49 protein-coding genes and 2 pseudogenes (1 of these 51 cut by a window edge) are annotated in these 57,157 nt (G+C 59.4%); 6 read left to right on the top strand and 45 right to left on the bottom strand.

Features of this window, described 5'->3' with window-relative positions; translation table 11 throughout:
- Nucleotides 1–443: 443 nt before the first annotated feature.
- From I6F33_RS26255 to I6F33_RS26230, 6 genes are all read right to left on the bottom strand, one after another.
- A complete protein-coding gene (locus I6F33_RS26255; RefSeq protein ID WP_225144559.1) occupies nucleotides 444–629 on the bottom strand; it encodes a hypothetical protein in 186 nt (61 codons plus the stop codon).
- 329 nt (nucleotides 630–958) lie between these two features.
- Complete coding sequence (locus I6F33_RS26250; protein ID WP_225144558.1) at nucleotides 959–1,333, bottom strand: hypothetical protein; 375 nt, start codon at nucleotides 1,331–1,333, stop codon at nucleotides 959–961.
- 41 nt (nucleotides 1,334–1,374) lie between these two features.
- Nucleotides 1,375–1,848: a hypothetical protein gene (locus I6F33_RS26245; protein WP_225144557.1), complete on the bottom strand. Its 474-nt coding sequence runs from the start codon at nucleotides 1,846–1,848 to the stop codon at nucleotides 1,375–1,377.
- 24 nt (nucleotides 1,849–1,872) lie between these two features.
- Entirely contained in the window at nucleotides 1,873–3,249 is a 1,377-nt protein-coding gene (locus I6F33_RS26240) for a hypothetical protein (RefSeq protein WP_225144556.1), read from the bottom strand.
- 621 nt (nucleotides 3,250–3,870) lie between these two features.
- On the bottom strand, nucleotides 3,871–4,533 hold the full coding sequence (locus I6F33_RS26235; RefSeq protein ID WP_225130098.1) for a hypothetical protein: 663 nt from the start codon (nucleotides 4,531–4,533) through the stop codon (nucleotides 3,871–3,873).
- A gap of 97 nt (nucleotides 4,534–4,630) precedes the next feature.
- Nucleotides 4,631–5,884 carry an AAA family ATPase gene (locus tag I6F33_RS26230; protein WP_225144555.1) on the bottom strand — a complete coding sequence of 418 codons (1,254 nt, stop codon included), beginning with the start codon at nucleotides 5,882–5,884 and terminating at the stop codon, nucleotides 4,631–4,633.
- 385 nt (nucleotides 5,885–6,269) lie between these two features.
- Between I6F33_RS26230 and I6F33_RS26225 the strand changes: the two genes are divergently transcribed.
- Nucleotides 6,270–7,628, top strand: coding sequence for a hypothetical protein (locus tag I6F33_RS26225; RefSeq protein ID WP_225144554.1), 1,359 nt, complete (start codon nucleotides 6,270–6,272; stop codon nucleotides 7,626–7,628).
- A gap of 771 nt (nucleotides 7,629–8,399) precedes the next feature.
- On the opposite strand, the pseudogene I6F33_RS26220 reads toward I6F33_RS26225, so the two are convergent.
- Both I6F33_RS26220 and I6F33_RS26215 read right to left on the bottom strand, forming a co-directional pair.
- A pseudogene (locus I6F33_RS26220) lies at nucleotides 8,400–9,437 on the bottom strand (transposase).
- 1,116 nt (nucleotides 9,438–10,553) lie between these two features.
- Nucleotides 10,554–10,944, bottom strand: a pseudogene (locus I6F33_RS26215) (integrase core domain-containing protein); the annotation flags it as partial.
- A gap of 191 nt (nucleotides 10,945–11,135) precedes the next feature.
- Here I6F33_RS26215 and I6F33_RS26210 point away from each other — a divergent pair.
- Nucleotides 11,136–11,561 carry an SET domain-containing protein gene (locus I6F33_RS26210; protein ID WP_225130104.1) on the top strand — a complete coding sequence of 142 codons (426 nt, stop codon included), beginning with the start codon at nucleotides 11,136–11,138 and terminating at the stop codon, nucleotides 11,559–11,561.
- A 667-nt stretch (nucleotides 11,562–12,228) separates the two neighbouring features.
- Here the strand turns inward: I6F33_RS26210 and I6F33_RS26205 are convergent.
- Nucleotides 12,229–12,489, bottom strand: a complete 261-nt coding sequence (locus I6F33_RS26205; RefSeq protein WP_225130135.1) for a hypothetical protein — start codon at nucleotides 12,487–12,489, stop codon at nucleotides 12,229–12,231.
- A gap of 926 nt (nucleotides 12,490–13,415) precedes the next feature.
- On the opposite strand from I6F33_RS26205, the gene I6F33_RS26200 reads away from it, so the two are divergent.
- Entirely contained in the window at nucleotides 13,416–13,643 is a 228-nt protein-coding gene (locus I6F33_RS26200; protein WP_225144553.1) for a hypothetical protein, read from the top strand.
- Nucleotides 13,644–13,881: 238 nt separating this feature from the next.
- Here I6F33_RS26200 and I6F33_RS26195 read toward each other — a convergent pair whose 3' ends face one another.
- From I6F33_RS26195 to I6F33_RS26180, 4 genes are all read right to left on the bottom strand, one after another.
- Nucleotides 13,882–14,256 (bottom strand): tetraacyldisaccharide 4'-kinase, encoded by a 375-nt coding sequence (locus tag I6F33_RS26195; protein ID WP_249782217.1) that lies wholly within the window; start codon nucleotides 14,254–14,256, stop codon nucleotides 13,882–13,884.
- Nucleotides 14,257–14,721: 465 nt separating this feature from the next.
- The gene (locus I6F33_RS26190; protein WP_225144552.1) at nucleotides 14,722–15,894 is read right to left on the bottom strand and encodes a peptidogalycan biosysnthesis protein; all 1,173 of its coding nucleotides are present in this window, start codon (nucleotides 15,892–15,894) and stop codon (nucleotides 14,722–14,724) included.
- A complete protein-coding gene (locus I6F33_RS26185) occupies nucleotides 15,891–16,664 on the bottom strand; it encodes a class I SAM-dependent methyltransferase (RefSeq protein WP_225144551.1) in 774 nt (257 codons plus the stop codon). Before I6F33_RS26185 ends, I6F33_RS26190 begins: the two co-directional genes overlap by 4 nt.
- Nucleotides 16,665–16,783: 119 nt before the next feature.
- On the bottom strand, nucleotides 16,784–17,107 hold the full coding sequence (locus I6F33_RS26180; protein ID WP_225130111.1) for a hypothetical protein: 324 nt from the start codon (nucleotides 17,105–17,107) through the stop codon (nucleotides 16,784–16,786).
- A 1,079-nt stretch (nucleotides 17,108–18,186) separates the two neighbouring features.
- Between I6F33_RS26180 and glmS the strand changes: the two genes are divergently transcribed.
- Together glmS and I6F33_RS26170 are read left to right on the top strand one after the other, a co-directional pair.
- Complete coding sequence (gene glmS, locus I6F33_RS26175; RefSeq protein WP_225144550.1) at nucleotides 18,187–20,019, top strand: glutamine--fructose-6-phosphate transaminase (isomerizing); 1,833 nt, start codon at nucleotides 18,187–18,189, stop codon at nucleotides 20,017–20,019.
- A 6-nt stretch (nucleotides 20,020–20,025) separates the two neighbouring features.
- Nucleotides 20,026–20,412 (top strand): hypothetical protein, encoded by a 387-nt coding sequence (locus tag I6F33_RS26170; RefSeq protein WP_225144549.1) that lies wholly within the window; start codon nucleotides 20,026–20,028, stop codon nucleotides 20,410–20,412.
- Between the two features lie 194 nt (nucleotides 20,413–20,606).
- On the opposite strand, the gene I6F33_RS26165 is transcribed toward I6F33_RS26170, so the two are convergent.
- From I6F33_RS26165 to I6F33_RS26110, 12 genes are all read right to left on the bottom strand, one after another.
- Nucleotides 20,607–21,269 carry an MIP/aquaporin family protein gene (locus tag I6F33_RS26165; protein ID WP_225144568.1) on the bottom strand — a complete coding sequence of 221 codons (663 nt, stop codon included), beginning with the start codon at nucleotides 21,267–21,269 and terminating at the stop codon, nucleotides 20,607–20,609.
- A gap of 140 nt (nucleotides 21,270–21,409) precedes the next feature.
- Nucleotides 21,410–23,443, bottom strand: coding sequence for a methyl-accepting chemotaxis protein (locus I6F33_RS26160; RefSeq protein ID WP_225144548.1), 2,034 nt, complete (start codon nucleotides 23,441–23,443; stop codon nucleotides 21,410–21,412).
- Between the two features lie 296 nt (nucleotides 23,444–23,739).
- Nucleotides 23,740–24,999: a Glu/Leu/Phe/Val dehydrogenase gene (locus I6F33_RS26155; RefSeq protein ID WP_225130118.1), complete on the bottom strand. Its 1,260-nt coding sequence runs from the start codon at nucleotides 24,997–24,999 to the stop codon at nucleotides 23,740–23,742.
- Between the two features lie 418 nt (nucleotides 25,000–25,417).
- A complete protein-coding gene (locus I6F33_RS26150; RefSeq protein ID WP_225144547.1) occupies nucleotides 25,418–26,815 on the bottom strand; it encodes an NAD(P)(+) transhydrogenase (Re/Si-specific) subunit beta in 1,398 nt (465 codons plus the stop codon).
- 39 nt (nucleotides 26,816–26,854) lie between these two features.
- Nucleotides 26,855–27,172, bottom strand: coding sequence for a proton-translocating transhydrogenase family protein (locus I6F33_RS26145; RefSeq protein WP_225144546.1), 318 nt, complete (start codon nucleotides 27,170–27,172; stop codon nucleotides 26,855–26,857).
- Between the two features lie 22 nt (nucleotides 27,173–27,194).
- Complete coding sequence (locus I6F33_RS26140) at nucleotides 27,195–28,325, bottom strand: Re/Si-specific NAD(P)(+) transhydrogenase subunit alpha (protein WP_225144545.1); 1,131 nt, start codon at nucleotides 28,323–28,325, stop codon at nucleotides 27,195–27,197.
- Nucleotides 28,326–28,982: 657 nt separating this feature from the next.
- The gene (locus tag I6F33_RS26135; RefSeq protein ID WP_225131283.1) at nucleotides 28,983–29,765 is read right to left on the bottom strand and encodes an SDR family NAD(P)-dependent oxidoreductase; all 783 of its coding nucleotides are present in this window, start codon (nucleotides 29,763–29,765) and stop codon (nucleotides 28,983–28,985) included.
- Complete coding sequence (locus I6F33_RS26130; protein ID WP_225144544.1) at nucleotides 29,762–30,208, bottom strand: hypothetical protein; 447 nt, start codon at nucleotides 30,206–30,208, stop codon at nucleotides 29,762–29,764. Before I6F33_RS26130 ends, I6F33_RS26135 begins: the two co-directional genes overlap by 4 nt.
- 149 nt (nucleotides 30,209–30,357) lie before the next feature.
- Nucleotides 30,358–31,413, bottom strand: a complete 1,056-nt coding sequence (locus I6F33_RS26125) for an LLM class flavin-dependent oxidoreductase (protein WP_225144543.1) — start codon at nucleotides 31,411–31,413, stop codon at nucleotides 30,358–30,360.
- Nucleotides 31,414–31,750: 337 nt separating this feature from the next.
- The gene (locus I6F33_RS26120; RefSeq protein ID WP_225131289.1) at nucleotides 31,751–33,376 is read right to left on the bottom strand and encodes an ABC transporter substrate-binding protein; all 1,626 of its coding nucleotides are present in this window, start codon (nucleotides 33,374–33,376) and stop codon (nucleotides 31,751–31,753) included.
- Between the two features lie 215 nt (nucleotides 33,377–33,591).
- A complete protein-coding gene (locus I6F33_RS26115; protein WP_225131290.1) occupies nucleotides 33,592–34,326 on the bottom strand; it encodes a GntR family transcriptional regulator in 735 nt (244 codons plus the stop codon).
- A 298-nt stretch (nucleotides 34,327–34,624) separates the two neighbouring features.
- On the bottom strand, nucleotides 34,625–36,145 hold the full coding sequence (locus I6F33_RS26110; RefSeq protein ID WP_225144542.1) for a porin: 1,521 nt from the start codon (nucleotides 36,143–36,145) through the stop codon (nucleotides 34,625–34,627).
- Nucleotides 36,146–36,475: 330 nt separating this feature from the next.
- Between I6F33_RS26110 and I6F33_RS26105 the strand changes: the two genes are divergently transcribed.
- Nucleotides 36,476–37,027: a MarR family winged helix-turn-helix transcriptional regulator gene (locus I6F33_RS26105; protein WP_225131295.1), complete on the top strand. Its 552-nt coding sequence runs from the start codon at nucleotides 36,476–36,478 to the stop codon at nucleotides 37,025–37,027.
- A gap of 103 nt (nucleotides 37,028–37,130) precedes the next feature.
- On the opposite strand, the gene I6F33_RS26100 is transcribed toward I6F33_RS26105, so the two are convergent.
- From I6F33_RS26100 to I6F33_RS26005, 20 genes are all read right to left on the bottom strand, one after another.
- Complete coding sequence (locus tag I6F33_RS26100) at nucleotides 37,131–38,342, bottom strand: S9 family peptidase (protein ID WP_225144541.1); 1,212 nt, start codon at nucleotides 38,340–38,342, stop codon at nucleotides 37,131–37,133.
- A gap of 404 nt (nucleotides 38,343–38,746) precedes the next feature.
- The gene (locus tag I6F33_RS26095; protein WP_225131299.1) at nucleotides 38,747–39,679 is read right to left on the bottom strand and encodes a 3-keto-5-aminohexanoate cleavage protein; all 933 of its coding nucleotides are present in this window, start codon (nucleotides 39,677–39,679) and stop codon (nucleotides 38,747–38,749) included.
- 156 nt (nucleotides 39,680–39,835) lie between these two features.
- Entirely contained in the window at nucleotides 39,836–40,714 is an 879-nt protein-coding gene (locus I6F33_RS26090; RefSeq protein WP_225140369.1) for an SMP-30/gluconolactonase/LRE family protein, read from the bottom strand.
- 23 nt (nucleotides 40,715–40,737) lie between these two features.
- Nucleotides 40,738–41,526, bottom strand: coding sequence for an SDR family oxidoreductase (locus I6F33_RS26085; protein ID WP_225131302.1), 789 nt, complete (start codon nucleotides 41,524–41,526; stop codon nucleotides 40,738–40,740).
- On the bottom strand, nucleotides 41,523–42,263 hold the full coding sequence (locus I6F33_RS26080) for a GntR family transcriptional regulator (RefSeq protein ID WP_225131304.1): 741 nt from the start codon (nucleotides 42,261–42,263) through the stop codon (nucleotides 41,523–41,525). Before I6F33_RS26080 ends, I6F33_RS26085 begins: the two co-directional genes overlap by 4 nt.
- A 149-nt stretch (nucleotides 42,264–42,412) precedes the next feature.
- Nucleotides 42,413–43,330: a DUF1028 domain-containing protein gene (locus I6F33_RS26075; protein WP_225144540.1), complete on the bottom strand. Its 918-nt coding sequence runs from the start codon at nucleotides 43,328–43,330 to the stop codon at nucleotides 42,413–42,415.
- The gene (locus tag I6F33_RS26070; protein ID WP_225131308.1) at nucleotides 43,330–44,115 is read right to left on the bottom strand and encodes an alpha/beta fold hydrolase; all 786 of its coding nucleotides are present in this window, start codon (nucleotides 44,113–44,115) and stop codon (nucleotides 43,330–43,332) included. Before I6F33_RS26070 ends, I6F33_RS26075 begins: the two co-directional genes overlap by 1 nt.
- A gap of 226 nt (nucleotides 44,116–44,341) precedes the next feature.
- A complete protein-coding gene (locus tag I6F33_RS26065; RefSeq protein WP_225131310.1) occupies nucleotides 44,342–44,851 on the bottom strand; it encodes a nuclear transport factor 2 family protein in 510 nt (169 codons plus the stop codon).
- 567 nt (nucleotides 44,852–45,418) lie between these two features.
- Complete coding sequence (gene cofH, locus I6F33_RS26060) at nucleotides 45,419–47,875, bottom strand: 5-amino-6-(D-ribitylamino)uracil--L-tyrosine 4-hydroxyphenyl transferase CofH (RefSeq protein ID WP_225131312.1); 2,457 nt, start codon at nucleotides 47,873–47,875, stop codon at nucleotides 45,419–45,421.
- A 68-nt stretch (nucleotides 47,876–47,943) separates the two neighbouring features.
- Nucleotides 47,944–48,651, bottom strand: coding sequence for a 2-phospho-L-lactate guanylyltransferase (cofC, locus tag I6F33_RS26055; RefSeq protein WP_225131314.1), 708 nt, complete (start codon nucleotides 48,649–48,651; stop codon nucleotides 47,944–47,946).
- The gene (gene cofD / locus I6F33_RS26050) at nucleotides 48,648–49,655 is read right to left on the bottom strand and encodes a 2-phospho-L-lactate transferase (protein ID WP_225140371.1); all 1,008 of its coding nucleotides are present in this window, start codon (nucleotides 49,653–49,655) and stop codon (nucleotides 48,648–48,650) included. Before cofD ends, cofC begins: the two co-directional genes overlap by 4 nt.
- Nucleotides 49,652–50,416 (bottom strand): coenzyme F420-0:L-glutamate ligase, encoded by a 765-nt coding sequence (gene cofE / locus I6F33_RS26045; RefSeq protein WP_225131318.1) that lies wholly within the window; start codon nucleotides 50,414–50,416, stop codon nucleotides 49,652–49,654. Before cofE ends, cofD begins: the two co-directional genes overlap by 4 nt.
- Nucleotides 50,417–50,665: 249 nt before the next feature.
- Entirely contained in the window at nucleotides 50,666–51,142 is a 477-nt protein-coding gene (locus tag I6F33_RS26040; RefSeq protein ID WP_225131321.1) for an Lrp/AsnC family transcriptional regulator, read from the bottom strand.
- Between the two features lie 28 nt (nucleotides 51,143–51,170).
- On the bottom strand, nucleotides 51,171–51,833 hold the full coding sequence (npdG, locus tag I6F33_RS26035; protein WP_225131330.1) for an NADPH-dependent F420 reductase: 663 nt from the start codon (nucleotides 51,831–51,833) through the stop codon (nucleotides 51,171–51,173).
- Nucleotides 51,834–52,033: 200 nt separating this feature from the next.
- Entirely contained in the window at nucleotides 52,034–52,267 is a 234-nt protein-coding gene (locus I6F33_RS26030; RefSeq protein ID WP_225144539.1) for a MoaD/ThiS family protein, read from the bottom strand.
- Nucleotides 52,264–54,537, bottom strand: a complete 2,274-nt coding sequence (locus I6F33_RS26025; RefSeq protein ID WP_225144538.1) for a xanthine dehydrogenase family protein molybdopterin-binding subunit — start codon at nucleotides 54,535–54,537, stop codon at nucleotides 52,264–52,266. Before I6F33_RS26025 ends, I6F33_RS26030 begins: the two co-directional genes overlap by 4 nt.
- On the bottom strand, nucleotides 54,534–55,028 hold the full coding sequence (locus I6F33_RS26020) for a (2Fe-2S)-binding protein (RefSeq protein WP_225131379.1): 495 nt from the start codon (nucleotides 55,026–55,028) through the stop codon (nucleotides 54,534–54,536). Before I6F33_RS26020 ends, I6F33_RS26025 begins: the two co-directional genes overlap by 4 nt.
- Nucleotides 55,025–55,900, bottom strand: a complete 876-nt coding sequence (locus tag I6F33_RS26015; protein WP_225131336.1) for a xanthine dehydrogenase family protein subunit M — start codon at nucleotides 55,898–55,900, stop codon at nucleotides 55,025–55,027. The genes I6F33_RS26020 and I6F33_RS26015 overlap by 4 nt, the downstream gene beginning before the upstream one ends.
- Nucleotides 55,897–56,937, bottom strand: a complete 1,041-nt coding sequence (locus I6F33_RS26010; RefSeq protein WP_225144537.1) for an LLM class flavin-dependent oxidoreductase — start codon at nucleotides 56,935–56,937, stop codon at nucleotides 55,897–55,899. The genes I6F33_RS26015 and I6F33_RS26010 overlap by 4 nt, the downstream gene beginning before the upstream one ends.
- Nucleotides 56,938–57,000: 63 nt before the next feature.
- Nucleotides 57,001–57,157, bottom strand: partial view of a hypothetical protein gene (locus I6F33_RS26005; RefSeq protein WP_225131341.1) — the end only. It continues 164 nt past the right edge of the window; the window shows 157 of its 321 coding nt (coding positions 165–321); its start codon lies beyond the right edge, outside the window; the stop codon is at nucleotides 57,001–57,003.

Genomic DNA, 57,157 nt, shown 5'->3' with positions numbered 1-57,157 from the left:
CCCCCGCCCCAGCCCAACACGCTGTCGTTTGAGGAGCTTTTGGAAGCCCACCGATTGTAAAGGGGTCATCGGACTTGGATTTTCCGTCCACCTCCGGAAGCAGCTTGAGCAACGGCAGAGCCCCCCAAGCCTCCCCCGACTGGAAACCAGGGCTTGCACCAACAATCGGGACGGCGAGAGTTGTGGTGGAAAAGCTCGTTACCTGCTGAGAGCCGCCTGAAACCGTTTGATGACGCGCTCGAACATGTCACGGACACTTCTAGTGTCTCCTTGGCACCCAATACGTATCCGTTTCGAACACGCTTGAAGGTCATAGTGCCTTTCGAATTCCAAGGCACGCAAGAGCCCGACAAGTTTAGTGATACTGACCTGGCAAATCTCTTTGCGCCGTTAGTTCACGGGCACAAATAGCCGTATCGCCGGAGGCCAGTTCCGTCCGTCTATCACGCATCTCCATCCACGAGCGAATAGGTCGTGCTACGGCCGCCAGCAGGGTCTTTCACGAGTATCCCCTTGGCAACGAGGTCTTCGATGTCGCGTAGGGCAGTGTCCTGTGAGGACTTGGTCAGCTTGGCCCACTTTGATGAGTTGAGCTTGCCCTCGAAGCCCTCAAACAGACGCTCGATCATGGTGCGCTGGCGGTCATTGAAGCTTTGATCGGCATGCTTCTTCCAGAAGCGGGCCTTCCTGAGAACCGATCCAAGAATGACGTCGGGGGGATCGAAGGCGCGATCAAGGCAATCGAGAAACCACTCTAGCCATTCCGTTATGTCGAGATCGCCCTTCTGCGTGGCTTCCAGGATAACGAGGCGCTGAGATATCCGTCATGGCCTCGACGACGCGCTATCGACGATTTTTGCGACGGTCCCGGTGGCCCAATTCAAGCGACGGGCCTTTAGCTTGGAAGGGTGTCGGCCGCGCAACAATTACAATGGCTATTCGGACATTTGTAGCCGACCTACACCATTGGACGCATGAGGTTTTCTCTCCTCGTCCGAACACCGCCCTCACTTTCGGCGTCGAAAACCGCGAACTTGTCGCTCCACCTCGCTCTTTGAGGAACCATTATCAACCGCGCAACGGCGCGGCCGAGGCGATTTTCCTCGCGAAACTCGATTTTCTTATTTTTGTAGCCGCCCCACACGCGACGGCCCCCAAACGCCGCCCAGCCGCTACGTCCGGCTAGCCTTCCACTCCCCGGATCAGCAAATTCGTAGACAGCCTCGATCACGATCGGCACGATCTCTTCGATTTGAGGTGCATGGTGACGAGCGCGTTTATCTGCCTTTTGCTGAAAGTCGCTACGTTTCGCTTTCGTGTCCAATTGCTGCATAGGACCAACTCTCCCCTTCGATTAAATCATTTCAAAAGCGACTATTGGCGCTGTCCGCCGCTTGTCTGCTCTAGAATTTCATACAGGAATGTGATCCTACGCTCGGCGACTTCCACCACGTCAACGCTCGTGCTGTCAACTTCAATGCGAGCTGCGCCCATTTCGAAAACCCCGTCCTGAAAAACGGCTTCTTCAAAAACAGCTCCGTAAATCGCCATCTGTTTGGAGTTTGTGACAATCCGCGATTTTCTGCCAGTTAACTGACCATGCTTAATTGCGAACGCGGCATCGCGAACGATGCGATAATCCTCATTTTGCGCTGCAAGAACGTCCCGAAACTCATCGTCTTTATCCGGTACGGACACGCCAGCGGCCACCAAGGCTGCATGAAGAATTCCGACAAATGCATCGAGCGTAAGCAAGATGTTCACGGCCGTGGCCAGCCGACCGGGTTTCTCCCTGAGCAAATCAATATTTCGGCCGACAACCACGCTCAGGAAATATTCTGGCTTCACAATTACTCCTTGCCGTTTCGGCGCTCATGAACCCGGCGCAACGACCAACTCCGCGATGTCCCGCAGCGACCCCATATCAAGCTTGAATGCTTGCATGGGAGCGGGAGTGGACCGCGTGATGACAACTCGGAATTCCCACTGATATGCAAACCGAAAGTGCTTCGCGCACTGGATTGCTTCATCTTGAACGGCAGCGAATTCGACCGGGTCATCTGAAACTGAAAGCGGGTCGTAGTAGTACGCCGGTATGAGACGCACGCGTTCCACGCCTGACACCTGTGCCGCCACTGCTTTCGCAAATCTCTCGATGAAGCTGTCGAGGTCATTTATTGCCACACAAGCGTCGCTCTGGAAATCCATAAACAAGCGATAGTCGTAAACGGAAGCGCAGCACCAACAATAATAATCGCTAGTAGAAAACTCTAGCTTTCGCCCGTCACGATACCAACTCATCGTCAGTTCATTGTCCTGACGTGCTAAGCCCTCGGCGCCTGCGAAATATGAGGCAGGCCGGACAAGCAGTTCGCCTCTTTCATACAGGGCGCGCATGTGCTCGGCCTTTCCAAATTTGAAGAGCATCTTTGGCGCATTAAAATAGCTTTCGCGAGAATACTGGGAAGCATCCACCCAATCCGCCCTACGACACCAGCTTTCGTCGGCTAAGCGCCTGATTTTTTCCGGCGGGTTAGCTGATTTCTCACCGTCAAGTAATCCGCGAATGAGAAATTCCTCGGCCAATTCAGTATAGAGAGACAGGAAATCAATATTGCGGGTCGGCGAATGCATTCCATCCCGCCTTGGCTTTATCAAGGTGTATTTCCCGTCATCACCGAGCGTGATAACGTTAGCTATTACATCATGCAGTCGTTGCTCCAATTCCTCTCGGCTGAGAGCCTGCATGTATCGATTGGCACGATAATGAAATCTCTTAATCTCCAGAATAGCAACCAAACTGATTGGTCGAGGGAAACGTAGAACGTGCTCGTGCCGTCCGACGCTTGCCTTCTTTGGAGTTGCGAACGCATCCAGCATCGTCGCAAGTACTCCACGCAGTTTGAGCGCCTCCTCCACCGGCATCATTACATCGGCCCACCCCGCCGTCGCGGTCGCGCATTGAACTATTACCTCACTGCCGTGAAGGACCATGCCGTGGGCTTTGGTGAGTTGAGCCAATAGCGGCATGTAATCGTACGTTACGAAATATTCGTTCGGGTCCAACGTGATCGAATAAGGAAGTCGCGAAAGCCATTCAAAGAGCTTCAGCGCATCCAAGACAGGCATCTTCAGATCGGCGCGCTGTACGGCATTCGTGGCGCACTGGATCACAAGGTCTTCGGCGTCCAAAATTGCGCCGTGGACCTTCGTCAGTTGAGCCAGTCGAGGCATCAATTCAAGGGTCATGAAGTGTCCTGACAAGGCAAAGACGACCGGACGCGCAGACTACCAGTTGCCTCGCTTCTGGCGTTCAGCGAAGCTCATAGTCGCTAACTGGGGGAAACGATTATGCACAACTTTGCAAGCTACATGGCAGAGAGCCAGCTCCTGACGCTGGCAACGCTTATTCTGATGGTCGTGCCCTTTTCTACCAACCTTGGTACTTTGCCGTTGCTATCTCGATTGGAGTGCTGGTCGCATCTTGGATCGTACGTGCCGCATTCATGTCCTTCGCGGCGAGAGGGACCGATCGCGGTACGGGTCCTGCCAGCTAGGCCCCTTCGTCCAGCAGTGAGTGGATAAGCTCGAACAGCCCGCACGCCAACCACGCCAAGAGCAGCGCCAGCGAAAGACAAAACCGTCCGTTTGCGCAGATGGACGTCAGCGAGGGTGAGTGCACCACCACGGTCTTAACTGCTCGTGGCTATGAGCCTGACATGGAAAGCAATCCGATGATCTGGCTTCATGTTGAAGTTGACCCGGTGATTTTCCTGCTGCTGCTTTCGGCAGTCAGGGTTCACCTTCGATAAGGTATACGGGGCCGGGAGACCGGCTCCGTTTCTTTTGACTTGCATTCGGCGAATGTGATTACGCGACCTCTTGAGCCTTCAAGGCCTCGCGCACCGCCACTCCGAGCGGGGTCGGAATGTATCGGATGCCCTTGTAGCTTCCTTCAAAAAAGTACTCGCGCCGTCGCACAACCAGCGCGTCAATGGGCGAGGCGAGATGTGGGAAGAGGGGTTTGAGCCTGCGCGAAAGGGCGATGGTCTCTGGCCGAATGCTGTACCGCGCGTCGCCGTGAGACATGCTGCATGAGTCGTCTCCGTACAGCAGGCCAAGTCGGATGTGCTTAGGCACGGTTTGAACGATCTTTACCAGCCGCTCAATCAACTGCGGATCGAAGTCGCCTGCCGCCGCCGGGGGCGCTTCAGGCTTCAGTCCGCCGGTAAAATGATGGATCGACGCGTTTGGAGCGGCGCTCTCGACAGCAATGCAGATCGAACTCGCTAAGGCGGGATCGTCAAAATGTACCGTTACCAGTTCCATGATGGCCCTCCAGTTCTTGGTAGGCCAACTGAATATCAAACGATGAATGCCTTCAAGCGATTTTTGGATCAATTTTGGCACTTCAGGGGGCGAGAAACGGCATCCTGTCTCGGCCAGCCAAGGTGCGGCGCGCGCCCCTATATTGATTTCTCGTTCCGACGCCCAATCTGCTCCAGTCATCCAGCCCCCGATCTGTTGCTCCACTTCCAGTTAATCCCTAAAGGGATTTAACTGGAGCGGAGCAGATCAGGTGCGCCAGTCGCTCCGGTTCTGCTCCGGTCAACTGGAGCAGCCAGCGCCCCTAGTCGTCGTCAGCCACCTCAATGAACCTCTTCGGCTTGCGGCGCTCATCAGGCCGCTCGACCTCGACCAAGGCGCCCGTCTCGCGCCATGTCTTGAGCAGCGCCACGACTTTAGCCCGGTCCTGCTTGTCGGTAAGGCTGAGACCCAGCGTTTTCGCGACTGCGATGCCAACCCAGCCGTCCGCCCGTTGGTCGGCCCGCCACTGGCCCTGCTTGATCGCCAGCGCGCACCGCTCAAAATCCGACGCCGTAACCCCGGCCAGCAGGTCAGGCCACTCCCAGCGCGTCGCAACGCCGATATCGTCGCCCTTCAGATGATCGAACGGATTGCCGCTGACCCGGCTCAACGGGTTGTTGTCGAGATCGACCGAAACCAGCTCAAACCAATCCCGCTTGTCGGCTGGCTCGGTTAGGTTGGCCTTGTCGGCATAGGCTGAGAAATACAATCCATGATGATCGACGCCTGCGTTCTTAGCTTCAGCTTCGGTCATGCTATTGAGCACGCGGGCGGAGCGGCAACCGTCCGTCAGCGCGACGCCGCCGCGCGCGCTCTGCACCGTAACCTCCTGCTCGCCCTTCCGAACGTGGTGGACCAACTCAACGGCGCAATTGCCCTTGTCGGCGACTTTGTCCCATTCCTTCACCACCATGTCGATGGCGTTATTGTCGTTCTCCGGAACCTTATGCGACGAAATGAACGGATCGACGATCACCACGTCGATGCCGCGCTCTTCGATCTCTGCAATCAGCGCGTCCACGACTGGCGTGCAGATCACGGTGTCGCGGCCTTCCGTTTTGGCGATGACGAGGGGGCGTTCGCGGCCGTGATCGACAAACAGCCGATCACCAAGATGATGTTCAGAGAGTTCAAACTGCTTAGCGGTGGCTTGTATGCGGCGCGTCGTTTCCATGGCAGGGTCTTCGAGGTTGAAGTGCCAGACGCGAAGCTGCTCTGAAGCCGTGCCGAGTAACGCCTGGCCTGAGACCATCGAGAGCATTTCGGTAATGATGAGCGACGATTTGCCGAGAGCGCCCGGCGCAACCGTGGCGCTGACATATTCACTTCGCCGCGCGACGAACCAACCATCACCGGGGTTTCGATGGATGATGCCTTGCGAGTGCATCAATTCAAGCCCCTCCTGGCGACCGCACATGTCGCACGTCGCGTCCTCCTTCAGATCGGTCGCAGCCGCAAAGGATTCCTGCACTGTCCGCACCGCGACACGCGCCAAGATGGCCGGGATTCGATTCACCCTCTGCCGCCAGAATTAAGACCTTCTTGGCAAGGCATGCCTTCATCGGAGGGGTCCGCCTCGGTTCGGGCACCATCCAGACGGCATCGTCCAGAACACTTCCCAGCTCAGTACACACTTTATATTGGCACGATTTTGTAGGCCCTATGATGCTACTCTACGAAATAGAATCTTTGGTGCCGGCTCCGACTCACCCAGCCAGTGTTTCGGAAAAATGCAATCCGGCAATCCTTGGCGCGTGCCTCGGGTGAGTGTGGCAGTCGGATTGGCCATTTTGGCTCACTCAAGTCTCCAAGCGCGTCAGCTTGTCGACAGCTGATCCTAATAGAGGGAGAACAGAGAGCGGATCTGCTCAGGATTGCGAACCGACCCAAAGGGAGGGGATATGGACCCATTTAACAGCATCAACCCATTCGACCGGGCTGCTTACAACGACGCGGTGACACAACCGCAACAGCAGCAAGCGGAGTTTGAGCCGTACTTGGATGAAGTCCCGCAGCTTGATACCACTGCCGTCGCAGGGGTTCCTGTTTCTCCAGATCGCTACTATCCTCATCTGCCTGACGAAGACCGTAGACTTACCGAGGCGTTGGAACTTGGGGCCAGCGGTCCTCATCCCGAAGACGCAGTCACCAGAGGCGTCGGGCACGTCGCTGCGCAGCACAACGCGCGGGAGGCTTCGAGTTGGCCGAGCGAGCTGACTGCGGAAGGTCACGATCAGGATTCGCTGCGAGGGATGATCGGCGAAGCCGTCCTAGCATCGTCTCTCAAGCCAACCGCGCACGATCACCAAGCACCGGATCTCGGAGAAGCCGTTCGTCACTTCAACTGGAGCGACGGCTACCAGCCGGCTCCGAACGAGCTGACCGGGAGCGCCCCCCTTTCAAGTCACGCGCCCCTCATGGGTGAGGATTACAGCGGGCAGTTGAGGCCTGCGAAGAGGCAGAGGACGCTAAGCCATGCGGAACTGGATGCCATTGAGCGCCAGCTGAGCGAGCCGGGCAATTCAATGGCTCGTGTGCTGATGGAAAACGCCGGCGCACCGTCGCCTTTCGGGCCAGCGGTCGGTTCACCATTGGTCCTTCCTGAGGAAGGTTACGATCAGGATCAGCTGTGGGCGATGGTGCAAGACGCCGGCCCATCATCGTCTCTCGAGCCAACCGCGCGCCATGAGCAGACCCTGAATTTAGGAGCGGTTGTCCATCCCTTCAACTTCCGGCAGGGCAACCAGCACGCGTCGGCTGCGCTTGACGGTAGCGGCATCCCGCCGAGTCAGGACAGCCGACCCAACAGCTTTATCGTTCACAATGACCGCTACACGGCGCTATTCGTGCCCGCGGCGGCGATGAGGCCAAGCACCCCACTCAATGCGCCAGGCCCTGCCATTCCTCTCGGATCTCGACAGGAATACGTTCCGCAGCCCAGCGCACAGCCAGCGAATCGAGTCTCACCAGCGCTGCTTGGACGTTCGATGGAGCAAGCCGCCCCGGCGTCCTCCAGGGCTGACAGGACATCCCCGGCGGCCCGCGAAATTTATGCTGCATCATTCGCTGTTCCCGAGAATTTTTCGCACGGCACCCAACCCGCCTCGGACACGATGCGTTCGAAGCTCGGCCGCTGGGGCCTCTTGCCGGACGCGGCGCAGCCGGAAAAGCAATACGACATTCGCGGCGAGCTCTACACCGCCCTCCTGGGGCCGGGGGGGCCCAATGACGTTCGGCTCATCCATCACCCACGAGAGTAGACGCCGCGCACACTCCCGACGCTAGCAGCCCGTCCACATAGGTCCGGTATTGGGCTTGTTAATGGACCATAGCTTGCTCCAGCGACGATTGCGTGCTTGGCTCGGGACCGGCTGTGCGGGAGAGCGCTACTCGGCCCGATTAACTTGCGCCATCATCGCTGTGCGGCTCCTCGGCGAGCCGCATAGCCATCGCCCTTTGATCTTTGCCAAGAGCCGGGACCAAGCTGCGAAGAACACCTACGGTGTTATTGCCGTTGCGTTTTACAGCATTGCCATTAATCAGGGCCTCCTCAAGTCCCGAGACAGGGGAAGCATCCTCGGAGTAAAGAGGCTGCTTCCGGCGCCCTGTTGAACACGCGTCGGTGTGGTCGTCCATTAGCCCCAAATGCACATCCTGGTCGCGGCCTTCCGCAGAATGCTCTTTGGCCAACGCTGCGCTGCGCTGCGGCGTCGTCGATCCGCCTCGAGTCTGTCAATGCCGTATCTTCGGGATCAGCAATGGTCGGATACCGATCTCCATCGTTTTAGCGCCGATCGACGACTTCCACAGCTGAGCCAGTGCTGCCCGACGTTGCCGCCACCGCTCGTGTCCTGGTTATAGCTCTTGACATCTGCATTCGGCGCCTCGGCGGAAAGCCGGCCAGCAATGCCTTTCTTGTTTTTTGACGCAGATGTCGCTGAACCTTCAAGATTAGTGCATAACCGTGGCGTTGTCTGTCGCAGCTCCGGCTTTGAACTCTTTGACATCAGGATCTCGGGGACCGAAGCGAGCTATCGCCAAATTTGGTGACGGCGATGCCGGTCAGCGGCGGCGATTATGGGCTGACGGTCGGTCGGTTTGGCGATGACCTCGATCCCGTCGTTGAATGTCACAGTGCTCGGCGGCGAAGTCTTAGAAGGCGAGCAGCGTGTGTTGGTCCTTGCTCAGGCAGTCGGCCACCTTCTCGTATTTCAGCGCGTAGCTCTCGATGAAGGCGTCGAACGCCAGCTCGGGGACGACCTTCGTTTCAGCCATCCAGATTTCCTGCCAACGCGCCCTTGGCTTTCGGCTGCGGGCTCTTTGACAGCTTGGCGGGCACGTTCGCGGGACTTGTGCACCCAGGAGCGCTGCTCGCGCGTTTTCGGCCAGACCCCGCCGGCCGCCTTCCCGAGCCCGAGTGCGCCATCGGTCAAGCCAACCAGTTCCTTGCGGCCTTCCGGCGTCGCGCCGATCAACACGAGGATGCACTGCTTTTCGTACTTGAGCCGGGCCTCGAGATGAAGGCCATCAGCGCGGATGTAGACGTAGCGTTTCGCCGAAGCGCTTCTGGCACGCGGTGTGCTCGTCGAGCTAGCCATCCCTAGGCGACCGATCGCCGAGGCCGACAATCCGGCAGCATCCTTGCCGAGCAGCGCAGCCAGCGCTTCCGAGACGTCGCCGGTCGAGATCCCCTTCAGGTAAAGGATAGGCAGCAGCGTCTCGATCAACTTCGAACGGCATATGTAGGGTGGAAGGATCATCGACGGTGAGAACCGGATGCGGTCGGAAATCGGAGGCGACCCCCTGGCGATCGCGCACACGCGGCTGGCGGATAGCGACCGGACCGATACCGGTCGTCACCTCCCCCTCTGGCAGGTGACCGTGCCGGGCGATGCGCTGGTGGCCGGCCGCGGTCCTTCAAATCGGGATGCTTGCCGAGATAGTCCGCGACCTCGGCTTCGATCGCCTGAGCGAGATGGACGTGCCCAGTTGCGCAAGACTTTTGTGAGTTGATCGGCGACGGTTCCTGCCGGAATCAACTTGATGATGTCATGTGTGAACGCCTTCACGTCGCACTTGATCCGAGACAAGTCGTAAGACCAAAGCTCGTTTACGCAAGCCGACGAGGCGTTTCGGACTTCCTGCCGGCCTAAATTGACGATCGCAGCACCAAATCTATGCCTTACTGATCCAAGCCTTCACGGCCGATCCGGCGACCCGGCCGGGGTCATAGGCCCGTCTGGCCTCGGGCGAGGGATCAATTTCACGAGGCGTTTGCTTGTCCCCGTCTGCGGCGGTGAGGATAGATGAACGCCGCATCGAAAGATGCCTCGGCCAGTGGCACAGGGCGTGCAGTGCGTTTGTTGCGTGGGAAATTTCAGTGTCCCGGCTCAGGCATAAAGGGCGCGGCGTATTTTCGTGACGAGTCTCGTCTTTCCTTTGGACACCCGACGCGATTTCGTAACAGGTCAATGTAGGAGGAACTGTTGATCCACGAATTACCTCCGCAACAGTCCAGGTTCCTCGTTCGAAGGGGGACCACCGGCTGGATGGTTTATGATCGAGAACGCAAGGGGCCGGCGCTGTTAAAGGACCACAGCTTGGCCGAGAAGCTGTCCAAGGAACGGGCCGAACAAATAAGGCAGGCACTGGTCGATGGTTCGATTAACTGCTGGCCGTGATCCCTTGAGGTGAGCCTTATTTAGGAAAATGAAAGTCTATCCTGCGTTCAGCTCCGCTCTGGGGTCTCCACGCGGAGAACATAGCCATTCGTTCATGCCCCCCAGCCGGGCCTGGTGAGTTTGGCGATGATCTTGAGAAAATCGGCCTGCGAACAGCTGGGGCGTCGGACAAACCCACAGGCTTGTCGTTGCTTTCTGGCAGCATCAGCCGTTTTGCAAAGGCCTGTCCGTCACCCGCTAAGCACCAGACCGAGATGCTGGACCATGGAGTCCAGCCGCGCCGTGCGTCGCGCGGATGACGCCAATATCCCGTCGGCGAAACGCTCAGTGAAGATCTGGCGTCCGCACGACGGCGTCGCAGCGGAAGCGTTCGATGATCACCACGAGCTCTACGAACGCGGCGCCAGCGACAGATCGGTCACGCGTCGGCGTTTTTGGATACGCCGTGGAATCGTCCCGCACCTGCCACTCAACTTTCATCCAGCAGCGCTTACAGTCTCGGGTTTATGCAGCGAGGCCGACCTTTGGACCATCCGGGCTGGATGCGCCGACGTGGTTTTGCAGCAAAATCGGCGATCTGCTGCCGATGGCGCCATGGGGCCGTTCTTCGTTGTAGTCTCCACTTTTTCTTGGGCGTCCGCAAGGCTGAGGAACCGGTGCGTGTTGAGGCATTCGACCCGGAAGGCGCAGTCTTCGATGAACGCGTTGTCGGTTGGCTTACCGGGCTGGAGAAGTCCAGCGTGACACCGCGTTGGTAGGTCCAGAGGTCCAGATCGCGCGACACGAACTCGCTGCCTTCATCGACGCGGATCGTTGCCGGGAACCCCAATTCCTTGCAGGCGCTTTCCAGGATCGCCACGACGTCGCTGCCGCGGAAGGTGAACCGTGGCGCCAGTCCTGCAGCATCTCCTCGTGGAACGACAGCCGAGATCCTCATCGGTAGCAGCCGCTACCGAAAGGGATGCACAGATTGAAAAAAAATCGAGGTTGTGACCGAGACGCGATTAAACGACCCCACCAATTTATGCAGGAGATTGCACGGCTCAGGTTAGTTAGCTTGCAGGGTGCTAGCGACTTTGGGGAGATATGTCAGTGTTGATCGTTGAAACTATTTTGAAGCCAGACCAGTTTGGCGGTATTGGACTTTTCTCCGCTACTCTTTTGCCTAAAGGTGCATTGATTTGGATTCATAACCCAATCGTTGACATTGCCGTGACACCTGAACAGTACGCAACTTTACCTCGAACATTTCAAGCTTTACTTGATAAGCACGCCTATCCAAGAGACCTCGACGTTGATGATGGTGTTTTAGAGTACAATGCTGACAACGCTCGTTTCATGAATCACAGCAATCAACCAAACACATACCAAGACGATCATTGCCGAATTTTCACAGCCCGAGACGTACAACCGGGTGAAGAACTAACTTGCGATTACTTGTCTTTCGATCCAAGGTGCGACTTATCGTGGGTTAAAGTGCTATCGCCGAATGTTGGTGCCGGAGCGGGCTAGGCGACAGTGGATTGAGTCGGGTCTGCGACTTCGATTCCCGTTGGCTAATTTAACGCGGGAGAGTTGCGTCAACTGGTTGTGGCCATCGACGCGACGCAGCTTTTCTCGGCGGCCTCGGCGAGCTTGAGGATCGTAGCGAGCCTTGTTCGAAAGACATCCCTTGAACGGTGCGCCGGAACGCGCTGGCCAACGCGCTTTCAATGAGGTTGGTAGTCCCCTCATGTGGAGTCCTCTAAATGTGTAGCGCCAGTCAAAGACTTCGTTACCGGCGCGCTTTTCCGCGAATGTCGGCAACGAGTCCTGGCAGTGACAACACTGGGCTGCTGTTATGTTCTCCTGTGATTTTCCGGGGTAATTGATGAGGCGCTTCATGAAGAAGTAGATCCTGGAAAGCGAACGCTTAGCCCGAATACTTCGATGACGCCATTGACGAGAGCGGCCCTGTTCGGGTGATCGACGTATTTCTCGATTCGCTCGGTTTGGCTGAGATGCGCTTGGAGGTTGCGGAGCCAGCGGGCAGCGTCGCGCCCCCACTTTGCTCCTCGAACTCTGCCAAGAGATGGATTTATTGGCAACGACGAGGCGCCGCCACCGATGGCAGCAAGTTCAATGCCGTGAACAGCCGGGACAGGAACTTCACGTGCACGAAGATGGAGCGACGGCGTGCTCAGTTGGAGGAGAGCGTCGCGCGCTGAGTCAATTCGACGCGACCAAGCGCCAGGAGCCGGTGGAGGCGCTGGCCGCGAAGGAGACAAGGCTTGCCCAGAAGCTGACAAAGCTGACAAGCTTGTTGGCTACGAGGAAGCGCCTGCTGCTTGGTGATCTTCGCGGTCAGGGCCAGACCTAAATCGTAGGCGGCAGTTCCGCTTATGGCAACAATTCTCGTGCCATCAGCAGATCTCTCAGCAACGATCTGCTGGCCCCACACGGGAATTCCTTTGCTGCTGCTCAAGGCGGAGAGTGGCGCCGGAACGGTTAGGCAGCGCCTTAAGCGACGAAGAAGTATCGAGCTCGAGCAATCCGGCAACGGAGGCCTCAGGTGATCTTCCTTGAGCTATTTCAGCTAGGGGACTGGTTTGAGGTACAACCTTGTTCACCTGACGGATCTCGGCGGCGGTAGCTGACCCTAAAATGCTCGATCCGCGTGGTCGGAATCATGGAATTGCTCCGGAAGCATTGCTGGAGCGGAGACACCACCGGGTGATGCAGCGGGAGAGGAAGTCACGGCCCTTATCGACGTGGTACCAAGTAAACGACCTCAATGGCGCCTAACGACAAACGCGCAGCCCCGCTGGAGTTCGGAGCCGCCGGCTCGCATCCTAACCCGACATAATCCGATCATCTGAACGATGCTTGGCAGCCTTGCCGCCGCCTCACGGGAGCACCCGATCACGCCTAAGCCTGATCAACGAAAGGTGTGATCTCTCGCTTGCGCAGAGCAAGCACCGCCCCCCGACCGGCCTTTCGAACCGGTTCACTGCTCCGTGGTATCTCCGCCTACGCACCTCTTGATGAAACTCCTCCTGGACTCCCCAACGACCTTCTGATCGATCGCCTGCTTCAGGCAGTCGCGTCGATCCGCGTTGCATCGAATCGTGCTTGCACTCCGAGGTAAGTCATTTCGCTTTGTGGTTGGAATTTTCGTCGCGGTCCGGCGCCCTTAAGTTGTTTGACGAAGTCTTGCTGAAACACAGTGCCGCTAAACTTCCTGTTAGGTAATTAGCCCTGTTCTTTTTTATCGCACAGACAATCAAGTCAACCAAACGGCCATTGAGCTTTGGAATTGGCGCAGTCTGTGAACGGGCTCATATAGAAGAGCCATCTGACGGGCTACGATCACCTCGAAAATCCGCGGTGGAATATCTGTCAATTCAAAGTCAATCGATGGGGGTGATCATGCCCATCATACTGGACTTGCTCTATCGCGAATATTGCCGCGCCCGTCTCGCTGAAATGCGCAAGCAGCTTCTGATCGCAGCTGAACGCTTTGAAGCACTCGAAGCGGACTACCTTATTTCGGATCAGAGTGACGACGAGAGGGCGGCGGCATACCGCAAGACCGGTCGCGGCGCGCCGCATTGAAGCAGCCAAGACCGGCAATCTCTCCCGCGTGGTAGTGGCCAAGCAATTCAACAGTCTGGGAGACAGCGATGAACACACCCGAATGCTATACCTTCACGGTGACCTGCGTCTCGTGCCTGACCATCATAGGAATGATGGTCGTTGGGGTGTGGTGAGCATGACTGTCTGCTGAAGCGGTAGCTTTAGCGAGTGCGAAACGAAGTTGGTCGGCACGCTTCGCTTTGCCCACCCGACGAGATCAGCGTCTGGAAAAACGCCGCTCGCGGGCCTTGTAGAGATGGTCGCTGATCAGTTGCCGCAGCTTGGCCCGGTCGTCGAATTCGAGCTGGACGGCGAATGGGACGATGCCGGTAGGGCACGCCATCGCTGCGATGCAGGCGCGCAAGATCATTTTCGTCGTCACCAGCGTGAGCTGCTCGCGCTGTGCCTCCGCTGCAAGCGCGGCGAGTTCCTCGCGCGAGAACATGTGATGATTGTCGAAGCGGCGCGTGCGCGCGACCTCGATGCCGCTGGCCTCCAATGTGCGGAGGAAGTGCTGGGGATCGCCGATTCCGGCGAAGGCGAAGACCCGCTCGCCGAGCAGCTGCGCGAGCGAGGCCGCATCCGGCTTCAGGCGCGCGCGCAGCTTGGGCTCGTTGCGTTTGGCGACCTCGGCGGCGACATCGTTGGCGGCGAGTCTGGCTCTCGTCTTGCCAAATTCATAAAAAGGTCAGGCCGCACCGACGTCCTCTCGAGAGGAAGCACTGCTTGAAGCCGGAAAACTCGCTTAGGGATTCCATCAACTCGCCACGCGGGAGTGTCGTCGGGACTGCCGTGCTCTACCCAATTTCGTTCGGAAATCTCGCGAATTTTCGTGCCACAAAAGCGCTCGCTGCCGACCCTCGAGACCCCGAGTCAGCCGTCATGACGTCATCGGGCACCGTATCCCAGAATGTGCGCAGCAGTTTCTGCTTGAGTGTGCCTTCGTCGTGCTCCGGCTTGAAGAACCAGCGCGGCATCTTCAGTCCAAGTCCTGGCGTTAGGCCGAGGGGCACCGTACCCGACCAAAGACCTCGGCGAATCTTGCTCAATCTCGCAGTTACTCACCCAGCAAACGCTCGACCAACTCCCAATCCCTGCAAAGATGGCCTGCGAACTGATTCTGATATTGTCTGATCATACGCAGATTGTGCCGCTTGACGTCGGAGCCGCAGATGTGCTGTTCACCAACGCACTTGATGACGATGGCCTGCGGCTCGATCTTTGCCCCTCGGTTCACTTTCGCACGTAACGAGGAGGTAGAAAGCCGCAATGTTGTGAGACCGCGCGCCGCAGCGTAATCGAGGGGCTCGTAATAGCATAAGACGAAATATCTGTAATCCTTGAGATCGCGACTGTAGTCTGCCCCGAAGTAGCGCAAGTGAAGTGCCGTTCCAAAGCGATAGAAAACAGCAAGCCCGGTTATCTCGTTGTTGCACTCGGAAATTGCTGCGGCACCGAACTTCGACACACCCGCCTTTCTCTGCCCGGCGAGTATCCTTTCCATCCAGTCGCGACCCTGGGTGCTTCCGTGTCGAGACCTGTTTTGGGTTATGAGATCAGCGACTATGGAGTCATCGAGTTCTTCGGCTGAGGCCCATCCGATCTTCCCCCCGGCTCGCCGGAACGCCGCGACTTCAGACTTGCTTTGATTACGATCATGCGCGCACGAGGCCGCCATCATCCCGGCCACCCCTGTATCCGGCACTTCTAGATACGCTTCGGCAGAATGCAAAACGACCGTACCCCCAATGTGCTCCGCGAATTCCACCGCCGCCGGGTAGGGCATGTACGGCACTACAACGCCGGCATATCCCCGCTCCTGAGCATAGTTTAGAGCGCTGCGTCCCAACTCGCCTAAAGCCTCATACCTTCGCCTGCCCTGAATGCAGGGTATCTCGTTGTGGGTGTTGCGCCGACCACCCAGCCAGAGAAAACTTTGTTGCCAACGGCCGGGAATTCCAGCCATGCAATCTGGCAGGAAGAACAAACCAGGTGATTGGTCACCCTCCCAAAGCGTGCACGCAGCCACGACTCCGGCCGCCCCGCGGACCGCAAGCACGTCCGTTGCGCCGAGCGAATGTTCGAGCGCTCGCAGCCACCGGTAGCTGTTATAGAAATTGTTATCACCGACGAGGGCATCCCATTCATGCTCGTCAAAGCCGCATAGACCTTCCGCGACCGCTGAGGAGAACGGGACTAACAACTTGCTCCTGAATGGTACAAACGTCATGGGTGTCGCCCCGCATGGCGTGGGACACGGACGCCTTCAATGATGATCGCGTGCGGGCTTTGGAGATATGCATGTAGCTCCTTGGGAAGCTGATCTATACGGGCGCATGTGGGCACAAACAGTTCTCTCCATTTCAATGATCGGAACCCGGCTTGTGCTAATGAACTCTCCAAAGAGGGAGCGGGCCAATGCCATGCAAATACGCCGCCTTGTTCTCCATTTTTGCAGAACTCGACCTTAATACGCCCACCTTCTAAATATGGGTTCTCAGGATCGTCTACGACGAGCCTGAAGCCACAGGGTTCGTACCAGTTTGGATGTGGATTGTAAGCTGGATGAGTGGACAACGATATCAAGCGCCCGCCAGGACGCAACAGTTCGGCCATTTCGGCGCACATGCTGTCCAGCTCACTTTTGGTGGCGGCATAGGGCAGCACATAGGATGCAAGTACCAAGTCGAATTGGGCTGCCATGTTGGCATGGAGATGAGTGACGAAGGAGAGATTGATCCCCTCTTTTTCTGCGCGACGCCGCGCGTAGTTTAGCATGCCTGGCGCCGGATCATATCCTACAACAGAGGCTGCTCCGCGTTGCTTAAGTATTCGCGAATATGCCCCCGCGCCGCACCCAAAATCGAGGATGGAGAAGCCATCAACGTCACCCATCACCTCTAGTACGCTCGGCACTTCGATGTATTTTTGAAGGGGCCATTCAGTCATATTCTCGTGCAGACTTGCAAATTCATCGAATTGGGCCGCGCTGTCGGACACGGACGCGCCTCTCGAGGCGCCGTCCCCGTGTTGGCACGAACCCAGTGTTTTTTCTTCGGGTGGCGGGCAAGAACCGCCGGACAACGCAACTTTGGCTGGGAACGGTGAGGATGCGAGACTCATGCTTCGATCCGTTCTGACCAGACCGAAACTGTCTTAGATCTGTCGAGATATTTTTCGTAGAGTTCTTCGAGCATTTTCTTGCCGACGACGGCGAGCTCAGCTTGATAGGCTTTGCGATCGGTCACCTCAATGCGCTCGATATAGTCCCACGGCCCGCCTGATATGCCGACGCCGGTTTCCGTGATGCGGTGCGTCGAATAGCTGACGATAGTCTTCAATTTACTGGCGACGACATAGTCGACCTCGCGTTCGAAGCGTTCATACTCCGCTGCGCTGACACCCGGCTTCAGTGCGGCAAATACAAATCGGACAACAGCCATTTTCGATCCTTCTCGTGTCGCGGCATATCAAAATCCAAGCGGCCAGCTCTGAGCCAAGAGAGTCGGCAACGATCGCCTCAGTGCATTCCAGGGCGCACTTGCGCTGGCCCCTTAGCTGATGGACATCGCTCGGCGAAAATGCTCACACCAAACGCGCAGAGCGCCTCGTGCCCTAAGGGAACACATCGGTGAGGGTGCTCCGAGAACATGAGCGATGGTGGGCACGCGTTCGATGATTGCCGATTGCCGTCCGTGATGCTCGGCGCACTCCTAAGCATCGCTACCACTCTCATGGCGTGAATAAGGGCCAAGTGCTGTACAGCACGAACGACAAAGGCAATCGCGCCGCACCCGGCGGGCTTTCAATTCACGGCCTGTCGATGGCCTTGATGTGATTGGCCGAGCAAGGGCCATATGAACTCCGGGCTGCGCTATCTGCCAGACGGCCACATTGAAACGAGTTTGCGCAGGACCTCAGCAAAGTGCGTGCCACAAACGGCTTATGCCACTTGCGTAGCAGGCGGACAAAACAACCACTTCACGCCGTACGGCGGAATACTTGCGGTCTTGTCGAATTTCGCACATGCACGTCTTGATCCACACACGGCTGAATATGATCAGCCGGCGACTGCGCGGCAGCGCCCTCTTCGCGGGCTTCCACCACGCCGATAAAATAACAAGGCGAAATGGGTGGACCGAATGTATCACACGATGAATGTGAATTCCTCTCGGCTACTCACCACACCGGAGCGATGTTAGATCGGGCAACGAGGTCGATGGGGAATGTCAGTATCTGGCCGAGTGAGCGAACATTCTGGGCCCCGCGGCTCCATTTAGGCGCCGAGGCCATCGTCAGCAGAAGTCCCCCGGAATGCTAGATCAGCGTGATGATATACGTCTAGCAGCGTGTCCGGGAACCGGCCCAAATAGCTTGTAAAGCCGTTCGGTACTGGCATGCAAATTGCCAGCTCCGTGGCTAGCCAAATGGGGGGATTCATTGACCTGCCAACCCCTCTAGCTTGCCGCCTGACTCGAAAGACGATGTGGTTCAACGCTAGTTGCGGAGCATATTGACCTGCATGTGCGGAATTGTCGGCATTGTGGGACGCCGTCCGGTCTCCGAGCAATTAATCGTTTCCCTGAAGCGGCTAGAATATTGTGGCTATGACTCTGCAGGCGTGGCAACGCTGGAAGGCGGTCATTTCTACCGACAGCGTGCCGAGGGCAAGCTCAAGGCGTTAGAGAACCGCCTGCGCGCCGCGCCGGTGTGGGGGCATACCGGCATCGGGCATACCCGCTGGACCAGCCACGGAAAGGCGAGCGCGAAGAACGCCCATCTGCATGCGACTGACAATGTGTCGGTCGTTCATAACGGCGTAATCGAAAATTATCCTGAGCTGCGCGCCGAGTTGGAACGAAAGGGTGCACAATTCGCCTCCGAGACGGACACAGAGGTAGTCGCTCACATAGTCGAATCCCATTTGATCAAGGGCTATTCGCCTAAGGACGCGGTGAAGGCTTCGCTGCCCAAACTGCGTGGTCCGTTCGCGCTGGTTTTTCTGTTCAAGGGCTACGACGATTTATTGATCGGGGCCTGCAATGGGTCGCCGCTTGCTATCGGCCACGGCGACGGAGAAATGTATCTGGCGTCGGATGAGATTGCACTCGCGCCTTTCACGGAGAGCATTACCCATTTGGAAGACGGCGACTGGGCCGTTCTGACCCGCAACTCCTTCACGATCTACGACATGCAAGGCGTCATTGCCCATCGCGAGGTGCTGAAATGCAGAGCCTCGCCGGCTCTCATCCGAAAGGCAAATTATCGTCCTTTCATGCTCAAGGAGATCCACAGGCAACCGAAAGTCGCCGGCCATACGCTGGCGCGCTATGTCGACGCGTCGGCCGATCGCGTCGCATTCCCTCAGACGCTGCCATTCGACTTCAATGACATTGGCCGAATATTGATCACCGGCTGCGGCACCGCACGCCATGCCGGCCACATCGGCAAATACTGGTTCGAGCGGCTGGCCCGCATCCCCGTCGAGGTCGATGTCGCTTCCGAATTACGCTACCGGGAACCGCCCTTGCGCGAGCGCGATCTCGCCATCCTCATTTCGCAATCCGGCGAGACGGCTGATACGCTGGCTGCGCTGCGTTTTGCCAAATCTCAGGGACTGCGCACGCTCTCCGTAGTCAACGTGCCGAGCTCGACAATTGCGCGAGAGAGCGAGACCGTGCTGCAGACGCTGGCCGGCCCCGAAATGGGCGTCCCCTCGACCAAAGCCTTCTCGTGCCAGTTGATCGTGCTCGCGGCTCTTGCGATCGCCAACGGGAGAGCGCGTGGTGAATTGTCCCGGGCCACCGAGGCCACGCTCGTACAGGAGTTGCTCGAAGTTCCTCGCCTGATGACAGCTGCACTTGCAACCGAACCGCAAATCGAGAAGCTCGCGCGGGAGGTCGCCAAGTCGCGTGGCGTGCTATGTCTCGGTCGCGGCAGCTCCTTTCCGCTGGCGCTGGAAGGAGCGCTGAAGCTGAAAGAAATCGCCTATATCCACGCCGACGGCTATGCTGCGGGTGAGCTTAAACACGGTCCGCTTGCGTTGATAAGCGATGGTGTGCCTGTCGTGGTGATCGCCCCTTCCGACTCGCTGTTCCAAAAGACGGTCTCAAACATGCAGGAAGTTGCAGCAAGAGGTGGCAACATCATCCTAATAACCGATCCAAAGGGGGCCGAGGCGGCCTCTGTGAACTCGCTCGCGACCATCGTATTGCCTGACATGGGGGCAAGCTTTACTCCGATAGTTTATGACATTCCGATGCAGCTCTTGGCGTATCATACTGGGTTGCTGATGGGCACAGATGTTGACCAGCCACGCAATCTCGCTAGGTCTAAGTCGGTCATTGTCGAATAGGTTGCCTTGATTTTCGCCGATCCGACGCTCACCACCAGAATATCGGCGTACTTCGAGCGGGTTGGTGACATCGGTCAAGTTGCGTCGAGCGCGCCGCAGCTTGACTCTCCCTTTGAACCTAAGCTGAACTGCAAGACGCCGGCCTTGGGCGATACCCCGCTCAGCACTTTACGTGACGCAATCAGCATCGCGCCAACCCTTCTTCGGGGCGTGACCATCCCGCATAACGACCAACGCTTCATGGCATCGGGGGCCGTCTTTCAAACGGCGCTCAAGATCTTCCGGTTTTCTTCCCAAATGCAGGAACTTGCCGGCGCCGCGGCTGTGGCGTGCTCATCTGGGCGGCGACGACCTCCCCGTCATTCATTGGCTGCACGATCGACCTGTTTGTAAGTGTGAGGAGCAGCCAGAGCGCAAGTTCAAGAAGACAGAATTGACGTGCCGACTGGCGTCAATGAGATTGTCGATCACGTCAGCTGCGCCGGACCCTTTCGCTTCATTCTGCGTGTGCAGTGTTTTGCGAAAAGATCATGCTCAAACAATTACCTAAATCGCGATGACGATTTCTTCCTAATCTCATCGCCCTTTCAGGCGGTGTTCCTAAATAACCATGCAGCGAGCGTTGTGGCCGCAAGGGCCCCAATCAGTTGCGCGATGATGAAGGGAACAACGCTACTCGGAGCGATACCGGCAAAGGTGTCGGACAGCGATCGTGCGATCGTCACCGCCGGATTGGCGAACGAAGTGGATGCGGTGAACCAGTAGGCGGACGTTACGTACAAGCCAACGGCGTAAGGAACCACAGCGGGAGTTCGGCTCGCGCAGCCGAAGATCGTGACGAGCAAACCGAACGTTGCGGCGGCTTCTGCGATCCACTGTCCTGCTCCGGTTCGTTGTGTGAGCGAGACTTGCCAGAGCGGAATATCGAACATCAAATGTGCCGCAAAGACCCCCGCGAGCGACCCAGCAATCTGCGCGAGAATATAGGCCCACAGGGCTCGCCACGTCAGTTCGCCTCGCAAGGTCAAGGCCAGACTGAGCGCGGGATTGAAGTGCGCTCCCGACAGCGGCCCGAAGACCAGGATCAGGACCACCAGGATCGCACCAGTGGAGATGGTGTTGCAGAGAAGCGCGAGCGCGACGTTGCCGCCGGCGAGCCGCTGCGCCATGATACCGGACCCGACCACGGCGGCGAGAAGGAACGCCGTGCCGAGCCCCTCCGACACAATGCGTCGTCCCATGGACGGCATCAGAATTGTCCGAGCGGCGCCTTTCGTAGGACCGATCTCCTCAAGTCCGCTCTTTCGCGCCATTTCATCTCGCTGGTCATCGGGTTGCATTGAGTGTTCCTGCACAAGGGACATTTTGGCTGCTCGACCGCTTGGGCCGCTCACGCTCGTCGCAAGGATGCAATGAAGCGGCTCAATTCAGCGGTCAACTCAGAACTGCTCTTGGACAGCGCCTGCGCCGACTGCAGGACGCCGCTTGCCGCTGTATCCGTGGTTGCGGCGCCATGGGCGACCTGGCTCATTCCGCTCGCAACCTCCGAGGTTCGCGCGGCGGTCTGCTGGATGTTGTGCACAATCTCGCGCGTTGCCAAGAGCTGCTGTTCAACAGACTCCGACACAGCACCCGAAATCTGCGAGATGCGGTCGATCGTTGCGCTAATGGAAACGATTTCAATCACCGATTTGCGGGCGACCGACTGCATCGCGCCGATTTGCGCAGCAATCTGCGAGGTTGCATCAGAAGTCTGATCCGCCAAAGCCTTGACTTCCTGCGCGACCACCGCAAAGCCGGTGCCGTATTCGCCCGCACGTGCGGCTTCAATCGTGGCGTTGAGGGCAAGCAAGTTGGTCTGGCGTGCCACTTGCGCAATGAGCCGAACGACGTCGCCGATCCGTTCGGCCGCATCAGTGAGCTCGGAGATCTGCCTGTCAGTCTGCGCCGCCTGGCGGACCGCCTCCAGCGCAATCTTCGAGGATTCCTGCACCTGCCGCCCAATTTCGGAGGCAGAGGTCATCATCTGTTCCGTCGCGGCAGCAATGAGCTGGATATTGGAAGAGGCGCTGTCGGATGCTGCCGAGACGTGGCTCGAAACGCCGGTCGTGTGCTTGGCCGACTGAGTAAGGCCAAGAGCCGCGCTTTCAAGCTGGCGGGAGGCGTTAGCCACCGTCTGAATGACGTTACCGACGGCCGCCTCGAACGCATCAGCAAGCCGCTCTAGCTCCGCGCGGCTTCGCTCGCCCTGCAGGCGGTCGCGTTCCAACTGTTCGGCAAGGTCGCGCTCAGCCTTCAGGCGCATGCCCTGCTTGAAGTCCTCGACCGCCCGTCCCATGTCCCCGATCTCATCTTTACGATCAAGACCCGGCAGAACAATCTCGAACTGACCGGCACCAAGCTGACGCATCGCCACCGTCATCCGTGAAATGGCACCGCCAATGCGATGGCCGAACAGCAGCGCAAACGTCGCGACCAGGCCCATCGCCCCAACCACCAGCCAAAACAGGAGATCGCGGGCATTTGCCGCGCGCAAGCCAGCCGCGGCGCTTCGGCGATCGGCTTCTGCAATTGCCTGTGCCAATGCCGGTCGATGGCTGCCATAAACCTTGGCAATATCCTCCATCTCGTCGTTCAGCGACTGCTGGACCAACATGAAGGCAGAAAATGCGGCTTGATAGGACTTGAGAAGCCTCTCAAGTTCGGGGCGAATACCCGGTGAGAGATCTGAGGTGGCCAGCAGCCCGGCGAATTCGGCGCCAGACTTGTCAAAATCCTGGCCGTATTTTTCTTCGCCGTGCAGCATGAAATCCTTTTCATACCCGCGCATCCTCTCCATGAGAACGGTCAACCTTGGCTGGTCGAGCTCGGCAAGCCGCCCTTCCAGCTGAAGCTCGGCCGTGCGCAGCCCGCCCTGGAGCCCCTCCTCGGCGTTAAAACCAAGCGCGCGCTCGGCCGAGACGATGTTCTGAAAGCGAGCGGCGTAGAGGTCGATCCCGCTCCGCAGTCCGGAAGAGCTCTTGAGAGGATCGCCCTCAGGCAATCGCGCCGCAATGCCTTCGATGTCGCCGAGCATCGCCATTTCGTGCTTGAGCAGCTCGGCATGGCGCTCAATCATTGCCTCGTCGCGCCGACGCAGGAATTCGGTCGTCACATGTTGCGATTCCAGAAAGCTCTGGGAGAGCGCCGCAAACCGGTCACGGACGCGAGCTGCCTCGTCCGCATCACCCTGGACCTGCGCTGCGTGGTTCAGCCCGACCAGGCAGATCGCGCCGGTCGCAATGACCGCGATAATGCCAAGCAGGCCGATCTTTAATCGCAAGGAGGCACTGAATGTTCGGCTGGCCGGAATCTGCAGCTTGAGCAAGCGCCACAATGGGGTGCGTTTGAACGAGAGCGCGCGAAGTGCGAGAGCTGAGAACAATGCTTTCTTTCCTTAAATGGCGCATGGCTTGCCAATCCTGCGGCCGATGAAAAACTGTAAGACGTGAGACTATCACTCAACGCTAAACATGCCGCTGCCTTTGTCGGCGACGGCCCAGCCAAGTCTAGGACGAACTGGCAGACAGACCGATCTGCCAGTGGATTGGGTGCATCTGTGCTCGCCAATAAGACCATCAGGACGAGCGCACAGGTCAGTTGGGGCTCATCATTCAAGTGGCTCGTTAGCGGCAGCATAGGGGGCCCACGGCGGCTCCACGCGAGGGAAAAACTAGGTTTTTACGGGAACAGGCCGCGTGTTTCCTTGGCACCGCGAACACGCTCGACGCCTATTGCCATGGCCGCGGTGCGATTGAACAGATTTTCGCCTTTGCTTCGCGCCAGGACACGCTCGAAAGCACGATCCAGGAGTTGATACTCCCGGCGCATGACTTCCTCCTCCTCCCAGAACAATCGCTGAAGGTCCTGCACCCATTCAAAGTAACTGACGACAACACCTCCCGAATTGCAGAGAATATCGGGAATGACGAACACCTCGTCCTGGCGTCCTTCCAGAATTCGGTCAGCTTCCGGCGTGGTCGGTCCGTTGGCGCCTTCGGCAAGGATCCGGCAGCGCAGTTTAGCGGCCATTCCAGCGTCGATGACCCGTTCGACGGCAGCCGGAACAAGCACGTCGCACGGCACGGTCAGGATCTCCGCAGGATCCAGAGCGAGCTCATTGGAGTAGCCATCAAGGCTTCCTTGCGAGGCTGCGTGCCGGACCAGTTGTGGTATGTCGAGCCCACGAGGGCGGTAGAGCGCGCCGGTGTGATCGCTGACCGCGATTACTTTCACTCCCATGTTATGCAGCTCAAGCGCGGCGATCGAACCGACGTTTCCAAATCCTTGAACAACGGCCGTTGAGCCATTGAGACGGATTTTGAGCTCGTCTGCAGCGCGCCTGACCAGATGAGCCACACCCCGGCCTGTCGCTTCACGACGGCCGAGCGTTCCACCAGCGCTGACGGGCTTGCCCGTCACGATCTCGGTGACGGTTTGGCCCTGGTACATCGAATAAGTATCCATGAACCAGGCCATGATCTGCTCGTTCGTACCGAGGTCAGGAGCCATAACATCGGTGTGTGGCCCAACGAAGGGGATCATTTCCTGCATATAACGGCGCGAAAGCGCCTCAAGCTCGCGCTTCGACAAGGTCGAGGGGTCGACATTGATGCCGCCCTTGGCCCCGCCATACGGCAATCCGACCAGGGCACATTTCCAGCTCATCCAAATGGCGAGCGCTGCAACTTCGCCGAGGTCGACTGTGGGCGCGAACCTGGTGCCCCCTTTTGTCGGGCCAAGCGTCAAATGATGCTGTACCCGGTAGCCCTCGAACACCGCGGTGGTGCCATCATCCCGGTGAATTGGACACGATACTGTGACAGATCGCTTCGGCAACAACAGGCGCGGTCTCGCATCATCCGGTATGCTCAGGTAATTCGCGATCACCTCGAATTGCTTTACGGCCATCTCAAACACTGGCCCACGATATGCAGTCACGCTAGCTCCTCAAGCTGGATATGAAAAATTGAACGCTCATGCGTCGGGACGCTTCGGGCCCTGAACAGGTGATGCGATTTCGGGACGTGGAGATGGTCGCCGTTACCGCAAGAGCGCAGCTTGCGCTCACGCCGAATAGAGGACCAATGCCACGAAAGCGAGATTGACGAGGGCGGCCACGATCGCCAGCAACCAAGTGGTCGCAGGCGAAATGTCTGGAGTATCTTGCGAGTCTGGGATCCAAAGGGGCGGCGGCGGCATCTCAATGTCTCCGAAAGCTTGCATTGCAGCGGATCGAGCAAGCAAGATGAAATTGCCTCGTGGCCATCAGGCGAGCCAGTTGTTCAAATCTATGGCGCGGCCGCGCTGATCTTGATCAAGAGTAGAGAGGCTCTGAACCATGTTTAGCTCGTGGCGTTCACATCGCCTTGACGATGTTCTCGGTGACCTTCTTGGCGTCGCCGAGCAGCATCATGGTGTTGTCCCGGTAGAACAGCGGATTGTCGATGCCCGCGTAGCCCGACGCCAGCGAGCGCTTGATGAACATCACCGTGCCGGCCTTCCAGACCTGGAGCACCGGCATGCCGTAGATCGGCGAGGTCTTGTCCTCTTCGGCCGCGGGGTTGGTGACGTCGTTGGCGCCGATCACGAAGGCGATGTCGGCCTGCGCGAATTCGGAGTTGATGTCCTCGAGCTCGAACACCTCGTCATAGGGCACGTTGGCTTCGGCGAGGAGCACGTTCATGTGGCCGGGCATGCGGCCCGCGACCGGGTGAATGGCGTATTTCACCTCGACGCCTTCCTTCTTCAGCATGTCTGCCATCTCGCGCAGCGCATGCTGGGCCTGCGCCACCGCCATGCCGTAGCCGGGCACGATGATGACCTTCGAGGCGTTCTTCATGATGAAGGCGGCATCGTCCGCCGAACCGAGCTTGGCGGGCTTCTGTTCGCCGGTACCGCCGCCGGCCGCAGCGGTCTCGCCGCCGAAGCCGCCGAGGATGACCGAGATGAAGGACCGGTTCATTGCGTGGCACATGATGTAGGACAGGATCGCGCCCGACGAGCCGACCAGCGCACCGGTGATGATCAGCGCGGAATTGCCGAGTGTGAAGCCGATGCCGGCCGCGGCCCAGCCCGAATAGGAGTTCAGCATCGAGATCACGACCGGCATGTCGGCGCCGCCGATCGGGATGATCATGAGCACGCCGAGGGCCAGCGCCAGGATGACGATCATCCAGAAGTCGAACGCGCCGCCGGTGAGCACGAGCCGGACGATGAAGAACACCAGCGCCAATGCGAGCGCGATGTTGATGCCGTGGCGGAACGGCAGGATGATCGGCGCGCCGCTCATGCGCGCGGACAGCTTCAGGAACGCGATCACCGAACCGGTGAAGGTCAGCGCGCCGATGGCGACGCCGAGCGACATCTCGACCAGGCTCTGCGGGTGGATGTTGCCCGGCGTACCGATGTCGAAAGCCTCGGGCGCGTAGAACGCGCCGGCGGCGACCAGCACCGCGGCCATGCCGACCAGCGAGTGGAAGGCCGCGACGAGCTCCGGCATCGAGGTCATCGGCACGCGGCGGGCGATCACCGCGCCGATCGCAGCGCCGATCGCGATGCCGACGATCACCAGCACCCAGGCGAGGCCGTCTGCCGGCGGGTGGTTGGCAAGCGTGGTGGCGACCGCGATCGCCATGCCGATCATGCCGAACAGATTGCCCTGGCGCGACGAAGCCGGGCTCGACAACCCGCGCAGCGACAGGATGAACAGCACTCCCGCCACGAGATACAGAAATGCAGAGAGGTTGGCGCTCATCTCAGGTCCCCATTGATCCCATCAGCCCGAGGTGGCCGCTTACTTCGACTTCTTCTTGTACATCGCCAGCATGCGCTGGGTGACAAGGAAGCCGCCGAAGATGTTGATGCAGGCAAAGATCAGCGCAACGAAGCCGAAGGCGCGCGCCCAGCCCGAGCCGCTCGAAACATTGGAGACGCCGCCGGCAAGCAGCGCGCCGACCACGATCACCGAGGAGATCGCGTTGGTCACGCTCATCAGCGGCGTGTGCAGCGCGGGCGTCACCGACCACACCACGAAATAGCCGACGAAGACGGCGAGAACGAAGATCGACAGCCGGAAGATGAAGGGGTCGACGACCTGTGCAGCATGCTCCATGGCGGCTCTCCTTAAACCCGATTTAAGATGATTTGGGCTGGAAATTCGGGTGGATGACGGCACCGTCTTTGGTCAGCGCGGTGGCCTTGACCAGTTCGTCGCCCCAGTTCACGGCGAGCTTCTTCTCTTTCTTGTCGACCATGGTCTCGATGAAGGAGAACAGATTGCGCGCATAGAGGCTGGAGGCCGAAGCCGCGACGCGGCCGGCGACGTTGGTGTAGCCGACGATCTTGATGCCATCGAGGTCGACGACCTCTCCGGCCCTGGCGCCCTCGACATTGCCGCCGCGCTCGACCGCGAGATCGACCAGCACCGAGCCCGGCTTCATCGACTTGACCATTTCGGCACTGACAAGCTTCGGCGCGGGCCGGCCCGGAATCAGCGCCGTCGTGATCACGATGTCCTGCTTCTTGATGTGCTCGGCGGTGAGAGCAGCCTGCTTGGCCTGGTACTCTTTCGACATCTCCTTGGCGTAGCCGCCGGCGGTCTGCGCGTTCTTGAACTCCTCGTCCTCGACGGCAAGGAATTTCGCACCGAGCGATCCGACCTGCTCCTTGGTCGCGGGTCGCACGTCGGTCGCGGTAACGACGGCGCCGAGACGGCGCGCGGTCGCGATCGCCTGGAGGCCGGCGACACCGACGCCCATCACGAACACCTTGGCCGCGGGCACGGTGCCGGCCGCGGTCATCATCATCGGGAAGGCGCGGCCAAAGGCCTCGGCGCCCTCGATCACGGCGCGGTAGCCGGCGAGGTTGGCCTGCGAGGACAGCACGTCCATCACCTGCGCACGGGTGATGCGCGGCATCAGTTCCATCGCGAAGGCGGAGACGCCGGCATCGGCCATCGTCTTCAACGCGGCCTCGTTGCCGTAGGGGTCCATGATGGCGATGACGAGTGCGCCGCGCTTGTACTGTGCAAGCTCGGAGGCCTCGGGGCGCTTCACCTTGATGATGATGTCGGCGTCCTTCAGCGCATCGGTGCTGACGGTGGCACCCACGGCGGTGAATTCGGAATCCGGCAGGCCCGACTTGATGCCCGCGCCCGGCTCCACGGCGATTTCGGCGCCCAACGCCCTAAACTTCTTCACCGTATCAGGCGAAGCGGCGACACGCGGCTCCGACGGATCGATTTCCTTGGCAACGGCGATCTTCATGACACCTCCCGGCGAGCGCCGCCTGTCTTCGTACAGCAGTATTCCGAGCGCACCGGCCTGCAGAACGCCCGAATTGGTTCGTAGTGATGACTTGTTCGCACTGGATATAAGGCTCGTTTGGCAGACTCTATCAGATGCCCTGCGCCGTTCTTTGGGGGGGGGGGGCGCCGAGCCTTTCAAGCTCTCTCGACCAAGATCGACTTTGTGCCGCTCTCCCAGTCAGCCCGATCCGCCGACCGCAATCAATCCGCTGGTCCGAATGATTAGGCAATGTTGCCCGCGCGTCATTCCATGACATCCCGCCTTGCGCCGCGCTGAGATACGGTCCTTCGTGTCACCCGTGCAACGAAAGCTAGCTCACACTTGCCGCGGATGAGGCTCAAGGTCAGGCGCCAGTACTGCGGCCAGCTGCCGATTGGCCTCACATAGGATCCCGCCCCATTGCATTTCCCCTCGGGTCTACGGGCAAACTAGCACCGGGAAGACGTCGTTTCTCGGCGATCTGACTGCCTTCGCTGGAAACTAGCGGTGAAACTCCACGAAAGACTGGAGGTAAGTGAATGATTCCTGCAAGATACGATGGATTTTGACGCGCGAACGAATCAGCATCGGAAAGCACCCGCACCGAATGTCGCGCGCTCTGGCGCAGCCGGAGACCTAACTGGTCGTCGTGAGGTTGAGTTTCAGCGTGCGCGGCAGCGATCGTCCGCCATCCATGACGATTGATTGTCCCGTCACCGCGGAAAACTCCGATGTACAGAGAAACGCCACCATCCGGGCGACCTCCTGTTCGGTGACCAGTCGCGCCATCGGTGTTTCCATGACGACGCTGGCCTTGTAGTCGGCCATCATATTGGTACGCTCGCTGGCGATCTGGCCGGGTACGATCGCGTTGACCGTAACGAGCGGCGCAAATTCGAGCGCGAGGCACTGCGTCAAATGGATCAAAGCCTCTTTGGCAAGCCCGTATACCGAATGCGACCTCGCATAGGCCGAGGTTGCGCTCACATTGATGATCCGGCCCCAGCCCATTCGCTCCATGCCTGTGATCGCGCTTTGAGCAAGCTGGTACGGGGTCCTTAGATTCACCGCCATGACCGTCTCCCACTCCGACAAGGATAGCGACCGAAACGGTGTATCTGAATAGGGACCCGCATTGTTGACTAGGATGCCTAAGGCTCCCAGTCGCTCTGTGACCCGGCATACAAGCGCTGCCGCCGCCTCTGGGTCTCTTAGGTCAACCGGAAACAGCATCGCTTTTCCACCGATCGCGGCGATGCGAGCGACAATGCTTTCGCCCTCGCTCAAAGCACGCCGGCAATGCACCGCGACACGCGCCCCACGCCGCGCGAGCTCGACTGCGATTGCAGCGCCGGTGCCTGATGAGGAGCCGGTGACAAGGGCGACCTTGCCGTTGAGATCACATTCGCCCGCACTCATGGATCGATTCTCCTAGACCAGATCAACTTCAGCTTCGACTCGTCCAGATATTTGTTGTGTATCAGGTCGATCAGATCCTTGGCGGATGTGGCGAGCTCCGCCTCATAGGCGGCGCGATCGGTCACCTCGATGCGCTCGATGTAATCCCAGGGGCCGCCGTCGAACGGCACCGGCTCCGTCAGGCGATGAATCCGATAGCTGATGATCGTCTTCAGCTTTGCTGTAAACGGATAGTCAACCTCGCGCTCGAAGCGTTCATATTCGTCCGGGTCGACACCGGTTTTCAAGGCGGTCAGGATATAGACGACCGTCGTCATCATTTGCTCCTTATGAATATTGCTCAGAGAGGACGAACGAGCTTTGATAGCCTGAAGGCCAAGCTTCGGCAGATCCTTATGTTTGGGATCATCGGGCGCCGATAAGTACCGCTGTCCGCCAAGCACGAGCCACTCGTCTTCACCATCCCGCTCGTCTCCGACGCCAAGCTACACGCGTCATCCGACACATCCCTGGCAGGGCTTCGATCAGCGCGGCGCAAAGAGCCCGCGAGGAGACTGCCAGTCCTCTTTTGGGAAAAAAGTTGGCTCGAGGCTTATGCCTGCCGATCGCTCGACGCCTTCGCGAAAGCCGCCTCGACGGCCGGCCAGACTTGCGTTCCGAAGCGCATGATGACGTCTTCGTAACTGACGCCAGGAGCCGGAACCGGAAAGATGTTGAAGCCGGTGACGCCGGCGCGGCGGAGGTCAATGACGTGCTGGGTCACCTCTTCGACAGTCCCGCAGAGGGTGAGAGCATCGACATGGCGGTCGGTGACGAGAGGAAATAATGCGGCGAACGGGGCGACGCCGGCAGCATAAGGGACTGGACCAATGGCATCGACGACCTCTTTTGGCAATGTAAGTCCCTGTGTCTGAAGCGTGTAGAACCGCGAAGTGGCTTGCGCAATGATCCGCGTCACTGAAGGGCGCAATATATCGCGCGCCTGCTTACCGTCATTGGCGATACAGCAATCAAGGCGCGCGACAAGCTTGATCTCGCCCGGAGAACGGCCGGCCTTTGTCGCCCCCTCAGCGACGGCCGACGCGAAGGCCTTTGCTTCGTCGACAGAGCCGCACCCTTCCATCATCACGCCATCGGCGACTGCGCCGCCCATTTTCTGACCGAGCGGACCATTGCTTGCGACGCGAACAGGGACGCGCGCGCGCGGCGGCGTGAAATTCAATCGGCCGCGGTGAAATCGAATGATCTCGCCCTGGTAGTCGACCTCCTGCCCGGCCATGAGCTGACGAATCAGATCGACGGCTTCGCGAATGGCGAGAGGCGGCTTGCGCGATTGGATCCCGAGCTCGGCGAAGCCGGAGACACCCGCGCCGATGCCGAGAATGGTGCGCCCCTTCGAGATTTCATCGAGGGTGCCCAGGGCCATGGCGGTCAAAGCCGGGTGGCGCGCGAACGGATCGGTCACGCAGGGACCAAGCTTGACGCGTGAGGTTTGCCCGGCCAGATAGGACAGACACGAGTAGGTTTCGCGGTAGAAGCGCTCATCCGCAAGCCAGACGGTTTCAAATCCGCTCTCTTCGGCAAGCCTGGTACGAGCGGCAAGGCGGGACACCGGTTGGTCGCCGAGCATCAACAGTTCTATCGACATGAACGTCTCCGACAGTTGCCTCCCTCCGCGCTCAAGCGAGCTGACCCGGCCGAGAGGTGATGAAGAAAAAGGGCTTGACTTGCCGCCTCGCCGGTCCGCGGCCAGGTCCCTAACCAGCCGAGGCATCCGATCCTTGAGGGCGAATGCGCGATGACGCCGAGCCACGTATTCGGGCGTCGCCATGGCGCCGGCCTTCACGAGGGTGGATTACCGGGCAACAGATAGACGAAGAAAGCCGGTCACGCTGACGCCGAATAGGGTCGGCGTCAGCAAAGAGTGACTGGCGAAGCACGAAAGCGAAGAACGACATGATCTTGTCAGCGCGTCCAGGCCGCTCTCAACTCAGCTTCATCTTGTTGAAGCGCTCGAAGGAATCCCAGTACTTCGCAACGCCCGCGAGCTCGGAACGAGTCACCCTCGCCCAATTGTCATACCAAAGCAGACCCCAGGCCGCGTCATCCAGAAGAATCTTCTGCGCATCCTTGACTGCGGCCATGCGCCTGGCTGGATCAGCCTCTCGGATATTCTCGTCGATGATCTTGTCGAGGGCAGGATTGGCGTAGCCCCCCTTGTTGGTCGCGCTGGCTTTGCTGTGAAAATTCCAATAGAGGTGATAGAATGGGTCGTTGATCCAGGACTGCCACGATTCAATCGACAGCTCGTGCCCGCCGGTCGATGACAGTTGGCGGAAGGTCGCGTCAGTCTCCTTCTCGATGCTGACCCGGAATCCGATTTTCTCCAGTTCGCGCTGAATCCATATCGCTGCTTGCTCATGCGGCGCATATCCAACACGCACCGCGAGCTTGACCGGGATCGGCTCCGAGCCGAGCCCAGCTTCCGCCATCAGTGATTTTGCTTTGGCGACATCGTAATTGTACGGCGAGAGCGAACCATCATGGCCGGGCGTTTGAGCTGCGATCGGGCTTTTCATCTGTTCGCCATAACCGTAGAGGACGTTCGGGATGATTGCGTGGATCGGCATCGCGTAATTGATCGCCTGGCGAACTTTCACGTTATCGAACGGTTTTTTCTTCAGATTCATGCAGAGAAAATTGCAATTGGTGTCGGGCAGCGACACGACATTGAGACCCGGCTCGCCCTCAAGGCTCTTGAGATTCTTCGGCGACATCGAGTTGGGTCCGATCACCATGTCGATGGCTTTGCGCTTAAGCAGGAGAATCCGGTCAGCCTCATTCGCCGTTGATTTGATGACGATGCGCTTGAAATAGGGTGACGCCCCCCAATAGCCTTGTGTGGCTTCCAGAACCACCTCGACGCCTGGCTCGTTTCTGACGGCTTTATAGGGCCCGAGCCCGGCCGTGTTGCGCTTAAGCCATTGAGAGGCCCAAGGATCGTCGGCGGTCGCGTGCAGCTTGATCTCTTCGGGATCAAGAAGTGCGTTGTTGGACAAGGACAGCACGTCGAGCAACATGGCACTCGGCGCCGGCAGGTTGATCGCAAAGGTACTATCGTCGCGCACCTCGAATTGATCTGCCTCCGTCACCCCGATCATGGTTGGAAAGATGAGCCGCATGTAGCCGGAAGATTGCAGCCCACGGTCGAAGAGATATTTCACCGCGTTCGCATTCACCGGCCGGCCGCTCGGAAATTTCAGGCCACGACGGATGTTGACGACAAGGGTTTTGTTGTCGTTCTCATACGTCCAGCTTTCGCCGATGCCGCTTGCGAAAACAGCGGGCTTGGAAATCGCAAGGTTAGGCGATCCGGCGACTGGCTCTGCACCCCAGCTCAGCACCGTGTCGTAGATGTTTGCCTGAACGATATAAGCGCCGTCGGACTTGAATTGCGCCGGATCGAAGGAATCGATATCCGTGCCCCAGGCCACCGTGAGCGTCGGACCAGCCTGTGCATTTGCAGACCCGGTAAAAAGGCCCGGCGTGAACATCGCACTGCCGCTCGCCGCCAGCTTGAGAAAGCTGCGGCGTGATTGATTTCCCAACATTCAAGTCCCCTGCGTAGGTTCTGGATTTGCGTGAACAAGCTCGAATGACGTGGATAGCTCTGTCTCGTGCGCACGAGTCTTCGAAGGCGCTCCCGCAAAGGAGCGACCCAGGAAGTTCCGCTTGCGTCCGCACAATCGACGATCGCGGAGATAAAGATGCGCCTGACGTGTTCAGACACACAGCTCGGGATAAGGCATGAACCGCTGCAGGATCCTCAGGCAGAGGCGTTTCCGCGCCTGCCTTTCGGAGCGGCCGCCGATCGCTTCTTTACGGGTTTGTCGATAACGCGCGAGAGGCAATTGGCCGCCTGCATGATGTCATCGGTCACAGCCGCGCGGGCGGCGGGGCCGTCGCGATGCGTCAGCGCATCAAGGATGCGGCGATGAGCATCCATGGAGCGGCGCAGGTGCGCGGCGTCGGGCGCAACGAGCACGAAGCACGGGCCAATCAGAACCCAGAAATTCTCGACCGCACCAAGGATGATGGGTGCTTGAGCGATCTCATAGATCCGCCTATGAAAGGCGAAATTCGCCGATAGATAAGCGGGCACATCGACTGCATCGGCCGCCGCCTGGAGACGATCATAGAGCTCAGCGACCTCACTATCGTCAACGCCCGTCATGCGGATTGCCGCGCGCTCGGCAAGAAGCCCCTCAAGCGCCACCCGTGCATCGCGCACGTCGCGCAATTGCGCGCCTGACAGATGAACGACGCTCAGGCGCGCCGTGTCGCTGAACTCGAATGCACCTTCAGCCTGCAGGCGGCGGAGCGCCTCGCGCACCGGCATCGGGCTCGAACCCAACGCCTCGGCAAGTCCTCGAATTGTCAGCCTCTGGCCCGGCGCGAAGCGGCCGGCCATTACGCCGTCACGCAAATGCCGGTAAACCTGATCCGCCATCGAGTCCCGGGCAACGGACGGCAGTAGCGGCAGCGGTTTCTTGTCCTTCACCTTCGCGGGTCCCCCCAAGTCTTAATTTCGGATATGTGATCACAAATTCGCGTCTACGTCAAGTTTGCTCAGCCCATTCTTGATTTTGGACTTAAGGTTGCAGACTTGTCGGGTCGTTCGGTCAACGTGAGACTTCAGATGGGACGCGAGCGGCGGAGCACCGTTCGTCCCGCGGATCATGGGCCTGAAAAACCGGTTCTTGGAAAGGCCTCCGGCGGGCATGCCGGAGGCCTTCTGGAGGTCAAACTCGATTCTAAAAGCCTCTTCCTTTCTCCTTCGTGCTAGTTGCCAAAACAGATCACCAATTGCGCTGAGCTCGCAGGAGCAAGCTCACCGTGCTCTGGTCCTTCAGCTCGTAGGTAACTCCGGGCTTGGCAATACCCGTCTGCGCCGGCAACACCACAGTGCCGCCGGCCGCATACTTCTGGTCGAGCACGCTGTATGCCAGATCGGCCGAGAAGGTCAGGTTCTTGACCGGAGTCCAGCGAGTGATCACGCCTGCGACCGCATAGTTGAAGTCGGGGTTGCAGCCGGCCGCGCCGCTCGAGAGCGCAAGGCCCGCGACGAATGCACCGCAGATGTAGCCTTTCGCTGCACTATTATATCGCGCAGCAGCCCACGCACCGTAGATGCCAGTGTTCCAGTAAGGATCCCAGTTGTGGGTATAGCCGCCACGGAAGCCGTAGGTGGTGGTCAGTTCCTGACCGGAGCCCGCCACGAAGACCGAGTCGGCGAGACCGGCAAGGCCGACGCTCTGGTAGACCCCCGCAAGTCCCGCCCCCCCGTACATCGCGTAGGTGGTGGGTACGAGGTCCTGGAAATTATAGCGGCTTGCGCCATACGTATAAACGCCTTGGACGTTGATTGTGTCACCCGGACCGGTCGGGAGATTCTTGATTGACAAGGCCAGTTGACCCGCCCAGCCCCACTTGTCGCCGGGATGACCGGTCGTCTCGTCGGCGCCGTAGTAAGCGGCATGATTGTCATGCATCGCGACTGACGCCTGGAAGAGGCCCCAAGCCTGATCGACTCGAAGCATAGCGACAAGGTCAGGAGAGCTTGCACCGGCAATGTCGCTCGCGCCGTACGCGCCTGTCGCAAGACCAGCCACTGTCGCGCCGCTGATGTTCCAGATGTTGGTCGTGTAGTATTGGACCTGATCCTGCGCCGAGAATGATGCCGTGATACCCTGGCCGAAGTCAGCGGTGTACGTAAACTGATTCACACCCGTAACCGCACCGCCGCCGCCCGGCAGACCGTCAAAGTTGTTCGCGGGGTAATTGATCCAGGGCGTTGAGAACTGGGAGATGGTTTTGCCTATCGTGAACCCTGCGAACTGGATGAAGGCCAGATAGACACCAACCGATCCACCAGCGACGCCAGTTCCGCCGTAAACCGTCGAGCCGTTAACACCGCTGGTCCCAACACCGGTATAGCCGCCCGACCCCCAGTCGAACACACCATCGAAGAAGGTGCGGAGCATACCGTATTGTGTTGCGGTGCGCGTATCGATCGTCAGATCTTCACGGGCATTGGTGGAATAGGAGTTGCGCAGGCGATTGCCCGCTCCAGGCGCACCATTCACCGCGCCCTGCGTGTAGATCGAGTTGGTGTTGAAGGCCGCATCAACGCGCAGATAACCTCCGAGCTTGATGCATGTGTCGGTGCCGGGGATATAATAGAACCCGGCGCCATAGAGAGAGCAGACCTTCACGTATTCAATCGGCCCTGCCTTGGCCGGCAGGTCGGCCGCCTGTGCACCACCCATCAAGCTGAGCGCAGCGGCCGAACCGCAGAGCATTCGGTTAAACGTCTTCATAAAAGCCCTCCAACATCTTCTGCGGCCCTTATGGGCGGTTGCCGAAGAATGATCCCAAGTTCACGACTGTTGCTTCTCGTTTCGCGCACCTCGACGTCTTCGCCACGCGCGAATGGATCGATTTGCTTGACGTGCGACCGAGGGGCCGCTCCGTCACGGGATGGACATTATATAAGCTACTTATATATGCAACTGATATAAGTTAGCGAAGTGTCGATTCGGGAAAGAGTCGTGGTATTCGAGCAACACACCACCGCACCCGCATTGTTGCTGCGTGTTGCAAACCGGGTTAGGTAAGTTGGCGAAATAATGAAGAGGAGGTCTCGGATCATGTCCCGAGATACGACCCGGCAGCAGCCCTCGCTGAGCGCGAAAGGTCACAGGACAAGCAAACAAACCGCTCCGTCGGACCGAATCATAGGAGAAGTCGGTTGGGACATTGCGGCCATCAATGTGCATCTGGAGGACATTCGGCGGACCTGGGCAAAGGCACTTGGCGTCAGCGGCCCCCAATGGCTGATCCTAATGGCGATTGCCGATCTGGATCAGGGTGCAGGCGTGTCCGTCGGAGATGTTTCGGCGAAGATCAACGTCCGCTCCCCGTTCGTGACCGCAGAGACCAAAATGCTGGAAAAGGGGGGCTTCGTATCTCGCACTGCCTCTCCGGCGGATGGCAGGGTCGTTTTGATGTCGCTGACCGAAAAGGCTCGTAAGGCAATTACGAGCCTTGCAGCCAAGCGCAGAAAACTGGATGAGACGATTTTTGCAGATCTTGGGCACGAAAGGCTGCAAGATTTCAGAGAAGTGCTTTCGACCATCAAGCGCAGAATGGAGAAAGTGGCCCTTCAGCTCGAGCTGGATGCAAGCAAGCCGGACGTGTGAGTGGCTATATTACAGGAGCCAGTCGGCTCCGAAGGATTTATGAGCAGATTGTGCGCACCGGACGCCGAGCGCGAGAGCGATTGATCCCAATTGAATTCGCGCCCTAGGCCCTCGACGCCGTGCGGGTATCATTGAGCGCCAGCGGCCGAGCGTTCTTTACGCAATTCTTTCGCGTTGGAATGCTAGGCGCCTGGTCGTTTCGGTCGATGCGCAGTTTGTCTCTGAGCCAATCGAAGATAAACTGCCGCCCAATGCTCGGATTGTCGAGTTGCCGGTGCGATGAACCGGTCTCCTCGCCATTGAAGATCTTGAGATCCATGGGTACGCCGGCGGCGCGGCAGTGCTCATGCAAGGCAGTGATATCCTCCAGGCTGACATAGTCGTGCTCTCCCACAACGACCAAGGATGGACATTTGATCTGACGGGCAAGCTTACAGAACGGGGATAGTTTTATATCTGGACCGAAGAGGCTGGCGGTGACATATCTGTGCTCGAGATCATCCCAAAATCCGCCGTCGCAAACGGCAGCAGCCCACCTCGTTTCGGTTGCCGCCACGCGTGTGGCAAGGGCCCCTCCAAGACCATCGCCTATCAAGGCGATTCGCCTCTGATCGACGTCATCGCGGCTGAGTAGATAATCCAACCAGCGACGTAGAGCCACGCATTGATAATGGTGGACCGGTCGATCCTGGAAGCGCTCGATCTCTCGCGGCAGGTCGGTAACGAGCAATGACAGGCCGTTTGCAATGGCATGAGACTGAAATCTCACCAATAGGTCTTCTTTGGTATCTCTTTCCTCGCCGATGGCCACGACCACCGGGGATTTGCGCGGCGCGGCCGATGAACGAATGAGATAGCCTTGGAGCAAATTGGTACCGAAGCGGATCTCGAGCACCTCTCCACGCGGAGACAGCACTTCCAGGAAGGCCTCGGCACATGAGTTGGCAATGCGAGACAGTTCGGGAATTCTCGGATCGCTGCGAACAAGAAAGGCGGAAGCTGTGCGATAATAGTTCAAGGCGCGCAGCCATTCGTTCCTTGCCGTCGTAAAGTGGCCTTCTGCGCTTGAGAGGCGCGCGCGCCTTGCGATCCGGTCGGCCAGGGCACGCCACTCCTCGAGCCAGCTCTCGTCGTCGCCGACAACGATCTTGCCGGCAATCATGAGGCACTCGGACACGAAGCTTGCGCCCTCTTGAGCATCTCCCAGCAGGCGTCTCAGCTGGGTGCTCTCGACCTCATGATCCGGCCAGTGGGTCCAGCCGTCAGCGTCATATCTGGGCGAGCGGTGGACATTTTTCGCCTGTTCTCGCATCATCCTGCCCTCCCTATTAAGCCGCGTAGAACGCCTCTGTTCTTTGCGGTCGATCACCTTTTTTTCGTCCAAGCGCCGAATTGACACGTGGCGATATGTCGTATGGTGCGGCGCGCGCATGCAATGCTATTTGAACTCATGCTCGAACCCGAAAACGCGACGATTAGGCCGGCTGGTCACATTGAACCGCCATCGGCTCGTCCTGCGGAACGTGTGACCATTTCGTGTTCGCCTATGCCCAGCGGAGTCTAGGCGACGACAACGCACGCGCTCACGGCAGAGAGCCAGACGCTATTCACAGCTCACCGAGTTCTCCTGTCTTCGCCCCGAACGCTGATCGGTGGCCCTTGGCTGCCTTGCTGAGCTGGCGCCGGTCTCATTCGCAAAAGGTCGCCACAAGATCGCACTCAGAAGCCGACATCGCTCGTCCCTTTCAACTTCAGCATGACACGAGCCTCGTCCGGGGTTGCTGCCTCTAATCCGAGTCCTTTCAGGATCGAGCGGGCTAGCCTCACTTGCTCGGCGCTGGAGGTGGCGAGCTTGCCAGGCCCCGCCCAAAGGCTGTCCTCGAGTCCCACGCGGATATTGCCGCCCATTGCCGCAGCCATGGCGCCTATGCGCATCTGCGCGGCGCCCGCGCCGAGTACCGACCAGACATAGTCGTCGCCGAACAGCCGCTCGGCCGTGCGGCGCATGGTGACGATGTCCTCATGATGCGCCCCGATCCCGCCGAGCAAACCGAAGACGGACTGGATGAAGAACGGCGGCCGCACCACTCCGCGGTCGACAAAGTGCTTAAGATTATAGAGGTGGCCGACATCGTAGCATTCGAATTCAAATCGCGTGCCACTGGGCGCGCACAATGCGAGGACCTGCTCGATCTCGGCAAAGGTGTTACGGAAAACGAGGTCGCGTGAAGACTCCAGGTGCTCGCGTTCCCACTGATGGGTGAACTCGTGATAACGCTCGAGCATCGGAAACAGGCCGAAATTGAAGGAGCCCATGTTGAGCGAGGCCAGCTCAGGCCGGAAATGCCGGGCGGGCTCCACGCGTTCGGCGACCGTCATGAATGGGCTGCCGCCGGTCGTGATGTTGATCACGGCCCCCGATCTGCGGCTCAACTCCGGGAGAATCTTCGCAAATCCTTCGACCGATTGGTCCGGCTGACCAGTTTTCGGGTTGCGTGCATGCACATGCAGAATCGCAGCTCCCGCTTCCGCAGCCCGCACGCCCTCTTCGATGATCTCCTCCGGTGTCACCGGCAGGTGCGCGGACATTGAGGGCGTGTGGATCGCGCCGGTTAAGGCGCAAGTGAGAATGACCTTGCCAGGCCTGGCCATGTGAAACCTCAAGAGCTAATCGGTAGTGGGTAAGCGGCGGCGGCCGCGGAATTTTCGGCTTTTATGGCAGGACAGCCGGATCAGGAGTGCCCATCGCGCTTGCGCACGATGGATCTCCTCGCCTGCCAATTGATGACGAGGCAGCTTTTCGCGAGGTCAGCTGGCGAACCGCGGCTCCGGTATGCCCCGGACGCCGAGCCCCTTGATTGCAAATAGGGCCCCGCGCTGCTGTCCGTCATCGGGAAATCGCGGCAAGGGCGGCTTCGCCATGGAGGTCACATAGAGAATGTCGAGGTTGGGACCACCGAACATCACGCTCGTGACCTTGCGCACCGGCATCTGAATAACGCGCTCAACGCTGCCGTCGGGCGCGTAGCGTACGAGCTTTCCATCATAAACAAGCGCTTGCCAAAGAAATCCTTCTGCATCGACCGTAGCGCCATCGGCAGCACCGCCGTTTGAGCGATCTACTGGCGCGAAACGGCGCCGCTTGGTCGCAGCGCCGGTCTCGATGTCATAGTCGTAGGCCCAGATTTCTCCAGTCCAGGTGTCGGCGAAATAGAAGGTCTGGTCGTCCGGGCTCCAGCACGGGCCATTGGACACGATGATCTTCTCGTCCAGGACGTGCAGCGAGAGATCGGGATCGAGCCGGTAGAGACGGCCAGAGGCCTGATCCTCCAGCGTATCCATGGAACCGAACACGAAACGCCCGCGGCGATCGACTTTGCCGTCATTCAATCGATTGCGCGGCAAATGTGCCTCGGGGGCCGCGATCAGCTTCAGCTCCCCGCTCTCCAGATCGAGATCATGCAGGCCCGATTGCAGCGCGACGAGCGCATGCGTACCGTCGCGACGAAGCGCCATCGAGCCGATTTTCGCTCCAACATCCCAGGCGCGAAGCTCGCGTCCATCTGCGGTCGCACGAAAAACGCGACCATCGATGCTGTCTATCCAGTACAGACGCTGCTGCTCGGTGTCCCAAAGCGGGCCTTCGCCAAGCGTCGTCTTCAGATCCGCCACGATCTCGATCTGCAAAGTCATCCCCCCATTCTCACGTTTCACAGGTATTCCACATTCCCGTCAACGCTGATCGCCTGGCCAGTCACATTGCGTGCACCTGGCGAGCAGAGGAATAAGGCCATGGCCGCAACGTCCTCAGCCGTCACCATGCGACGCAGCGAGATCTTCTTGAGGTATTCCTGGCGCATCGCCTCGTAGCTGGTATGGAGCTGCTCGGCGCGCGCGCGGATTACGCCCTCCATGCGCGGGCCCTCGACGATACCGGGCAAAAGCGCATTGACGCGGATGTCGTCAGGACCGAGTTCGGCAGCAAGCGATTTGACGAGCCCAACAATAGCCCATTTCGTTGCCGCGTACGGGGTACGCCAGGCATAACCGAGGCGGCCGGCAACGGAGGCCATGCAGAGGATTTGTCCATAGCGAGATTGGCGAAGCATCGGGACCGCATGACGGGCGAAGCGGTACTGTGCATTGAGATTGATATCGATCGTTTGCTGCCAATCGAACTCTGCAATGGCATCGATTCCGCCCGTCGGTCCGGCAATGCCTGCATTGTTGATGAGCACGTCGAGCCCACCCCAACGCGCAGCCTGCGCGCGAAAGACGGCCGCGACCGCACCGCGGTCCGATACGTCGGCCTTTGTGGCAAGGACCTGCGGATGTTGATTGCAGAAGCTTGCAAGCGCATCGTCGTTGACGTCGCAGATATGCACATACGCACCAGCCTCAACGAAGGCACCCGCAAGTGCGGCGCCAATGCCGGATGCGCCCGCCGAGATCAGGACGCGCAGCTCGGGATGAGGCACAAGACGCTGCAGCACGCTCATGCCGGTGCACCTCCCCGGCCGCGTCTCGGAACGGCCACGGAGCGCCCAATGCCCGCATTGTCGAGAAAGCGGGACAGACAATTGGCGGCCTGCATGATGTCGTCTGTCACAGCGGCACGAGCGGCGGGCGCATCGCGGCTCAACAGCGCATCGAGGATCTGGCGGTGCGCGTCCATAGAACGCTGCAGGTGGGCAGCGTCGGGAGCAACGAGCACGAAGCACGGACCAATGAGCAGCCAAAAATGCTCGACGGCGCCGAGAATCGCCGGTGCCTGTGCAATTTGGTAGATCCGCCGATGAAAGGCGAAGTTGGTCCAGAGATAAGCGGGTCCATTGACTGCATCAGCGGCGCTCTGCAGCCGGCCGTAGAGTTGCGCCACCTCGGCATCGTCGACACGCGTCATACGCGAAGCCGCGCGCTCGGCCAGCAGCCCCTCGAGCGCCACGCGCGCATCGCGCACATCCCGCAGCTGCGCCTCGGACAGGCTCCCAACGCTCAGTCGCGCCGAATCGCGGAATTCGAAGGCGCCCTCGGCTTGCAGGCGGCGGAGCGCCTCCCGTACCGACGTCGGGCTTGAGCCCAGCGCCTCGGCAAGGCCCCGGATTGTCAACTTCTGACCCGGCGCAAAGCGTCCGGCCATCAGACCATCTCTCAAATGCCGGTAAACCTGATCCGCCATCGAGTCCCGGACGAGGGACGGCAACGGCAGCAGGGCAATGAGGTTGCGCGATTCCAAGTTCCCTCTCCTATATGAGATATGTGATCACATTATGAAAAACCCGTCAAGCTTCGTCGGCGGGGATTCCCGAATCGCGCGTTGAGGCAATTGCCGCCCGGCTGGCGGCGGCAGAATGCCTCGCAGAGGAGGCAAGAGGATTGAGCTTTTCACGCACCGAGGAGTTCGTTCGATGACAGCTGAAGGATGCCGACTGCGTAGAGCCCATCCACGAAGGCCCGATACTGCGGTCGCGCCGCAACGATGGCGGCAACGAGTCTCCTCCCTGAAGCGATCTCGCCGGCGCGGATCAGCAGCACGCCCTTCCAGAAGGTTGGCTCTGGATCAAAGCCGATCAATCCCTGGGCGTCCGTGAGCATGCGCAGCGCCTCTGCAAGCTGCGGACCTGTCGCTGCCGTCTCGCCCGAGAGCAGCCCGGGTGTGAAGACAGATGCGCCGAAGATCGTGTGGGCCTGAGAGAGCTTGGTGAGCCTGCGCAATTCGGCAAGCGGCTCCGGATGGTCGTCAACTCGCACATCGATGAGCCGGTTAGCCCAGGGCGCTGGAGCGATTTCGGCGGACACAACGAGGAGCGCGGCCGACATCCGGCCGCGGGCGTCACCTCCAGCGGCTTCAGCTGCATCCATCGCCGCGAGCATGCGGTCGAGAAGTGGGCCGGCAGTATCCTCGTAAGCTGCCAGCATGGCGGGAACCACGGCGTCGCTGGCCAGCATGTTTCCCAGCACCACAACGTTGCTGGCCTCGAGCTGAGCGCGGTGGGGAACGCAGCGATCGCCAGTGAACATGGCTTTGCCGCCAGCGGCATCGAGAAAGGCGACTTGGCGCAGCTCTCGGTCCTCGTCCTTCGCAAGCAGGCTCGTGAGCGCCATCGGCGCCGACACGCCGGAGGCCATGAGATCCAGCCCGTTCGGCCCGTAAGCTGGATCAACGAACGATTGGGTCGCAACAACACCAACGCCGGCTCGCGCAAACGGCACAACGCGCCCGAGGGCGAAATAATGCGATTGGCTCGCAACACCCAACTCACCCGTAACCGAATCCCGGGCGACAATCGAGTACGTCATCATCAAGACTCCACACGCTCGAGGTGCGCCTTGATCGCCGCGATCAAAGCCAGCGGATCCTCCAGCATCGGCAAATGACCGATACCTGGCAGGAGAACGTGCGGAGCATGCAGCGAGGCTGCCATTTCTGCGCCGGCTGCGGGAGGGCAAGTCAGGTCGAACTCCCCGGTCAGAACCGTCACAGGGCAATTGACGCTGGCCACATGGGCGCGGATATCGGCCGCGCAGGCGGCTCTCCACACGCGACGGATGTCGTCCTTTCCGTTTGGATTGCGCAGCGCAATGGTCTTGGCCACCACTTCGGCAGACGCGTGTGGACCCAGCGCATATTTCGGCAAGATAAGCTCAAACATTTCGGTGACGGTGTGATACTCGAGGGTGGCTAGAACAGCTGCATTGTCAGAATCTCGCGAGTAGAGCTGACTGCCTACCGCAACAACCGAGAGGACCCGTTTGGGCTCTGCAGCGGCGAGATAGACCGAAATTGCTCCACCAAGCGAACCGCCGATGGCGTGGAAGCGATCGATGCCTGCCCGGTCCACGGCATCGATGCAGTCCTGCGCCCACCGCGCAAGGTCGTACTGTTCGGCCGGCGGCGAGTCACCGAATCCACGCATGTCGGGGACAATCGTAAATCGGTCGGCGAATGCCGGAACAATTTCGGCCCACGCCGCGCCCTTGAGATTGATAGGATGCACGAACAGGATTGGCGGCCTGCTCGCGTCGGTCTCGCCATGGTAAGAAACGGCGATCGGACCGACCGGTCGCTTGATAGTGAGCCGCCTCATGAGTCCTCCACGGTCACGACGTTCCGAACGGCCGAAGGGACGCTCGATTGCGTGTGCTCTCCCTTTCCAGTGAGGCTCGCGCACTACGGTCCATCCGCTTCTCGGCGGTCACATCGGGCGGCAAGTTCAGCTGGAAAATCTTCTTTGGACGTTCTTCGCCCCGGCGGGATCAGCCTGTCCGCCGGATGTAGGCGGCGCGGCCAGCCCGGCGGGGCGCTCGCTTTGATTACAGCTTTTGGTCGTCCGTAACCGAGAAGCTCTTGCCGAAGCCTGGCGGCAGATAACCCACGCCGCGGCTGGCGTAGCTATCGCCGAACGGCTGCCGGATCTTGTCTTTGGGCGCCATCTCCGAGCAGTGGAAGTGCCAGATCTTCCACTCCGGCTTTCCCTCTCCGTCGTTGCGCACGTAAATTTCGGTGCTGCGCAGGTACTGGTCCGGTTTGTCGGCTTCCTCGAAATTGCCTTCGCAAAGCAGGTAGGCCATGTCGCCATGGAGATCCAGACGCCAGATGTGCATGACCGCAGGCTTCGATCGCGGCCTGTCCTTGAACGACTCCCAAAAAGCGGTCAGTTCCTCCCGCCCAAAGTACGGATCGCCGCTAAGGTTGAAATTCAAGAACGCGGTGCCACTCGGGAAGCAGGTTCGCATCAAGGGGATATCCCACTTGTGATTGGCAACCCACCAGTCGCGGTGCACTTTCAAAATGGCTGCTCGGTCCTCATTTAAAGTCGGCATGAATGCTCCTGATTGGTGTGATCGTTAAATTGGCCGCCGGGAAAATCCCCCTCAGATTGGCGACCTCATCGGCCTTCGGGTCAAAGACCAAGGCAGATTCTTGTGCTTACGCCTCGGCCACTAGCAGTCGCTCTGGACAGCAGTTCTGAGCGGTTCAGCTGAGCGCGCGCCAGAAACGCGAAATTTCGAGCGCTGAAGCAGGGCGTTGCCGCTGCTCGTCGTGATCCACTGACGCGGACGGCGCCAAGAATGCACTTGGATGGCCTGCAACGCTGAGCCAACTCATAGGCCGCGGAATAGTTGATCCAATGACTCTTGCGGCACAGCGCATTGCGCGCCCACAACAAGCTTGAGCTGAGAGCAACACGAAGAGATGGCGCGAAGCGCCGGCCGATCGAAGCTGGATGCGCGATCAATGCCCGGCCGAAAGCGTGCGCTGGCGCGATAATGCGGCTCACTTTAGGGTCCCTCCGTTCTCGATATGTGATCACAAATCAAATTCAGCGTCAAGCATTCCCGGCCGACGCCTTTCGGCATCGTCTCAGGCTCGCGCGGGACGCGCTCCCATTACGTCATTTCAAGCGCGCGGGACCGAGGGATGTTTCGCACCTCGCGATGGTCGTCCAGTCCCGTAACAATCGGAGTGAGCGCCGGAGGGTTCAGCGACGCGAGATAACGATCGTCAGCAACTTCGCCATAGAGCGTCGTACGTTGGCGCGGCAGGCGTGCCATGGCCCGGATGAGCTCTTCCATTTGTTTTGGAGCCATCTCGTGGCCATGCTGAGCACCGGCTGAACGCGAGATCGTTTCGTCCATCAGCGTGCCGCCGAGATCGTTCACACCAGCCTCAAGGCAGGCGCGAATGCCTTGTTCGCCGAGTTTCACCCAAGAGGTTTGGATGTTGGAGATTTTCGTGTGGAAGACGAGCCGCCCGATCGCATGCATGAGAACGACTTCGCGGAAGGTCGGCCCCTTGCGCGAGCGCCCTTTCAAGTAGATCGGGGCCTCCATGTGCACGAACGGCAATGGGACAAATTCAGTGAAGCCGCCGGTCTCGGTCTGAAGATCCCGGATGCGCAACAGATGCTTTGCCCAATGCTCGTAACGGTCGACATGACCGAACATGATCGTTGCGGTGCTGCGCAATCCGGCTCTATGGGCCGCTGCCATGACCTGCAGCCATTGCGCGGTGTTGATCTTGTCGGGACACAGAATCGCGCGGACCTCGTCGTCCAGGATTTCTGCGGCGGTCCCGGGCAATGTACCAAGACCGGCGTCCTTCAACTCGCGCAGAAACTCATCGACCGAAACTCCGAGCGTCTTGGCCCCCTGAAACACCTCCAAGGGCGAGAAAGCATGGATATGCATTTCGGGCGTGAACTGCTTTACGGTCCGACAAATCTCAAGATACTTTGCGCCGGTGTAGGCGGGATGGATGCCGCCCTGCATGCAGACTTCGGTCGCGCCACGCTCCCAGGCTTCGCGCGCGCGCCGCCCGATCTCATCCATGGAAATATCGTACGGCCGCCCGCGCAAGTTCTCGGCGAGCTTTCCTTTCGAGAACGCGCAGAACTGGCACCTGAAGTAGCAGATATTAGTGTAGTTTATGTTGCGGTTGACGACATAACTAACGCAATCCCCATTGACGGAGCGGCGCAGCTCGTCAGCAGCGCGGCACACGGCCGTGAAATCGCACTCCTCGGCTTCGAACAGCGACACGATCTCTGCCTCGTCGAGTCGTGCCCCAGAATGAGCCTTTGCGACGATTCTCCGAAAGCTGCCGGTTAGGACGGCGGGCGAGCTGGCATCTTCACGCAGCATCGCGAGGTCCCCGGCAGGCGGCTCGCACCTCGCTCCAGGGCACCATTCGTCTCGGCGCGGCCAGCCATGTCCGTCGACAAGACCGAGCAGGTTCTTCTGCAGCGACATGTCAGTCCAGCGAGCATATTGACGCGCATAGGGCGGATAAACTGCGAGGCGTTCGACGAGCGTCTTGCCGCATTGAACGGTGGCCTCGGAGAGACGTGCCAGATGCGGCCATGGCGCCTCCGGATTGACATGGTCCGGTGTAACCGGGGATACGCCGCCCCAGTCATTGATGCCAGCGGCCAGAATCTTGTCCAGTACGCCCGGGCTGAGATTGGGGGGAGCCTGGATGTTCATGTCGGGCCGGAACAGCAATCGCGCGAGCGCAATGGTCCACAGATGCTCTTCCATTGTTGGGGCCGCCGCGCCCCTCATGCGGGTATCCGGCTTCGGCTTGAAGTTCTGGATAATGACTTCCTGAATGTGCCCGTAGCTTTCGTCTAAATTGCGCAATGCAAGCAATGAGGAGATGCGCTCAAGCGGCGTCTCGCCGATACCGATGAGCAATCCGCTCGTGAATGGGACCGAGAGCTGGCCTGCCAGTTCAATTGTCCGCAACCGACTTCCAGGCTCCTTGTCAGGTGAGCCGAAATGTGGCCCCCCGGGCTCGCACAGTCGTGCCGAGGCGCTCTCGAGCATGATCCCTTGCGAGATGGAGACCTTGCGCAAAGCTGCGATATCGTCGGCCTCCATCAAGCCTGGATTGAGGTGCGGCAACAAGCCAGTCTCGCAGAAAACCACGCGCGCGGCTTCCTGGAGGTAGGCGAGCGTCGATGCAAAGCCCATCTCGTGCAGCTCTCGCTCGGCCTGGCGGTAGCGCAGCTCAGGCTTGTCGCCCAGCGTAAACAGCGCCTCCTTGCAGCCGGCCTCACGACCGGCACGCGCGATCGCCAGCACCTCATCGATGGTGAGGTAGGCACGCTGCCCTTTTTGGGGCGGATGGGCGAATGTGCAGTAGTGGCAGACATCCCGGCATAACTGGGTCAGCGGAATGAAGACTTTTCGCGAGTAGGAGATCTTTCTGCCGTGAGCCTCATCCCGCTTTGATGCCGCCATCCGCATGAGATCGGGAAGGGACACGTCGCTGACGAGAGACATGGCCTCGGAAGCGGAAATGTCACTTCGCCTCAAGGATTCCAGAAGCATCCGATCCACCATTCTCAGAACTCCTCACGCTCCGCGAAAAACGTCGGAGCTCTCTGCATTTTGGGCAACCAACCCCGAGCTCACTTCGGCCGCCGCATCGACGCTTGCGCGCCCCGTCCGTCCGTTCCCATCCCCAGCCGCCTTTGGCCGAGATTAATCGAACGCAAATAGCGATCGGTGGCTGTGGACGTGTTCAGGTCAAGAAAATCAAAGACATCGGCGGGAGCATCGAGATCAAGCCCAATCCTTGCATTGCGGCACACGATAGGCTGAATGCCGAGCCTATCGGCTGCGGCGATGTGGCGGGCGAAGCTATCGGGGCCGAAACACGGCTGCAAGGCTCGCGCTACGGTGAATGCAACCGCGTTGGTGCCGCCATCGCGCGGCGCCGGCACGATCACGGCGTTGCCTTGCGCGGCTTGGAGGAGCGTCGAAACGTCCTCGCTCAAGATAGCCGGCACATCGCTCGGCAGAACAAGGATGAGTTCGTCCCCACGATTTTCGACCGCGGCGAGCCCGGCTGCCACTGCCGCATTGGTTCCGTCCGCACCGCCGTCACCAATCACGACAGTCCCCAGACGAGCCGCCTCTTGAGCGACATCCTCAGCATTTGTTACCACAGCGATATGATTTAGTTTTATCACGCCACATGCCGCGCTCAGAACATCGCACAGCATAGACCGGGCCAACAGGGCGCGCTCGGATGCCGTCAGCAATGGGGAGAGCCGCTGCTTCGCGCACGAGAACGATTTTGCCGGGATGACTACCCATGCATCACGTGTCGTCATGATGCGCCTCCCTTTGAAGGGGCCCTGCCCCGCCGCTCGTGCGTTGCGCGAAGGTTTTCGCCGAAGGCAAGCGCATGCTCTGCGAGCATGAACTTCGACTGCATGTCTGTCATGAGCGTAGGCGCCGGGTGTACATCGACCCCCAGGTCGCCTGCCCCTGCCGCATCGGCAATATCTATGATCAGGCCATCGAGCAGCCCCGCATAATGCCTGGAAATCTCTGCATTTGACGGCTCAAGGCCGAGTTCGTCCATGATCTTGCGCGTCGGTCCTTTGATTGCCTGACCGCCGATAATCGGGGAAATGGCCACAACGGGAACGCTGGTCGCGCGCAGTTTTTCAGCCATCCCTGGAACAGCCAGGATTGGATCGATGCTGAGATAAGGATTGGAAGGACATAGGATGATGAGGCGGAGATCCTCGGCATCGAATGACGCAAGCACCTCCTCGCTCAGGCGAGCGTTTTGCGCCCCGCTGAACCGGATCTGCTTGACAACCGGTTCGCAGCGACGCTCGACGAAATAGCGCTGGAATTCGAGCTCGCCTTCCGTGGTGTCGAGGATGGTCGAAAGCCTGTCATTGGTGACGGGCAGCACAGCTGAAGCGATCCCGAGCCGTCGTGCAATGTCGCTGGCAATCGCTGTGAGACTTTCTCCCCTTAAGCGGCGGCGGGTCCGCTCGATATGCATCGCCATATCGCGATCCCCGAGCAAGAACCAGGTCTCGCCGCCGATCTGCTTCAAGGCCTCCATGAAGTTCCAGGTCTCATCGGATCGGCCCCAGCCGCGCTCGGGATCGCTGAGACCGGCGAGCGTATAAAGGACTGTATCGAGGTCCGGCGAGATATGGAGTCCGAGATGCTCGAAATCGTCGGCCACATTGATGACCACGGTCAATCGTTCTCCGAGAACGTGCTGTAATCCAACAGCGAGCTTTGCTCCTCCGACGCCCCCGCAGAGCGCCACAACACGCCCTTTTCCCGGCAAATGTGACCGCCCGTTCATCTGAACATATCCCGTTCTTTCGCACGCACGAGCGCGGACGCCGAATTGATAGGCGCACGAGAGGAGAATCCACGAACATGGATTACTGGTTGGCCTTCGGCCGCCTGTCCCATCAAGAGCGAGGCGGCGGCCGCCAGCTCATCCGCGACCGCGATCTCTGTTACCTGCATGGGCCGGCCGAACAGATCGGGCTTGCCGATCATGCTCTGAAGGGCAGGAATTCCAGCACTTCCAAGCGCCACACCTACGACGCCGTTGCGCCATGGACGGCCGAAGCTATCGTTTATGATGACGCCGACATCGACCCCGAATTGTCGATCGAGGCCGCGCTTGAGGTGCCGGCAACTGTCATCCGGATCTTCAGGCAGCAACAACACGCGATGGCCGCGATCCTGCTCGATATTGGATTCATCTATGCCGGCGTTCGCCATCACGAAGCCGAGGCGGTGAACAACGATGATCACATTCTGTCTTGCGCGAAGGACCTCGGTGGATTCTGAGAGTACCACCTCGATGTGCCGGGGATCTTTGCCGACCGTTTTTGCAAGCTCCACAGCGCGGTCGGAAGGCCTCACATCATCGAGATAGACGTACCTGTTTTCGGCCTTCGACACGATCTTTTGTGCGACGACAAAAATATCGCCGGATGCCACGGCGATCTCTCCGGTCTTCGCGCCATCCGCGATGACACCAACCAGATCGTCGCCAGGCCCCACCAGAGGGATCCCGGGAAGGGCGCTGTATGTGATGCTCCTCGTCATCGCGACTTTTTCCTCCTTCGCCGCTGCCGACACGTCTTGTTGTTTCTGGCGCGGGGCATCTCTCCTCGAATACGATCTCTACGCGCCGTACCCGAAATCAGTTCTGTATCCTATCTGCTTCTCCCTTAAGCAGACTAGCTGGCACACCTCCTGGATAAGTCTTCGACGTTCGCATCCTTCAAGCGTGCTGACGCGCGTTTCCGTGCTATCTCTTGCCCTTATTCCGAACTCCGCTTCGCAACGGAGAGGCTAGCCATGAAGCGCCGCCGGAGAAATTGACCGCTTTATGACAGTGCGCATTGCGAAACTCGATTGCAGTCTTGCCACCCCCGGCAGGCGTGACAGGTGCTGCTTATGAATGCGTTCGTAGTCCTCCATGTCGCGCGCCAGTACCGAAAGCCGATAATCGTCCGTACCGGACATCAAATGGCAGGCGATCACGTCGGGGCATTTCTGAATTTCGGCTTCGAAAGCCCTGAGCGCGCCCTCGCTTTGGCGGTCAAGCGTGATGTGGACGATCACGGTGAGGGGAAAGCCAAGCGAGTTTGCATCGATCTCGGCCGAGTAGCCTTTGATGATCCCGGCTTTCTCCATTTGCAGCACGCGCCTTGCGCAAGACGTTGCCGAGAGGCCGACCCGTTCGGCCAACGCCAGCTGGCTTATGCGGGCATCCCGAATGAGTTCGCTTAGGATTTTGCGGTCTAGAGGATCGAGGGCTGTGAGCATCGTTGCGAACGCCCGTGTGGCTTTCCATTCAGGTCAGGCCGGAAATCGTGATGCCGGCACCCTTCACCTTGTATTTGCGGTTGATCGCGATCAGGACGGAGGTGAGGGCCTCGGCTGCAGCGGAGTTCGCGAGCGCACCGCCATCGATCCCGCGATTGCTCACCGCATCCGCCAGCAACATCACCTCCTTGCGGGCCTCAGGATCATCGCTGAACACCAGAACGTCGCAGTCCGCCTTTCCTCCGGCATGGAGCTTCTGTGAGCCGACATTGTGAAACGCTCCGACCACCCGCGAACTCGGATCAAGCTGCGATTGGGCGATCAGCGCAGCCGACCCGGCGCTCGGGAGTTGAACAACAGAGACCTTCGGCGGCACGAGCGGCACGACCGCGGTGACAACAATCTTGCCCTTGGCCGCGTCCTTGATCTCGGCCAGGCTTGTCTCATAACTGGAGAATGGCACCGCAACGACAACAATATCGCTCTTCGCCGCGGCGGCAGCGTTGGCCTCGCCAGTCACATTGGCGAACCCGTCGGATTTTAAGAGCGCGACTGCATCCTGAGCGCGCTCAATCGAGCGCGATCCAAGAATGACGGAATATCCGGCGCGACTCCAGCTGCGGGCAAGGCCGGATCCGAGATCTCCAGTGCCGCCGACGATCGACAAAGTCGGAAGGGGCGCGTTCGACATTTGGCTTACACTCCTTTGCTTGCGGCATGACGCCTTGACAGTGAAACTCTGCTTCGCTCGAGCGTGCTTGACCGTATTCACACCAGGCCGAACACTCAATAGATCAGTCGCACCGCTCCTTCACGTGAACGAATTAGTTCAAAGACGGCTCGATCGCGGGTCAACACTTCTCGGTCCGTCGCCGAACAAAGAAGTTCATACTAGCCGCCTTCAAGATAGGGAAAGCAATTGAGCTCGGCTCCGTCTTTGACTTCAGCTGACAACGGCACGACCATGTCACCAATCGAGGCCAGCCAGACATCATGCTCGGCGCTCAACGAGCCGATCACGTTGAGAACCGTCGCTCCCTCGGGGAGGTCAAGCTGAATGGATCCAACCCCGCCGGGCAAGAACCGACGGAGATTTCCATGCATATTGACCTCGACGCGGATCATGAGTGCGGGGCTCGCATTGTGGCGGCAATCTTTTCAGCGGTCATCGGCAGCGAGTTCGGCCAGCAGCCAGTCGCCGCCGCGATCGCATTGCCGATTGCAGCCGGTGGTTCGATGCATGGTGGCTCTCCAACGCCCTTGGCACCGTAAGGACCGGCAGCGGATCGGCATTCGACGATAATGCTCTCGATCTCCGGGACATCCATCGCCGTCGGCATCTTGTAATCTGTCAGGTTCGCATTCATGACGCGACCGTCCTGATAGACGATCTCTTCCGACAGGGCCTGGCCTATACCTTGCGCCACGCCACCCTCGATCTGTCCCTCAATATAGGTCGGATTGATCGCATATCCGACGTCCTGGGCCACGACATAGCGATTGATCGTCACTTTGCCCGTGGCTTGATCGACCGAAAGGTCGACGGCGTGGGCATGGTAGCTCGGCGTATTCCAGACCGGGAGCGGATGGTTCTTGACGCGTGTCGGATCGTAGGCTGGTGCCGGTGAAATGGCTGTGCCATGCGCAATGAGCCCGCCACCGGCAAGACGCGAGATGCGTGCCAGCTCCGCAATCGAAATCGACTTGTTGCCGACGACCACGTGCTTGTCCTGCAGCTTCATATCCTCAATCGGTGCTTCCAGCTGCTTGGCCGCGAGTTCGAACATCTGACGCCGCAGCTCTTTAGCTGCCGCAAGGCACGCATTGCCCACAGAAAAGGTCGTACGGCTGCCTTGAGCGCCGTAGTCGAACGGCGCGGCCTGAGTGTCCACCCCGGTGACGTTGATGTCCGTCAAGTCCAGAGACAGCTCCTCGGCGAGCACTTGAGCGGCTCCCGTGATCGCGCCGGTGCCGATTTCAACGGCGCCGCTGACGAGCGTCGCACTCCCATCGGGATTGATCTTGACATAGACACCAGACGAGCCACCCGTCGTCATCCACCAGCTGCAGGCGATGCCCTTGCCCCGTCCTGGCTCGGGATTACGATCTTGCCAGCCGATCGCATCGGCTGCCTTGCGCAGACATTCCTCGATGCTCACAGAGGTGTGCGTCTCGCCCGAAGGGCCTGGATCCCCCTCCTTGACGATATTGCGCAGGCGCATTTCGAGAGGATCCAGGCCGAGATCCTTTGCGATCATGTCGATCTGGCTTTCCATCGCGAAATTCGCCATCGGTCCCGCCGGAGCACGGAAGGAGCCAGAATGGACCTTGTTCGTGTAGACAGCGATGCTTTCGAACGCGAGCGCTCCTGTCTTGTACGGACCTGCCATGACCTGAAGTGCGATAGCAGCCGTGCCTGGACCTGAGCCGGCATAAGCGCCACAATCCACGATGACCCGGCCGCTTCGGGCAAGAAGATGCCCATCCTTGTCAACGGCAGTTTTGAGCAGAACCACGGAAGCCTGACGCGGAAGCGCGGCTGTAAGCTCCTCTTCGCTCGTCGACATCACTTTGACCGGGCGGGCAGTCTTGCGCGCCAGGAGAGCTGCGAAGTGCTCGACACCGATCCTCAGCTTGCCACCGAAGCCACCACCAATTCCCGGCACGGTGACGCGCACCCGCGCGGCCGGCAAATCGAGGATTTCGGCCAATGTCGTTTGCGTGTCGAACGGCAATTGGGTGTTGCACCAGACCGTCACTATCCCGTTCGCATCCCAATCCGCGGTCGCAACGCGCGGCTCGGTGTATCCTGGATGCTGAAGCGAGGTCGTGAACCGATGCTCATAGACCTTATGAGCCTTTGCGAAGGCTCCTTCGACATCGCCGACGTGAATACGGGCGTGACCTGCGATGTTGTCCTTGCGCGAAATGATCGGGAGCGCCTTGTAGGTTTCCCAATCAGGATGGATGCGGATATCGCTTGTGAGCGCCTCTTCCGGATCGTACAGTGCCGGTAGATCCTGATATTCAACCTTGATGGCTTCAATCGCGCGCTCGGCGATCTCGCATGACGTGGCAGCGACCGCGGCGATCGCATGTCCCATGAACAGGACGCGATCGGTTGCAAACACGGTCGTGTCGCGCACCGCCGTTCCATAGCGGACCTGCGGGATGTCAGCGGCGGTGATGATGCCACGCACGCCTGCGATCGCAGCCGCGCGCGAGATGTCGATGTTCTTGATCAGAGCGTGCGCGCGAGCACTGCGCAGGATCTTGCCGTAGAGCATACCGGGCAGCTTGAAATCCGCAGCGTAAACGTGCTTTCCGGTAACCTTGCCGACGCCATCCCGCCGGGGCAGGCGGAGACCGGCAACGCGATGGGTTTGAGCGTTCATTGCTTGGCTCCCGAAAGTGCGATGCGCTCTGCCGCGGTTTCCACGGCATCGATGATCTTGCGATAGCCGGTACAGCGGCAAAGGGTACCTGCGATAGCTTCCCTGATCTCGTCGCGCGAGGGGCGGCAGCCCGGATTTTCGTCCAGGAATGACTTTGCCGTCAGGATCATGCCCGGGATGCAGTAGCCGCACTGAACGGCGCCGCATTCGATGAATGCTTCCTGAAGGGGATGCAGATGCTCGGGATCGCCGATCCCCTCGATCGTGGTGATCGAGCATCCCTCAGCTTGCCCCGCGAGCAGGATGCAGGAATTGACGGCCCTTCCATCGAGCAGCACCGTGCAGACCCCGCACTCTGCTTCCAGGCAGTTCTCCTTGGTGCCCATCATGCCGATCCCGTTGCGCAGGACCTGTAGCAGCGTCCAATGAGGCTCAATGAGCAGCTGATGGCTCTCGCCATTGACAACGATATTGAGAATTTTCCGGTTCATTGATCCTGTTCCCGAATTCGTTGCAAACATGTCCCGAGCGCGCGCTCGACCATGACCGCGACAAGACCGCGGCGGTAGCCGGCCGACGCGCGAACATCAGAAATGGGACTGGAAGCCTCTGCCGCGATCCTGCCCGCCTCCACAAAGCTTTCCTTTCCGGCAGATCTGCCGATGAGATAACTCTCCGCCTGTTCGGGCCGGAACGCCTTTGGGCTTGCGGCTCCGATTGCCAGGCGCACTGAAGCGCAACGCGAGGTGGAGGCATCCAGCGTCAAGCAAGCTGCAACACAAACCACCGATATCTCCATGGCCCGCCGGCGCCCTTCTTTCAGGAAGGCGGTTGCGGATCCGGCCGGAAGCTTGGCAAATCGGATGCTGGTCACGATCTCGGCGGGCAAGAGATCAGTCTTTCCCGGGCCGACGATGAAGTCGCGCAAGGGGACGGAGCGCCGTCCATTGGGACCTGTCATGTCGAGGCTTGCATCGAGCGCGAGCAGTGGCGGCACAAAGTCGGCGGCAGGAGAAGCATTGACGATGTTGCCGCCGATGGTTGCGATGTTTCGTACTTGATGGCCACCGACGACGCTGGCAGCTTCGACCAACGCTCGCAGATTACCCCGAAACGCAGAATGCGTTTCGATCGTGCGGTACCTCGTTAACGCGCCAAGGGTGAATGCTTCGGTAGTCTCGGTGATTTCGCTCATTCCGGCCAGGCAGGCGACATCGATCAGATGTACGGGATCGATCTTCTTCCGATTGATCTGGATAACCGTATCGGTCCCGCCGGCGACATAGCGCGCGGTCGGCGCAAAGCGTTGAGCAAGGTCGATAGCTTCAGTGACCGTGGCCGGCCGATGGAGATCAAAGCTCATGGCTTGCTCCCTTCCAGCGCCTGGGCGGCAGGCCACACCTCGGAGCCCATCTTGGCGATCGTATCCTCGATCGTACCTCCTTCGGGAGCGAAGGGCATGATGATAATCCCGTCGACGCCGGCCTGGCGCAGTTCGATCACACGCGCGGTCACCTCCTCCACCTTGCCGGCCAAAGTGAAGGCGTTGATATGGCGATCGGTCACGTATGGCAGCAGAGGAAGGTAAGGCGTCACCCCGGCGGCGTAATGGGCGCCCTGGACAGAGGCGAGCACGTCCTCCGGCAAGGTCAGCCCCTGCTCTTCGGCTGTTTCAAACTTGAGACGCCCTGCCCCGAGCAGTCTTGCAACCGTCGGCCGAAGCGCGTCACGGGCGGCCTGACCGTCTGAGGCAACACAGGCATTGAGCCGAACGATCAGCCTGACGGATTTGGGATCGCGGCCCGCCTTCCTGGCCCCATCGTCCAGTCTCGCGCGGAAGGCCTTGATTTCCGGAGCATTGCCGCCGGCCTCCATGAACGCGGCATCGGCGCAAGCGCCTGCCGTCCGTTGGCCGAGCGGACCATTGCTGGCCACATAGATTGGGATATCGGCGCGAACAGGGGTGAAATTCAGCTTGCCCTCCTTGAACCGAATGACCTCTCCCTCGTAGGTGACGGTCTCGCCGCGCAGGAGCATCCGAATGACCTCGATCGCTTCGCTGATAGCGCGCGCCGGCTTCTTCCGATCGATGCCAAGCTCAGCAAAACCGGAAATACCGGCGCCGAGGCCGAGAATTGCGCGCTTGTTGGAAATCTCGTCGAGCGTCGCAATCGCCATGGCCGTCAGCGCCGGATGTCTGGCGTAGGGATCTGTCACGCAAGGTCCGAGCCTGACCCGAGACGTATTTTGTGCAAAATATCCAAGACACGAATAGACCTCCCGATAGAACCGTTCATCGGCAAGCCAGACCGTGTCGTATCCGCTCGCTTCGGCGAGCTTCACGCGATCAAGCATCTTGGCCATTGGCGCGTTGCCGAGAATCAGCAGGTCGAGGGTCATCTTGTTGGTGTCCTGTTTGCGCTTACGTTCTTGGACTAGGCAGAGCTCAACGCGGAGCACAGATCATTCTATCTCGTCGCTGACGAAATAGATGTTCTTCGAGCGATCGAGAAACTTGCCATAGAGCTCCTCTCGCAGCGCAACACCAGCCGGTGAGGCAAGGTCCCTGTCGTGTTGCTCCAGGCTTTTGACCTCGATCCTTTCGATGTATTGCCACGTC

The sequence above is a fragment of the Bradyrhizobium sp. BRP20 genome (assembly GCF_020194215.1).
GTDB classification, from domain to species: Bacteria; Pseudomonadota; Alphaproteobacteria; order Rhizobiales; family Xanthobacteraceae; genus Bradyrhizobium; species Bradyrhizobium yuanmingense.
The sequence above is the reverse complement of the archived record's forward strand: the minus strand, read 5'-3'. Positions and strand labels throughout refer to the sequence as shown.

What these genes read in the sequence shown, in the direction of transcription:
- I6F33_RS26255 (WP_225144559.1), bottom strand. Translation starts at nt 629, where the DNA reads ATGATCGAGCGTCTGTTTGAGGGCTTCGAGGGCAAGCTCAACTCATCA.
- I6F33_RS26250 (WP_225144558.1), bottom strand. Translation starts at nt 1,333, where the DNA reads ATGCAGCAATTGGACACGAAAGCGAAACGTAGCGACTTTCAGCAAAAG.
- I6F33_RS26240 (WP_225144556.1), bottom strand. Translation starts at nt 3,249, where the DNA reads ATGACCCTTGAATTGATGCCTCGACTGGCTCAACTGACGAAGGTCCAC.
- I6F33_RS26225 (WP_225144554.1), top strand. Translation starts at nt 6,270, where the DNA reads ATGGACCCATTTAACAGCATCAACCCATTCGACCGGGCTGCTTACAAC.
- I6F33_RS26210 (WP_225130104.1), top strand. Translation starts at nt 11,136, where the DNA reads ATGTCAGTGTTGATCGTTGAAACTATTTTGAAGCCAGACCAGTTTGGC.
- I6F33_RS26190 (WP_225144552.1), bottom strand. Translation starts at nt 15,894, where the DNA reads ATGACGTTTGTACCATTCAGGAGCAAGTTGTTAGTCCCGTTCTCCTCA.
- I6F33_RS26180 (WP_225130111.1), bottom strand. Translation starts at nt 17,107, where the DNA reads ATGGCTGTTGTCCGATTTGTATTTGCCGCACTGAAGCCGGGTGTCAGC.
- glmS (WP_225144550.1), top strand. Translation starts at nt 18,187, where the DNA reads ATGTGCGGAATTGTCGGCATTGTGGGACGCCGTCCGGTCTCCGAGCAA.
- I6F33_RS26165 (WP_225144568.1), bottom strand. Translation starts at nt 21,269, where the DNA reads ATGCCGTCCATGGGACGACGCATTGTGTCGGAGGGGCTCGGCACGGCG.
- I6F33_RS26150 (WP_225144547.1), bottom strand. Translation starts at nt 26,815, where the DNA reads ATGAGCGCCAACCTCTCTGCATTTCTGTATCTCGTGGCGGGAGTGCTG.
- I6F33_RS26145 (WP_225144546.1), bottom strand. Translation starts at nt 27,172, where the DNA reads ATGGAGCATGCTGCACAGGTCGTCGACCCCTTCATCTTCCGGCTGTCG.
- I6F33_RS26140 (WP_225144545.1), bottom strand. Translation starts at nt 28,325, where the DNA reads ATGAAGATCGCCGTTGCCAAGGAAATCGATCCGTCGGAGCCGCGTGTC.
- I6F33_RS26135 (WP_225131283.1), bottom strand. Translation starts at nt 29,765, where the DNA reads ATGAGTGCGGGCGAATGTGATCTCAACGGCAAGGTCGCCCTTGTCACC.
- I6F33_RS26125 (WP_225144543.1), bottom strand. Translation starts at nt 31,413, where the DNA reads ATGTCGATAGAACTGTTGATGCTCGGCGACCAACCGGTGTCCCGCCTT.
- I6F33_RS26120 (WP_225131289.1), bottom strand. Translation starts at nt 33,376, where the DNA reads ATGTTGGGAAATCAATCACGCCGCAGCTTTCTCAAGCTGGCGGCGAGC.
- I6F33_RS26110 (WP_225144542.1), bottom strand. Translation starts at nt 36,145, where the DNA reads ATGAAGACGTTTAACCGAATGCTCTGCGGTTCGGCCGCTGCGCTCAGC.
- I6F33_RS26105 (WP_225131295.1), top strand. Translation starts at nt 36,476, where the DNA reads ATGTCCCGAGATACGACCCGGCAGCAGCCCTCGCTGAGCGCGAAAGGT.
- I6F33_RS26100 (WP_225144541.1), bottom strand. Translation starts at nt 38,342, where the DNA reads ATGATGCGAGAACAGGCGAAAAATGTCCACCGCTCGCCCAGATATGAC.
- I6F33_RS26095 (WP_225131299.1), bottom strand. Translation starts at nt 39,679, where the DNA reads ATGGCCAGGCCTGGCAAGGTCATTCTCACTTGCGCCTTAACCGGCGCG.
- I6F33_RS26085 (WP_225131302.1), bottom strand. Translation starts at nt 41,526, where the DNA reads ATGAGCGTGCTGCAGCGTCTTGTGCCTCATCCCGAGCTGCGCGTCCTG.
- I6F33_RS26075 (WP_225144540.1), bottom strand. Translation starts at nt 43,330, where the DNA reads ATGATGACGTACTCGATTGTCGCCCGGGATTCGGTTACGGGTGAGTTG.
- I6F33_RS26070 (WP_225131308.1), bottom strand. Translation starts at nt 44,115, where the DNA reads ATGAGGCGGCTCACTATCAAGCGACCGGTCGGTCCGATCGCCGTTTCT.
- I6F33_RS26065 (WP_225131310.1), bottom strand. Translation starts at nt 44,851, where the DNA reads ATGCCGACTTTAAATGAGGACCGAGCAGCCATTTTGAAAGTGCACCGC.
- cofH (WP_225131312.1), bottom strand. Translation starts at nt 47,875, where the DNA reads ATGGTGGATCGGATGCTTCTGGAATCCTTGAGGCGAAGTGACATTTCC.
- cofC (WP_225131314.1), bottom strand. Translation starts at nt 48,651, where the DNA reads ATGACGACACGTGATGCATGGGTAGTCATCCCGGCAAAATCGTTCTCG.
- cofD (WP_225140371.1), bottom strand. Translation starts at nt 49,655, where the DNA reads ATGAACGGGCGGTCACATTTGCCGGGAAAAGGGCGTGTTGTGGCGCTC.
- cofE (WP_225131318.1), bottom strand. Translation starts at nt 50,416, where the DNA reads ATGACGAGGAGCATCACATACAGCGCCCTTCCCGGGATCCCTCTGGTG.
- I6F33_RS26040 (WP_225131321.1), bottom strand. Translation starts at nt 51,142, where the DNA reads ATGCTCACAGCCCTCGATCCTCTAGACCGCAAAATCCTAAGCGAACTC.
- npdG (WP_225131330.1), bottom strand. Translation starts at nt 51,833, where the DNA reads ATGTCGAACGCGCCCCTTCCGACTTTGTCGATCGTCGGCGGCACTGGA.
- I6F33_RS26030 (WP_225144539.1), bottom strand. Translation starts at nt 52,267, where the DNA reads ATGATCCGCGTCGAGGTCAATATGCATGGAAATCTCCGTCGGTTCTTG.
- I6F33_RS26025 (WP_225144538.1), bottom strand. Translation starts at nt 54,537, where the DNA reads ATGAACGCTCAAACCCATCGCGTTGCCGGTCTCCGCCTGCCCCGGCGG.
- I6F33_RS26020 (WP_225131379.1), bottom strand. Translation starts at nt 55,028, where the DNA reads ATGAACCGGAAAATTCTCAATATCGTTGTCAATGGCGAGAGCCATCAG.
- I6F33_RS26015 (WP_225131336.1), bottom strand. Translation starts at nt 55,900, where the DNA reads ATGAGCTTTGATCTCCATCGGCCGGCCACGGTCACTGAAGCTATCGAC.
- I6F33_RS26010 (WP_225144537.1), bottom strand. Translation starts at nt 56,937, where the DNA reads ATGACCCTCGACCTGCTGATTCTCGGCAACGCGCCAATGGCCAAGATG.